The organism is Devosia sp. (assembly GCF_024707125.1).
GTDB lineage: Bacteria > Pseudomonadota > Alphaproteobacteria > Rhizobiales > Devosiaceae > Devosia.
In genome coordinates this window covers 55,676-110,829 of the sequence record NZ_JANQAH010000008.1, presented here as the reverse complement: position 1 = coordinate 110,829, position 55,154 = coordinate 55,676, and the positions used below count along the sequence as shown (strand labels likewise).

The 55,154-nt window shown below is 62.0% G+C and carries 56 protein-coding genes (2 of these 56 running past the window's edge); 25 read left to right on the top strand and 31 right to left on the bottom strand.

Annotated features, from left to right (window positions below; genetic code table 11):
• The 6 genes from NVV77_RS09575 to greA form a co-directional block, all read right to left on the bottom strand.
• Positions 1 to 477: the beginning of a hypothetical protein gene (locus tag NVV77_RS09575; RefSeq protein WP_295412478.1), read on the bottom strand. The gene continues 648 nt to the left of window position 1, outside the view; only the first 477 of its 1,125 coding nucleotides appear in the window; the start codon lies at positions 475 to 477; its stop codon lies off the left edge, out of view.
• Positions 478 to 1,932: 1,455 nt separating this feature from the next.
• Entirely contained in the window at positions 1,933 to 2,490 is a 558-nt protein-coding gene (locus NVV77_RS09570; protein WP_295412477.1) for a hypothetical protein, read from the bottom strand.
• 32 nt (positions 2,491 to 2,522) lie between these two features.
• On the bottom strand, positions 2,523 to 3,230 hold the full coding sequence (locus tag NVV77_RS09565) for an HAD family hydrolase (RefSeq protein WP_295412475.1): 708 nt from the start codon (positions 3,228 to 3,230) through the stop codon (positions 2,523 to 2,525).
• Between the two features lie 315 nt (positions 3,231 to 3,545).
• On the bottom strand, positions 3,546 to 4,439 hold the full coding sequence (locus NVV77_RS09560) for a LysR family transcriptional regulator (protein ID WP_295412474.1): 894 nt from the start codon (positions 4,437 to 4,439) through the stop codon (positions 3,546 to 3,548).
• Between the two features lie 117 nt (positions 4,440 to 4,556).
• Positions 4,557 to 5,507 (bottom strand): thioredoxin-disulfide reductase, encoded by a 951-nt coding sequence (gene trxB / locus NVV77_RS09555; RefSeq protein WP_295412472.1) that lies wholly within the window; start codon positions 5,505 to 5,507, stop codon positions 4,557 to 4,559.
• A 157-nt stretch (positions 5,508 to 5,664) separates the two neighbouring features.
• Positions 5,665 to 6,138: a transcription elongation factor GreA gene (gene greA / locus NVV77_RS09550; RefSeq protein ID WP_295412470.1), complete on the bottom strand. Its 474-nt coding sequence runs from the start codon at positions 6,136 to 6,138 to the stop codon at positions 5,665 to 5,667.
• A 300-nt stretch (positions 6,139 to 6,438) separates the two neighbouring features.
• On the opposite strand from greA, the gene NVV77_RS09545 reads away from it, so the two are divergent.
• Positions 6,439 to 7,590 (top strand): PQQ-dependent sugar dehydrogenase, encoded by a 1,152-nt coding sequence (locus NVV77_RS09545; protein WP_295412469.1) that lies wholly within the window; start codon positions 6,439 to 6,441, stop codon positions 7,588 to 7,590.
• Positions 7,591 to 7,655: 65 nt separating this feature from the next.
• Here the strand turns inward: NVV77_RS09545 and NVV77_RS09540 are convergent, their stop codons facing one another.
• Entirely contained in the window at positions 7,656 to 7,865 is a 210-nt protein-coding gene (locus NVV77_RS09540; protein WP_035080396.1) for a cold-shock protein, read from the bottom strand.
• 509 nt (positions 7,866 to 8,374) lie between these two features.
• Here NVV77_RS09540 and NVV77_RS09535 point away from each other — a divergent pair.
• Both NVV77_RS09535 and ltaE read left to right on the top strand, forming a co-directional pair.
• Positions 8,375 to 9,352 carry a methyltransferase gene (locus NVV77_RS09535; protein ID WP_295412467.1) on the top strand — a complete coding sequence of 326 codons (978 nt, stop codon included), beginning with the start codon at positions 8,375 to 8,377 and terminating at the stop codon, positions 9,350 to 9,352.
• Between the two features lie 51 nt (positions 9,353 to 9,403).
• Complete coding sequence (gene ltaE, locus NVV77_RS09530) at positions 9,404 to 10,423, top strand: low-specificity L-threonine aldolase (RefSeq protein ID WP_295412465.1); 1,020 nt, start codon at positions 9,404 to 9,406, stop codon at positions 10,421 to 10,423.
• Between the two features lie 36 nt (positions 10,424 to 10,459).
• Here ltaE and catB read toward each other — a convergent pair whose 3' ends face one another.
• The 3 genes from catB to NVV77_RS09515 all read right to left on the bottom strand — a co-directional run bounded on the left by catB (position 10,460) and on the right by NVV77_RS09515 (position 15,205).
• Complete coding sequence (catB, locus tag NVV77_RS09525) at positions 10,460 to 11,083, bottom strand: type B chloramphenicol O-acetyltransferase (RefSeq protein WP_295412463.1); 624 nt, start codon at positions 11,081 to 11,083, stop codon at positions 10,460 to 10,462.
• A 274-nt stretch (positions 11,084 to 11,357) separates the two neighbouring features.
• The gene (carB, locus tag NVV77_RS09520) at positions 11,358 to 14,669 is read right to left on the bottom strand and encodes a carbamoyl-phosphate synthase large subunit (protein ID WP_295412461.1); all 3,312 of its coding nucleotides are present in this window, start codon (positions 14,667 to 14,669) and stop codon (positions 11,358 to 11,360) included.
• Between the two features lie 203 nt (positions 14,670 to 14,872).
• A complete protein-coding gene (locus NVV77_RS09515; protein WP_295412459.1) occupies positions 14,873 to 15,205 on the bottom strand; it encodes a hypothetical protein in 333 nt (110 codons plus the stop codon).
• A gap of 499 nt (positions 15,206 to 15,704) precedes the next feature.
• On the opposite strand from NVV77_RS09515, the gene NVV77_RS09510 reads away from it, so the two are divergent.
• A complete protein-coding gene (locus NVV77_RS09510) occupies positions 15,705 to 16,682 on the top strand; it encodes a magnesium transporter CorA family protein (RefSeq protein WP_295412457.1) in 978 nt (325 codons plus the stop codon).
• A gap of 115 nt (positions 16,683 to 16,797) precedes the next feature.
• The gene (locus tag NVV77_RS09505; protein ID WP_295412455.1) at positions 16,798 to 16,944 is read left to right on the top strand and encodes a hypothetical protein; all 147 of its coding nucleotides are present in this window, start codon (positions 16,798 to 16,800) and stop codon (positions 16,942 to 16,944) included.
• 54 nt (positions 16,945 to 16,998) lie between these two features.
• Here NVV77_RS09505 and NVV77_RS09500 read toward each other — a convergent pair whose 3' ends face one another.
• Complete coding sequence (locus NVV77_RS09500) at positions 16,999 to 18,102, bottom strand: class I SAM-dependent RNA methyltransferase (RefSeq protein ID WP_295412454.1); 1,104 nt, start codon at positions 18,100 to 18,102, stop codon at positions 16,999 to 17,001.
• Positions 18,103 to 18,209: 107 nt separating this feature from the next.
• The gene (locus tag NVV77_RS09495) at positions 18,210 to 18,641 is read right to left on the bottom strand and encodes a hypothetical protein (RefSeq protein ID WP_295412453.1); all 432 of its coding nucleotides are present in this window, start codon (positions 18,639 to 18,641) and stop codon (positions 18,210 to 18,212) included.
• A 188-nt stretch (positions 18,642 to 18,829) separates the two neighbouring features.
• Between NVV77_RS09495 and motA the strand changes: the two genes are divergently transcribed.
• The 3 genes from motA to NVV77_RS09480 all read left to right on the top strand — a co-directional run bounded on the left by motA (position 18,830) and on the right by NVV77_RS09480 (position 20,925).
• Positions 18,830 to 19,693, top strand: coding sequence for a flagellar motor stator protein MotA (gene motA / locus NVV77_RS09490; RefSeq protein WP_295412451.1), 864 nt, complete (start codon positions 18,830 to 18,832; stop codon positions 19,691 to 19,693).
• Positions 19,694 to 19,765: 72 nt separating this feature from the next.
• Positions 19,766 to 20,686 carry a flagellar motor protein MotB gene (locus NVV77_RS09485; protein ID WP_295412449.1) on the top strand — a complete coding sequence of 307 codons (921 nt, stop codon included), beginning with the start codon at positions 19,766 to 19,768 and terminating at the stop codon, positions 20,684 to 20,686.
• A gap of 65 nt (positions 20,687 to 20,751) precedes the next feature.
• Complete coding sequence (locus tag NVV77_RS09480) at positions 20,752 to 20,925, top strand: DUF1328 family protein (RefSeq protein WP_295412447.1); 174 nt, start codon at positions 20,752 to 20,754, stop codon at positions 20,923 to 20,925.
• Here the strand turns inward: NVV77_RS09480 and NVV77_RS09475 are convergent.
• From NVV77_RS09475 to NVV77_RS09465, 3 genes are read right to left on the bottom strand one after another with little or no spacing between them, the layout of a single operon-like run.
• On the bottom strand, positions 20,922 to 21,389 hold the full coding sequence (locus tag NVV77_RS09475) for a GNAT family N-acetyltransferase (protein WP_295412446.1): 468 nt from the start codon (positions 21,387 to 21,389) through the stop codon (positions 20,922 to 20,924). The two genes, NVV77_RS09480 and NVV77_RS09475, sit on opposite strands and share 4 nt — an antisense overlap.
• Before the next feature lie 3 nt (positions 21,390 to 21,392).
• Positions 21,393 to 22,925: a permease gene (locus tag NVV77_RS09470; protein WP_295412444.1), complete on the bottom strand. Its 1,533-nt coding sequence runs from the start codon at positions 22,923 to 22,925 to the stop codon at positions 21,393 to 21,395.
• Entirely contained in the window at positions 22,922 to 23,665 is a 744-nt protein-coding gene (locus tag NVV77_RS09465; protein WP_295412442.1) for an ABC transporter ATP-binding protein, read from the bottom strand. Before NVV77_RS09465 ends, NVV77_RS09470 begins: the two co-directional genes overlap by 4 nt.
• Positions 23,666 to 23,959: 294 nt before the next feature.
• Between NVV77_RS09465 and NVV77_RS09460 the strand changes: the two genes are divergently transcribed.
• Positions 23,960 to 25,114, top strand: a complete 1,155-nt coding sequence (locus tag NVV77_RS09460) for an MFS transporter (protein WP_295412604.1) — start codon at positions 23,960 to 23,962, stop codon at positions 25,112 to 25,114.
• A gap of 33 nt (positions 25,115 to 25,147) precedes the next feature.
• On the opposite strand, the gene NVV77_RS09455 is transcribed toward NVV77_RS09460, so the two are convergent.
• A complete protein-coding gene (locus NVV77_RS09455; protein WP_295412441.1) occupies positions 25,148 to 25,597 on the bottom strand; it encodes an organic hydroperoxide resistance protein in 450 nt (149 codons plus the stop codon).
• A 115-nt stretch (positions 25,598 to 25,712) separates the two neighbouring features.
• On the opposite strand from NVV77_RS09455, the gene NVV77_RS09450 reads away from it, so the two are divergent.
• Entirely contained in the window at positions 25,713 to 26,156 is a 444-nt protein-coding gene (locus NVV77_RS09450; RefSeq protein ID WP_295412439.1) for a MarR family winged helix-turn-helix transcriptional regulator, read from the top strand.
• On the opposite strand, the gene NVV77_RS09445 is transcribed toward NVV77_RS09450, so the two are convergent.
• From NVV77_RS09445 to NVV77_RS09435, 3 genes are all read right to left on the bottom strand, one after another.
• A complete protein-coding gene (locus NVV77_RS09445; protein ID WP_295412438.1) occupies positions 26,157 to 26,663 on the bottom strand; it encodes a GNAT family N-acetyltransferase in 507 nt (168 codons plus the stop codon). It abuts the gene before it with no gap.
• A 7-nt stretch (positions 26,664 to 26,670) separates the two neighbouring features.
• A complete protein-coding gene (locus NVV77_RS09440) occupies positions 26,671 to 27,657 on the bottom strand; it encodes a ribonuclease (RefSeq protein WP_295412436.1) in 987 nt (328 codons plus the stop codon).
• Positions 27,658 to 27,722: 65 nt separating this feature from the next.
• Complete coding sequence (locus NVV77_RS09435; RefSeq protein ID WP_295412434.1) at positions 27,723 to 29,702, bottom strand: bifunctional 2',3'-cyclic-nucleotide 2'-phosphodiesterase/3'-nucleotidase; 1,980 nt, start codon at positions 29,700 to 29,702, stop codon at positions 27,723 to 27,725.
• A gap of 277 nt (positions 29,703 to 29,979) precedes the next feature.
• On the opposite strand from NVV77_RS09435, the gene NVV77_RS09430 reads away from it, so the two are divergent.
• A complete protein-coding gene (locus NVV77_RS09430; RefSeq protein ID WP_295412433.1) occupies positions 29,980 to 30,897 on the top strand; it encodes a neutral zinc metallopeptidase in 918 nt (305 codons plus the stop codon).
• A 56-nt stretch (positions 30,898 to 30,953) separates the two neighbouring features.
• Entirely contained in the window at positions 30,954 to 32,489 is a 1,536-nt protein-coding gene (locus NVV77_RS09425; RefSeq protein ID WP_295412432.1) for a glycosyltransferase family 32 protein, read from the top strand.
• Here the strand turns inward: NVV77_RS09425 and NVV77_RS09420 are convergent.
• Genes NVV77_RS09420 through carA form a run of 3 tightly spaced genes read right to left on the bottom strand, consistent with a single transcriptional unit; the run spans position 32,486 to position 34,719 of the window.
• Positions 32,486 to 32,800, bottom strand: a complete 315-nt coding sequence (locus NVV77_RS09420) for an AzlD family protein (RefSeq protein WP_295412431.1) — start codon at positions 32,798 to 32,800, stop codon at positions 32,486 to 32,488. The two genes, NVV77_RS09425 and NVV77_RS09420, sit on opposite strands and share 4 nt — an antisense overlap.
• Positions 32,797 to 33,513 (bottom strand): AzlC family ABC transporter permease, encoded by a 717-nt coding sequence (locus NVV77_RS09415; protein WP_295412430.1) that lies wholly within the window; start codon positions 33,511 to 33,513, stop codon positions 32,797 to 32,799. Before NVV77_RS09415 ends, NVV77_RS09420 begins: the two co-directional genes overlap by 4 nt.
• Positions 33,514 to 34,719, bottom strand: a complete 1,206-nt coding sequence (carA, locus tag NVV77_RS09410; protein ID WP_295412428.1) for a glutamine-hydrolyzing carbamoyl-phosphate synthase small subunit — start codon at positions 34,717 to 34,719, stop codon at positions 33,514 to 33,516. It lies immediately after the preceding gene.
• A gap of 187 nt (positions 34,720 to 34,906) precedes the next feature.
• Between carA and NVV77_RS09405 the strand changes: the two genes are divergently transcribed.
• Positions 34,907 to 35,365: a GatB/YqeY domain-containing protein gene (locus tag NVV77_RS09405; protein ID WP_295412426.1), complete on the top strand. Its 459-nt coding sequence runs from the start codon at positions 34,907 to 34,909 to the stop codon at positions 35,363 to 35,365.
• A gap of 3 nt (positions 35,366 to 35,368) precedes the next feature.
• Here the strand turns inward: NVV77_RS09405 and NVV77_RS09400 are convergent, their stop codons facing one another.
• Together NVV77_RS09400 and NVV77_RS09395 are read right to left on the bottom strand one after the other, a co-directional pair.
• A complete protein-coding gene (locus tag NVV77_RS09400; RefSeq protein ID WP_295412424.1) occupies positions 35,369 to 36,517 on the bottom strand; it encodes a diguanylate cyclase in 1,149 nt (382 codons plus the stop codon).
• A 104-nt stretch (positions 36,518 to 36,621) separates the two neighbouring features.
• Positions 36,622 to 37,812 (bottom strand): MFS transporter, encoded by a 1,191-nt coding sequence (locus tag NVV77_RS09395; RefSeq protein ID WP_295412422.1) that lies wholly within the window; start codon positions 37,810 to 37,812, stop codon positions 36,622 to 36,624.
• A 186-nt stretch (positions 37,813 to 37,998) separates the two neighbouring features.
• Here NVV77_RS09395 and NVV77_RS09390 point away from each other — a divergent pair, with 186 nt between their 5' ends.
• On the top strand, positions 37,999 to 38,559 hold the full coding sequence (locus tag NVV77_RS09390; RefSeq protein ID WP_295412421.1) for an HdeD family acid-resistance protein: 561 nt from the start codon (positions 37,999 to 38,001) through the stop codon (positions 38,557 to 38,559).
• A 3-nt stretch (positions 38,560 to 38,562) separates the two neighbouring features.
• Here the strand turns inward: NVV77_RS09390 and NVV77_RS09385 are convergent, their stop codons facing one another.
• The gene (locus tag NVV77_RS09385) at positions 38,563 to 38,955 is read right to left on the bottom strand and encodes a hypothetical protein (protein ID WP_295412419.1); all 393 of its coding nucleotides are present in this window, start codon (positions 38,953 to 38,955) and stop codon (positions 38,563 to 38,565) included.
• 164 nt (positions 38,956 to 39,119) lie between these two features.
• On the opposite strand from NVV77_RS09385, the gene NVV77_RS09380 reads away from it, so the two are divergent.
• The 7 genes from NVV77_RS09380 (at position 39,120) to queF (ending at position 45,268) form a co-directional block, all read left to right on the top strand.
• Positions 39,120 to 39,653, top strand: coding sequence for a carboxypeptidase regulatory-like domain-containing protein (locus NVV77_RS09380; RefSeq protein WP_295412418.1), 534 nt, complete (start codon positions 39,120 to 39,122; stop codon positions 39,651 to 39,653).
• Positions 39,654 to 39,730: 77 nt separating this feature from the next.
• The gene (gene dnaG, locus NVV77_RS09375; RefSeq protein ID WP_295412416.1) at positions 39,731 to 41,671 is read left to right on the top strand and encodes a DNA primase; all 1,941 of its coding nucleotides are present in this window, start codon (positions 39,731 to 39,733) and stop codon (positions 41,669 to 41,671) included.
• Positions 41,672 to 41,859: 188 nt separating this feature from the next.
• Entirely contained in the window at positions 41,860 to 43,917 is a 2,058-nt protein-coding gene (rpoD, locus tag NVV77_RS09370) for an RNA polymerase sigma factor RpoD (RefSeq protein WP_295412414.1), read from the top strand.
• Between the two features lie 10 nt (positions 43,918 to 43,927).
• Positions 43,928 to 44,215, top strand: coding sequence for a DUF2442 domain-containing protein (locus tag NVV77_RS09365; protein ID WP_295412412.1), 288 nt, complete (start codon positions 43,928 to 43,930; stop codon positions 44,213 to 44,215).
• 11 nt (positions 44,216 to 44,226) lie between these two features.
• Positions 44,227 to 44,520 carry an HlyU family transcriptional regulator gene (locus tag NVV77_RS09360; RefSeq protein WP_295412411.1) on the top strand — a complete coding sequence of 98 codons (294 nt, stop codon included), beginning with the start codon at positions 44,227 to 44,229 and terminating at the stop codon, positions 44,518 to 44,520.
• A 70-nt stretch (positions 44,521 to 44,590) separates the two neighbouring features.
• Positions 44,591 to 44,812 carry a hypothetical protein gene (locus NVV77_RS09355; RefSeq protein WP_291416758.1) on the top strand — a complete coding sequence of 74 codons (222 nt, stop codon included), beginning with the start codon at positions 44,591 to 44,593 and terminating at the stop codon, positions 44,810 to 44,812.
• Positions 44,813 to 44,815: 3 nt separating this feature from the next.
• On the top strand, positions 44,816 to 45,268 hold the full coding sequence (gene queF / locus NVV77_RS09350; protein ID WP_295412410.1) for a preQ(1) synthase: 453 nt from the start codon (positions 44,816 to 44,818) through the stop codon (positions 45,266 to 45,268).
• 41 nt (positions 45,269 to 45,309) lie between these two features.
• On the opposite strand, the gene NVV77_RS09345 is transcribed toward queF, so the two are convergent.
• From NVV77_RS09345 to NVV77_RS09325, 5 genes are all read right to left on the bottom strand, one after another.
• Positions 45,310 to 46,350 (bottom strand): Atu2307/SP_0267 family LLM class monooxygenase, encoded by a 1,041-nt coding sequence (locus tag NVV77_RS09345; RefSeq protein WP_295412408.1) that lies wholly within the window; start codon positions 46,348 to 46,350, stop codon positions 45,310 to 45,312.
• 100 nt (positions 46,351 to 46,450) lie between these two features.
• Positions 46,451 to 47,143, bottom strand: coding sequence for a tellurite resistance TerB family protein (locus NVV77_RS09340; protein WP_295412406.1), 693 nt, complete (start codon positions 47,141 to 47,143; stop codon positions 46,451 to 46,453).
• Positions 47,144 to 47,311: 168 nt separating this feature from the next.
• Positions 47,312 to 47,713 (bottom strand): hypothetical protein, encoded by a 402-nt coding sequence (locus NVV77_RS09335; RefSeq protein ID WP_295412404.1) that lies wholly within the window; start codon positions 47,711 to 47,713, stop codon positions 47,312 to 47,314.
• Positions 47,714 to 47,849: 136 nt separating this feature from the next.
• Complete coding sequence (locus tag NVV77_RS09330; RefSeq protein ID WP_295412402.1) at positions 47,850 to 48,365, bottom strand: TIGR00645 family protein; 516 nt, start codon at positions 48,363 to 48,365, stop codon at positions 47,850 to 47,852.
• 128 nt (positions 48,366 to 48,493) lie between these two features.
• Positions 48,494 to 50,749 carry an OmpA family protein gene (locus NVV77_RS09325; protein WP_295412401.1) on the bottom strand — a complete coding sequence of 752 codons (2,256 nt, stop codon included), beginning with the start codon at positions 50,747 to 50,749 and terminating at the stop codon, positions 48,494 to 48,496.
• A gap of 256 nt (positions 50,750 to 51,005) precedes the next feature.
• Between NVV77_RS09325 and NVV77_RS09320 the strand changes: the two genes are divergently transcribed.
• Both NVV77_RS09320 and NVV77_RS09315 read left to right on the top strand, forming a co-directional pair.
• Positions 51,006 to 51,425, top strand: coding sequence for a secondary thiamine-phosphate synthase enzyme YjbQ (locus tag NVV77_RS09320; RefSeq protein ID WP_295412399.1), 420 nt, complete (start codon positions 51,006 to 51,008; stop codon positions 51,423 to 51,425).
• Between the two features lie 2 nt (positions 51,426 to 51,427).
• Positions 51,428 to 52,258 carry a sulfite exporter TauE/SafE family protein gene (locus NVV77_RS09315; protein ID WP_295412398.1) on the top strand — a complete coding sequence of 277 codons (831 nt, stop codon included), beginning with the start codon at positions 51,428 to 51,430 and terminating at the stop codon, positions 52,256 to 52,258.
• A 182-nt stretch (positions 52,259 to 52,440) separates the two neighbouring features.
• On the opposite strand, the gene NVV77_RS09310 is transcribed toward NVV77_RS09315, so the two are convergent.
• Positions 52,441 to 53,157, bottom strand: a complete 717-nt coding sequence (locus NVV77_RS09310; RefSeq protein WP_295412397.1) for an SIMPL domain-containing protein — start codon at positions 53,155 to 53,157, stop codon at positions 52,441 to 52,443.
• Positions 53,158 to 53,416: 259 nt separating this feature from the next.
• Here NVV77_RS09310 and NVV77_RS09305 point away from each other — a divergent pair, with 259 nt between their 5' ends.
• Positions 53,417 to 54,568, top strand: coding sequence for a fumarylacetoacetate hydrolase family protein (locus NVV77_RS09305; RefSeq protein WP_295412396.1), 1,152 nt, complete (start codon positions 53,417 to 53,419; stop codon positions 54,566 to 54,568).
• 54 nt (positions 54,569 to 54,622) lie between these two features.
• Positions 54,623 to 55,154, top strand: partial view of an aldehyde dehydrogenase family protein gene (locus NVV77_RS09300; protein ID WP_295412394.1) — the start only. 908 nt of this gene lie beyond the right edge of the window; the window shows 532 of its 1,440 coding nt (coding positions 1-532); it begins with the start codon at positions 54,623 to 54,625; the stop codon falls past the right edge of the window.

Sequence of the window (55,154 nt, the reverse complement as noted above, 5' to 3'; positions counted from 1 at the left end):
GGGGCCGAGGGCATCGAGGAAGGCGGCGGCAGCATTGTAGAGGCCGGTATAGTTGCCGGTGACCTGAGCGATCGAATGGGGGCCGGCGAGAGCGGCTTCGAAGCGGCGCTGCATTTCGAGCATGGCGGCTTCACTCTCTTCGGCTGAGAAGCTCTTGTCGCTGGCGATAGCGTAGATTTCGCGCGAGTCGAGGCTCGACAGGTCGAGGGCCAGTTCACCGTTTTGCAGGGGCGACTTGCGGCCGGCATCTTCGAGGAGCTTGGTCAGCTTGCTGCGCGCATCTGTGACGACGCTGGCATAGGACCGCTCGGCCAGCGCGGCCTTGGCGGCATCCGAAAGGGTAATGGATGTGGCAGCGCTCGTGGTGCTCGACGTCGTCGCAGACGTGGTCGAGGTCGTAGCAGCTGTCGTCGTGGTGGCCTGGCCCGACGTGGTAGTTGAATAGGCCGAATAGTAGGTGGCGGTTACGGCGACCATGGCGGCATCTCCTTGCTGCCAATGGTTAAGCAAGTGTTGTGCCTGAAAATTCGTTAGATTTTTCAATGGTATTTCGGCGCGCGATGTGTCGATCGGCAAAACTTGCCGGGCAGAATTGGCCGAAATTGCAGTTGTGTTTGGAAACAAAGAGGCCCCACCCGAGGGGATGGGTGGGGCCAGGGGCCTACGGCAAAGCCGCTGACCTTGGAGGGGCGGGGCACCACGTACCCCCGCCGTCACAAACACTATCGCGCGATGGCTGCGCGGGCACAAACGCGCAATCGGAAGGTCTGCCATGCAGATTTGCTGAAGGCAAAAAAAGAGGCTCCAACCGAAGTTGGAGCCTGATTGATAGGGCCGAAGCCAAATCTAAGTATGGCCCGACGCAAGGGAGGAGGATTTGCGCCAGTCCGGGTGGGCCCTGACCGAGGGAGGAGGATACGGTCAAAACCCGGTGCCGAGCGTCGCGGGTCCTAGGGAGGAGGAAAAGGAGCGGCGTCGCATCGACAAGACCGAATATAGATTTTGACCTTTTGGTCAGCAATGCGTTTCGTGACATGTCAGCTATGCATTAGGCACAGCGACAATCTGTCCAAAAATTGAGCAGCTTGTATGGAAGGGGCGACTACGAAAGGCGGGGTGCGCGGCGAGGCATTGTTACCCCCACCCTTGATCCCTCCCCACAAGGGGGAGGGAGACGCAGGAGCCGAGATGGCAGGCAGGTGCGAAGTCGGCCACGGGGTGGGAATGACACTGTGGGTGAGGGATGCGTCCTGCCGTCACCCTCGGGCTTGCCCCAAGGGCTCTCTACTTACCGCGGTGCCGCTAAGTGAAGTTTCCTCGGGTCACGCCCGAGGATGACGATCGGGGGAAGGGGCGGCGATCGGCCGAGGGCCGTTTGTGCGCGGGTGCCTGGCGACCAGTCAAAAAAAGAGGCTCCAACCGAAGTTGGAGCCTGATGACTGGGCCGAAGCCAAATCGAAAGTGGGGCAGAGGCAAGGGAGGAGGATATGCCATCTGCCGTGAGCCTTGGGTCTGGGAGGAGGATAGACCCGCAACTCGGTGTCGCGATACGGGGTCCGAGGGAGGAGGAGTTCGGAGCGCGTCTCAGCGACACGACCTATATGAACTCTACCAAGTTAGTCGGCAATCCCGGAACTGACATGTCAGCCATGCATTTTTGCAAGGGTGCTGAAAAAACCACAAACGGTCATGGCCGGGAAAGTCCGGTGGGCCGGGCTTTTCATGGAGGGCAGAGCGCGTTTTGGAAAAGAAAAGGCTTCGCCCGAGGGGAGAGCGAAGCCTTAGGAGGGTCGGGCCGAAGCCCGTAGGAGGGAACGCAGCGCGATGCAAGGGAGGAGGAGAAACATTCGCGCTGTGATGTGCTCGATATATGGGCGCGATGCTCATTCGCCAACCAGGTGTCTGACATGTCAGATATGCAGTTCGCGCATGTCATGTAAAAATCATCAATGATTTCAATGATAAGGCGAGAGGGTGCGGCGGGCTGCCGCAGCCCGTTTTTTGATCTATTGCTCGAATGCACCTGCCAAAACACTGCGCAGGGTCATTCCGTCGATCAGTTTTATGTCGTCGAGCTGCCAGGAATCGCTGCCGGTGGCGGCAGGAATCAGCACGAGGTGATCGGCGTAATTGGCGTCGGGCGAACTGGTGAAGCTGTAGCGAGATCTCGACGAGAGTCTTTCCCGCGTCCTCGGCGATCGTGCCGACCTCGCAGCCGTCGGCGTAGTCGGGCCAGCTCCGCCAGGGCAGGCCATCGCCCAAGGGCGGTTTTTCGTCGGGAGTGGCGGCCTGGATCTCGGCATTTTTCGCCTCGGCTTCGGCGATGACTTTTGCAAGGTCCGGCGTCAGGGCCGCCTCGATGGCCGACATGTCGTTGTCGATGCCGCCCTTGCAGAAGGCGGCGCCGAAATCGGCGGGCGTGGGTTCGGCGGCAATAGTCGTGGTGGGCAGCAGAAAGAGGGCGGCGAGCGCCAGCGTGGATGTCTTCATGATGTGTCCCCAATCACCAAGGTGAGGGGAGATTACACCGCGGCTTCAAATCCGGCGATGGCCGATTCGAGCTCGCCGAGATGGGCTATGCGGGCATAGCGCGGGTTGTTTTCGGGCTCGTCGGCGCGCTCATAGGACCAGGTGAGGTCGTGGGGCACATAGACGGCGTAGGCGCCGGCTTCGAGCGGGGGGATGACGTCGGAACGCAGGGAATTGCCGGCCATGAGCGTGTGCTCAGGGCCTTCGGTGTGGCGGGCGAAAATGCGGCGATAGGTTTCCGCGTTCTTGTCAGCGACGATCTCGATGGCGGCGAAGTATTCGGCAAGGCCGGAGGCGGCGAGCTTTCGCTCCTGATCGAAGATGTCGCCCTTGGTGACCAGGATCAGGCGGTAGCGATCCCCGAGGGATTCGAGGGCCTGGTCAACATAGGGCAGGGTTTCGATGGGGTAGGTGAGGAGTTCGCGGCCGGCGGCGAGGATTTCGGCGATGACCGTGCCGGGGACACGGTGATCGGTGACGTCGAGGGCGGTTTCGACCATGGAGAGGGCGAACCCCTTCATTCCGAAGCCGTAGAATTGCAGGTTTTTTGTCACCGAGGCGATCAGGCGATCGGTGAGGTCGGGCGCGTCGGTGTAGTCCTTGAGGAGTTCGGTGAAGCGCTGCTCGGTCAGGCGGAAGAACTGCTCGTTTTGCCAGAGGGTGTCATCGGCATCGAGGGCGATGGTGGTGATGCGGGGCATGGTGTGCTCTACATACTGTAGGTCGTCCGGGGACATCTAAATGTCAGCCCAATGGGAAGAAATACGTGGTTTTCGAAGCCCGGGAGAATTCTTTCGCTTTGAAACATGGATTGAGGCGCAAGTCGCGGACGGGCGGGCTGCGAAACTAGCGGTAAGTTCTCCATACCTTGGCGCTTCCGCTTTTAGCGAAAACATGTACCGGCATCTCGAAACCGGGGAAGTATGGCGGCTAGTCGGGCCGGACTTCCCCTTTACGGGTCTGTTCGAGCTTGTTGAACATCCTTCAGGTATCGAGACACCAAGAGCGCGGCCAGCCTAGAAGCTCCATTCCCTGGCTTTGGACACCAAGAAGTCGCGGAAGACGCCGACGCGCTTGGAGTTTTTGAGGGCCGGCGGATAGACGAAATAGGCTTCGTAGGCCGGGAGTTCGACTTCGGCGAGGACCTGGGTGAGGCCGTCTTCCTTTTCCGTCACATAGGCCGGGAGCATGGCGATGCCGATGCCGGCGCGGCAGGCCTGCATCATGCCGTAGATTGCATTGACCTTGAGGACGGCGCGACGGGGGCTCGATTCCGAGCGGCCCATGCGTTCGAGGAAGTTGATGTCGCCGAGATAGGAGGGGACGGGTTCACCGAAGCTGATGATGCGGTGATTGTCGAGATCTTCGAGCGTCCGCGGCATGCCATGCTCGTCGATATAGCTGTTGCTGGCATAGAAGTGGTTGTGGACGGTGAAGAGCTTGCGCTGGATCATTTCCGACTGGTTCGGACGATGCAGGCGAATGGCCACGTCGGCCTCGCGCATGGCGAGGTCGAGCTCGGAGTCGTTGAGGCGGATTTCGAGCTGGATCAGCGGATAGAGTTTCAGGAACTCGTCGAGCCGCGAGGATAGCCAGGTGGAGCCGATGCCGACGGTGGTCGTGACGATGAGCGGGCCAGTCGGTTCGTCCTGGCTCTCGGACATCTGCGTTTCGACCTGCTGCAACTCCCAATGCATGCGGTGTGCAGTGCGGAAGAGCTGTTCGCCGACTTCGGTGAGGACGAGGCCGCGGGCGTGGCGGATGAAGAGTTTGAGACCAAGATCGTCTTCAAGCGCCGAAATCTGGCGGCTGACGGCCGATTGGCTCATGCCCAGCTTTTCAGCTGCATGCGTGAAACTGCCCGACTCGGCGGCCGTGTGGAAAATCCGGAGCTTGTCCCAATCGAGCATTTTCGTGACGCTTTCTCGTTGATGGTCAGCCTGTCAGCTGCAGTCGGCCCGACTTAGCGAAAAGTCGGGCACGCATTATGACGATGTTCCACTTTTCACAGAACATAAAGTCGCAGCCTATTCTGCCGCTTCGGCAAGTTCGTTTTCGGCAAGGTAGCGCTCGGCATCGAGCGCGGCCATGCAGCCCATGCCGGCAGCGGTAACCGCCTGGCGATAGACATCGTCGGTAACGTCGCCGGCGGCGAAGACGCCGGGAATATTGGTTTCGGTTGTGCCGGGCTTCACCTGCAGGTAGCCACCGGCCTTCATGTCGAGCTTGCCGGCAAAGATAGAGGTGGCCGGAGCATGGCCGATAGCGACGAAGACGCCGTCGATCTTCTGCTCGTAAGTGCGTCCGGTCGAGTTGTCTTTGAGGGTTACCGAATTGACCGAGGGCGGCATGGCCGAGCCGCCGACTTCGACGACTTCGGTGTGCCAGCGCACTTCGACCTTGGGGTGCTTGAAGAGGCGCTGCTGCAGGATGCGCTCGGCGCGGAACTCGCCGCGGCGGTGCACCACAATCACCTTCTCGGCGAAATTGGTGAGGAAGAGGGCTTCTTCGACGGCCGTATTGCCGCCGCCGACCACGAGCACTTCCTTGCCGCGATAGAAGAAGCCATCGCAGGTGGCGCAGGCGGAAACGCCAAAGCCCTGGAACTTCTGCTCGGAGGGCAGGCCAAGCCACTTGGCCTGGGCACCGGTGGCGATGATCAGGGAATCGGCGGTGTAGGTGTCGCCGCTGTCACCGGTCAGCACGAAGGGACGGCGATCGAAATCGACATGGGTGATGATGTCGTTGACCATCTTGGTGCCGACATGTTCGGCCTGCGCCTTCATCTGGTCCATGAGCCAGGGGCCCTGGATGACATCGGCAAAGCCGGGATAGTTCTCGACATCGGTGGTGATGGTGAGCTGGCCACCAGGCTGAAGGCCTTGAATCATCACAGGTTCGAGCATGGCGCGTGCGGCATAGATGGCGGCAGTGTAGCCAGCCGGACCGGAACCAATGATGATGACTTTCGCGTGCATCGCGACGCCTCTTCGACAATAAGGAAAATTCCCTCGGACCCTAATTAAGGGCCGAAGGCGATAGGTTTCAAGGCACTCATGACAACGGGCCCCAGTCGGGGCCCGCGAAATTGCCGGAAAGACACAGGATATTGTGTCTGTGCCTAAATCTTAGGCGTCAAACATACTTGATCTTGACGATCTCGTAGCTGCGCGCGCCGCCCGGTGCGGCGACTTCGAACGAATCGCCTTCGGCCTTGCCGATCATGGCGCGGGCGATGGGCGAGGAAATGGAGATGCGGCCGGCGGAAGCGTCGGCTTCCGGATCACCCACGACCTGGTAGGTCTTTTCCTCTTCGGTGTCCTCATCAAGATAGGTAACCGTGGCGCCGAACTTCACCGACGAGCCGGAGAGCTTGGAGACATCGATGATGTCGGCGAGGGCGAGAATGGTCTCGAGTTCCTTGATGCGGCCTTCGTTGAGGCTCTGCTGTTCCTTGGCGGCCGAATATTCAGCGTTTTCAGACAGATCTCCGTGAGCACGCGCTTCGGCAATGGCGTCGATGATGCGACGGCGTTCATTGGCAGTGCGGTGCTCGAATTCGGCAGTCAGGGTCTTGTGGCCCTGTACGGTCATCGGGATCTTGTCCATGTCGTCTTGCCTCCAATGGGCTTCAGGCAAATGAATCCGGCGCGCCTTGGTCTTTCCCCCGGAAAGACCGCCGCGCGCCATGATAGGTTGTGGTTGGAGCGCACCCTTTTGGATGCCACTCTGCATGATGTTCCCCGCCAAACGCCGTTCGGCCAACGCTTCACGATAAGTTTTGGGGGAGACAGGAGCCAACTTGCCCGCACGGCGCGTTCCGGTCAAGCGGGTGTGTGAGAATGAGATATTCGCTTCGCTCGCCCATTCAAGGGTGTGGTCCGCAAAAGCTTGGAAAGGCCGGTCGTCGTGCAGAAATCTCTCCCCATTCTTCCGCTTTTCGTTTCGGGTTTCGTGTTGGCGACGACGATTCCCGGCCTTGCCCAGACGGTGGAAAGCAGCGCGGGTCCGCTACGCGCCACTGTGCTGGCGGAAGGGCTTGATCACCCCTGGGCGCTAGCCTTTCTACCGGACGGAAGGTTTCTCGTGACGGAGCGCAGCGGGCGACTGGTGCTGATCGAGAGTGGCGTGGTGAGCGGGTCTGTCGAAGGCGTGCCCAATGTCGTGGCGCGGGGGCAGGGTGGGCTGCTCGATCTGGCGCTGGCGCCGGACTTTGAAACCAGCGGAAAGATCTACCTGACCTATGCCGAGCCCGCGGAGGATGCTGGATTGCAGCGGGGCACGGGCACGGCCGTGATGGCGGCAAAACTGGTGCTGACCAATGGCGGAGGCGGGCAGCTGGAGGATCAGAGGGTGATCTTCCGCATGAATAATTTCGACAATTCGACACGTCACTTCGGTTCGCGCATTGCCATTGCGCCAGACGGAAACCTGTTTGTGACGCTGGGTGAGCGCGGCAGCATGGAGCGGGCGCAGGACCCGATGGATCTCGCCGGTGGCATTGTGCGGATTGCACCCGATGGCAGCGTGCCGGAGGACAATCCCAAGCCGGAAGGCTGGGCGCCGGAGTTCTGGAGCATTGGGCATCGCAATCCGCAGGGGGCGACCATTCGGCCGGATGACGGTGTGCTGTTTACGGTGGAGCATGGCGCGCGCGGGGGCGACGAAGTGAACATGCCGACGGCCGGCGACAACTTCGGCTGGCCGATCATTACCTATGGGGTCGACTATTCGGGCGTGAAGATTGGCGAAGGGACCGAGAAGGAGGGGCTGGAGCAGCCGATCCACTATTGGGATCCGTCCATTTCGCCTTCTGGGCTCGATTTTTACCAGGGCAGCCTGCTGCCGGACTGGCAGGGTGACCTGCTGGTTGGCGGGCTCAGCGGCAATGTGCTGGTGCGGCTCGATATGGAGGGAGACGCGGTAGCCGGCGAGGAGCGGCTGTTCGCAGGGCAGCTGGGCCGTATTCGTGACGTGCGGGTTGGTTCCGATGGGGCGGTGTACCTGCTCACCGACGAAGACAATGGACGACTGATCCGCGTTGCGCCTGAAGGCAAGTAATCGTCCAAAGCAAAAGGCGCGCCCGGCATGCGGACGCGCCCGACAATTTAGTCCTGGCCTGTGGCTCAGCTGGCCGTCAGGTTATCGGCTGCCGACTTGCCAGTCCGCTTGTCCTTGACGATCTCGTAGGAGACCTTCTGGCCTTCATCGAGACCATTCAGGCCCGAACGCTGGACGGCAGAAATGTGGACGAACACGTCGGCCCCACCTTCATCCGGCTGAATAAAACCATAACCCTTTTGGCCATTGAACCACTTAACGGTGCCCGTTGCCATGATGCGCGTTCCCTCGTGCAGTCGCTGCAATAAGATCCCGATCGATGCACCCGATCCAGATCTCAACTATTATCGAATTGTCGGAAAGTGACGTCTGCATAGGCGAATGGCAATTCGCGTTAAATGATCAGTCGGCCGCAATATTCGATCCGTTCACCGTAGCGTGAAACGCAATCCACATCAATATGTGCTTTTTCCAACACAAAGCGCCCGGCAGAATTCCATTTCTGCCAGGTGTCGAACAAGGTCACGACCGCAACGTTTCGGTGCCCGAGTAAGGCCGAAACAGAGGCGCGAGGCGGGCCGGCGATTCCACCGGGGCGTCTCCTGCGCCGTGGAGCATATTGCTCCGCATTTATGTCCAAGAGTGTAACGCAGCATGACAGGGAGAAAAACCCTTCATGGTGATGTGACGCCGATGTTCAGCGTTTTTTCTTGCCAATTCGCCGCTTTTCCGGCAAATCCCGCCCGCTGCGCATTGGGCGCGGTTCCTCGAAAGTCATGTCGTCTTGACCAAGACGTTTTACTCTTCCGGCGATGTCATTGCCGACCGGCGCGCGGATTATGCCCGTATGCTGGCCGAAGGTGGTGACCATGCTGCCGCCGCTGAACTAATGGATCAGGCGCTGGAAATTGCGCCGGAATGGGCCGCAGGCTGGGACCTGCTCGGCAGCTTTCACGAAAAGGCTGACAATGTTGCTGGGGCGATATCGGCCTGGCGGCGGCTTGAGGCACTGGATGACGACGGCGTTTTCGGCGCGCGGCTGAAGCTTGCGGCGCACAATGCCGGCGCGGCGGGCGAGGGCACGGCGGTAAGCTATGTCGAAGCCCTGTTCGACCAATATGCGCCCCAGTTCGAGGACGCCCTGGTGGGCAAGCTCGGCTATCGCGTGCCGGAAATGCTCGATGCGCTGGTGGTCGAAGAGATGGCTGCGCTGGGGATCGAACGGTTTTCAAAGGCGATCGACCTTGGCTGCGGCACGGGGCTGATGGGCGAGAAGCTGCGCGAGAAGGTGGTCTTTCTTGAAGGCGTCGATATTTCGGCCGCGATGATCGCCGAGACCGCCCGCAAGGGGATTTATGACAATCTGCAGAAGGCTGAACTGGTGGCAGCGCTGAATGCGCGCCGGGCCGAGGCTGACCTGATGACGGCGGCGGATGTCTTCATTTATTGCGGCGATCTGCAGCCGGTGCTGGCGGCCTTGGTGCCGGCGCTGAAGCCGGGTGGGCTCGTGGCCTTTTCGCTCGAGGCGCATGACGGGGAAGAGGCACTCTTCCTGCGACCGAGCCTGCGCTATGCCCATGGCGTCGCGGCGACGCGGGATGCGCTGGTGGTGGCTGGGCTCGAAGTGCTGCGGTTTGAGACGGCTACCTTGCGGCAGGACCGTGGGGCGCCGATCACCGGCATTCTGGTTTTGGCGCGGAAGCCCGCGGTGGAACTGACGGCAGCCAATGATGGGGCCTCTGACGGCGACGTCGCGGCCTAGTCAAAGTCCTCGCAGCAAGGCACAAAGAGGCTTCTTACTGGAGACCTCTTCATGAATACGATCCGCCACGATTTTCGCTCGGACACGGTGACGCGGCCGAGCGCCGGCATGCGCGCGGCCATGGCTGCGGCCGAGGTGGGCGACGATGTGTTTGGCGATGATCCCACGGTCAATCTGCTGGAGCAGAAGATGGCCGGTATGCTCAAAAAGGACGCCGCCCTGTTCGTTCCTTCGGGGACAATGTCCAATCTGCTGGCGCTGATGAGCCATTGCGGGCGCGGGGACGAGTTCATTGCCGGTCAGAAGGCGCATCTCTACGTCAACGAGGCCGGCGGCGCCGCTGTGCTGGGGTCGATCCAGCCGCAGCCGATTGCCCACCAGGCGGACGGCACCATGGCGCTTGAAGAGATCGAGGCCGCCATCAAGCCCGACGACAGCCACTATGCACGTACGCGCGTGATTGCGCTCGAAAACACGTTCGGCGGACGGGTTTTGCCTGTTGGCTATATGTTGGGCGCGGCGGAGATCGCCCAGCGGCATGGATTGGGCCTGCATCTGGATGGCGCGCGGGCGTTCAATGCAGCGGTGCAGCTGGGCATGGATATCGCCGATTTTTCCGCCCCGTTCGACACGGTTTCGATTTGTCTTTCAAAAGGGTTGGGGGCGCCAGTTGGATCGGTGCTGATTGGCCGGCGCGACCTGATCGATATCGCGCGCCGTCATCGCAAGATGCTGGGCGGCGGGCTGCGCCAGTCAGGTATTCTGGCGGCGGCGGGCATATATGCGCTGGAGCACAATGTTGCGCGGCTGGCCGACGATCATCGGCGCGCCAAGCGGCTGGCCGAGGGGCTTTCGCGGCATGGTGCGCTAAGCGTGAGCGCACCCGATACCAACATTCTTTGGGTTGGCGCAGATGGTAGCATTGCCGAGCGGTTTGACGCCTATCTCGCCGAGAAGGGTATTGGCGTTATCGGCCGCTACGGGCAGCAGCGCTGGGTGACGCATCTCGATGTGAGCGACGACGATGTCGAGGGTGCGCTGGCGCTTGTCGACAAGTTCTTCGCGAATTGAGGTGAAACGCCCGGGGAAACCCGGGCGTTTCGCGTTTCAGCCTTTTTGCCAGAAGGCGTGGAGGCCTTTTATGTCGGCCGAGGTGAGGAGCGGCATGGCGGCCGAGAGTTTTTCGACTGGCCAATCCCACCAAGCCATTTCAAGCAGCAGGGCGATGTCCTCATCCGCAAAACGCTTGCGGATGGGCTTTGCCGGATTGCCGCCGACGATGGTGTAGGGCTCGACGTCCTTGGTCACCAAGGCGCGGGTACCGATGACGGCGCCGTGGCCGACGGTGATCCCCGGCATGATGATGGCTTCCGAGCCGATCCAGACATCGTTGCCGATGACCGTGTCACCGGCGGGCTGAAAGGCGTTGTTGGCGCCGGCAAATTCAGGCGCTTCGGGGACGAAGGCGAAGGGGAAAGTGCTGACCCAGTCGTTTCGGTGGCCCTGATTGCCAGCCATGATGAAGGCGGCGCCGGAACCGATGGAGCAGAAGGCGCCGACGCGGAGGCGATCGACGCCGGGTGTCGTCATCAGGTAACGGGCGCAGTCATCAAAGCTGTGGCCGTGATAATAGCCGGAATAATAGCTGTATCGACCGACCACGATGTTTGGGTTCGTGACCTGACGGTCGAGCGGAATGCCGAGGAACGGGCTTTCGAAATAGTTGGACATGATTGATCCATGAAGGTGCAGCCCCGGTTGGGGCGCGAGTGTTGCAGACTGTTTGGGAAACCGGCGGGCGCGCAGCATCGAACGCCGGCGTGTGAGGCCGGTTTGAAGGCGTTCCCTCGGCGCGTGTCAGGCGCGCAGGAACGCTATGGAGCTGCTTCGGTCTGCCAACTTCATGGTGCGCTTTGGTTAGCGCAAAGCTGGGAAGTCGTCGAGTAGAAAGCAAAATCCCCGCTTTCGCGGGGATTTTTCAGGTCAGTCGAAGTGACGTGTCCGCTCAGGCCACGAAATATTCCTGCAGGGCACGGACCTGGAGGCCGCCCTGGCGGAGGGCGACTATGCCTTCCACGGCGGCGAGGGCGCCGTCGATGGTCGTGTAGTAGGGGATTTTCGCCAGAAGCGCGGTGCGGCGGATGTCGCGGCTGTCGGAGATCGACTTGAGGCCGTCCGTGGTGTTGATCACCAGTTGCACGCCGCCGTTCTTCATCGAGTCGACGATATGCGGGCGGCCTTCGAGCACCTTGTTGATCTTGGTCGCGGGGACGTTGTTATCAACGAGGTAGCGCTGGGTGCCGCCAGTGGCGAGGATTTCGAAGCCGGCTTCGACGAGATGGCGAGCCATGTCGACGATGTACTGCTTGTCATCGTCGCGGACCGAGATGAAGGCCTTGCCGGAGGTCGGGACCTTCTGGCCGGCGCCCATCTGGGACTTGGCGAAGGCGATGGCGAAATCGAGGTCGAGGCCGATGACTTCACCGGTCGACTTCATTTCAGGGCCGAGAACCGTGTCGACGCCGGGGAAGCGGTTGAACGGGAAGACGGCTTCCTTGACCGCGATATGCTTGAGCTTCTTCTCGGTGAGATTGAAGCTGGCAAGGCTTTCGCCGGCCATGACGCGCGAGGCGATCTTGGCGATGGGTTCGCCGATGACCTTGGCTACGAAGGGTACCGTGCGCGAGGCGCGCGGGTTCACTTCGATGAGGTAGATCGTGTCGTCCTTATAGGCGAACTGCACGTTCATCAGGCCGCCGACCTTGAGCGCAAAGGCGAGCTCGGTGGTCTGGCGCTTGAGTTCAGCGATAACCTCGGGCGGCAGGCTGCGCGGGGGCAGGGAGCAGGCGCTATCGCCGGAGTGAATGCCGGCTTCTTCGATGTGCTCCATGATGCCGGCCACGAAGACATCCTTGCCATCGCAAAGGGCGTCGACGTCGATTTCGATGGCGCCGGAGAGGTAGGCGTCGAACAGCAGCGGGTTGTCGGAGAGGACCGAATTGATCTGGCCGGTCTTGTCGTTCGGGTAGCGCTGCAGAATATCGGGCGGAACGAGGCCGGTCAGGGTGTCCTGAACATAGCGCTCGAATTCGGCCGCCGAGTGGACGATGGCCATGGCGCGGCCGCCGAGCACGTAGGACGGGCGGATGACCAGCGGATAGCCCAGGCGCTCGGCAACAAGACGAGCCTGTTCAAGGCTATAGGCGATTCCGTTCTTGGGCTGAGTCAGCTCCAGCTTGTTGAGGAGCTTCATGAACAGGTCGCGGTCTTCGGCGAGATCGATGGCGTCGGGCTGGGTGCCGAGGATCGGCACGCCGGCCTTCTGCACGGCTTCGGCGAGGTTGAGCGGGGTCTGGCCGCCGAACTGCACGATGACGCCGTGAAGGGTGCCGTTCTGCTTTTCGGTCAGCAGGATTTCGATCACGTCTTCTTCGGTCAGCGGCTCGAAATAGAGGCGATCGGAAGTGTCGTAATCGGTCGAAACGGTTTCCGGATTGCAGTTGACCATGATGGTTTCGTAGCCGGCATCGGCCAGCGCGAAGGCTGCATGGCAGCAGCAATAGTCGAACTCGATGCCCTGGCCGATACGGTTGGGGCCGCCGCCGAGGATGACGACCTTCTTGCGATCGGAGGGGCGTGCTTCGTCATCGACCTTGCCTGCGAAGGGGGCTTCGTAGGTCGAGTACATGTAGGCGGTGGGCGAAGCGAATTCGGCCGCGGAGGTGTCGATGCGCTTGTAGGCGGGGCGCACTTCGAGGCTGTGGCGCAGCTTGCGGACGTCAGAGGTCTTGAGGCCGGCGAGCTGGGCCAGACGGGCGTCGGAGAAGCCCATGGATTTCAGCTGGCGCAGCGAGGCGGCTTCCTGGGGGAGGCCGAACTGCTTGACCTTGGCTTCCATGTCGACGATGCCGCGCATCTGCTCGAGGAACCAGGGGTCGATCTTGCAGGCTTCGAAAATGTCTTCGTTGGAGACGCCTAGACGCATGGCTTCGGCGACGTGGAGAAGACGGTTCGGCGTCGGGGTGCCGAGGGCGGCCTTGATGGCGTTCTTGTCTTCGCCCTCGCCGAGGCCGGGAATGCCGATCTCGTTGAGGCCGGTGAGACCGGTTTCGAGCGAGCGAAGGGCCTTTTGCAGCGATTCCTGGAAGGTGCGACCGATAGCCATGGCTTCGCCGACCGACTTCATGGAGGTGGTCAGGCGGTTGTCGGCGCCGGGGAACTTTTCGAAGGCAAAGCGCGGGATCTTGGTGACGACATAGTCGATGGTCGGCTCGAAGGAGGCCGGGGTGGCGCCGCCGGTGATGTCGTTTTCGAGTTCATCGAGCGTGTAGCCGACGGCGAGGCGCGCGGCGACCTTGGCAATCGGGAAGCCGGTGGCCTTGGAGGCCAGCGCCGAGGAGCGCGACACACGCGGGTTCATTTCGATGACGACCATGCGGCCGTCCTTGGGGTTGATGCCGAACTGGACGTTGGAGCCGCCGGTTTCGACGCCGATCTCGCGCAGGACCGCCAGCGAGGCGTCGCGCATGATCTGATATTCCTTGTCGGTCAGGGTCAGGGCCGGGGCGACAGTGATGGAGTCGCCGGTGTGCACGCCCATGGGATCGATGTTTTCGATCGAGCAGATGATGATGCAGTTGTCCTTCTTATCGCGGACAACCTCCATCTCGTATTCCTTCCAGCCGAGAACGGATTCTTCGACAAGGACTTCGTTGGTGGGGGAGGCGTCGACACCGCTTTCGACGATGGCGAGATATTCTTCGCGATTGTAGGCAATGCCGCCGCCGGTGCCGCCGAGGGTGAAGCTGGGGCGGATGATGCAGGGGAGGCCAATGACCTCAAGCGCCTGCAGAGCTTCGATGGTGTTGTGAGCGAGCATGGAGCGCGGGGTGTCGAGCCCGATCTTCTTCATGGCGTCGCGGAAGAGTTCGCGGTCTTCGGCCTTGTCGATGGCTTCGGCGGTCGCGCCGATCATCTCGACGTTGAATTTGTCGAGCACGCCCATTTTGCGCAGGGACAGGGCGCAGTTCAGAGCCGTCTGACCGCCCATGGTGGGGAGGAGCGCATCGGGGCGTTCCTTCTCGATGATCTTTGCCACCACTTCGGGGGTGATGGGCTCCATATAGGTGGCGTCGGCGAGATCCGGGTCGGTCATGATCGTTGCCGGATTGGAGTTCACCAGAATGATCCGGTAGCCCTCTTCCTTCAGCGCCTTACAGGCCTGGGTGCCGGAATAGTCGAACTCGCAAGCCTGCCCGATGATGATGGGGCCCGCGCCGATGATCAGGATCGATTTGATGTCGGTACGTTTTGGCATTCGGGGCTCGCTCTGTTCTAACAATCTGGACAGCGGGCGAGGAGGGAATCGCCCGGACACACCTGTCCGCGCGAAACCCGCGCTGCAACTGAGCGCTGCGGCACGGGGGAAAAAGACCGAACATGGTGGTTAGGTGGGCTGTCTAACCGAAGAGTCGCGCAAAGGGAAGGGGGGCGCGGCGCATAACAGTGGCCATCCCCTCCCTACTCTTGGGCGGCCTGCTCGGCCGGGCAGCGAAACGGCAGGAAGGTGCTGGCAGCGCCTTCGTTCATCATCACCAGGGTGATGAGGTCAGCTATGTCCCGCTCCTGATTGGATCGCGGACAGATAGCGATCTGCTCCGTGCAACCTGATGCGATGAAATTCTCGTTGGTCGCGAGGAAGTTGTAGTTGATGTCCTCAGAGCCAATGCCATCAAGTGCGCGGGCCCAGGCGTCGGTGTAAAGCGCGCATTTCTGCTGCTGCCATGCGGAAAGTTCTTCCGCATCGGCTGGAGAGGCCAAGAGTAGTGCGGCGGTGAGTGCGAGACCACGCATCAGTTTTCTCCGGCGGGTGCGGCGCATTCTGCGGTGGAGCTGGCCGAGTCCGATCGCTCGAGGCAAGCGCATTGGCTTTCGAAACGCGCAGTTTCCTCCTTGGTCAACTTGCCCCCTGAGACCAGAAGCTCCAGTTGGGATCGGCAGAGTTTTGCCTCAACGGAGGGGGCAGGAACTGGCTGCGCCTCGACAGTCGTGGAGGCGACAAGCAAGGCGGAAAGGACGACGAACGCTATGCGCATGGGAATTCCCTGAAGAGATGCGCCGTTTCCTATGCAAGGAATGCGATATTCGAATGGCATGTTGCACGACGCGCCGAAGCCGTTGACAGGATTGGCCGACAGGCGCATGGAGCAAGACGTGACGTGTGTTTTCACCGTTCAAAGAGAAAGATCATGAACCCCGACAGTCGAAGTCGAATTCGACCCTGTTTGACGGCCTGACGATCTGACTGAGGTCAGCTCCGGTGGGCCGCGATAGCCTACCCAATGGAGCTGCCATGCTGCGCATTTACACGCGTACTGAAGACAAGCTTGTGCCCTTCGATGCTGAAAAGAGCACCGGACTGCCGATCTGGCTTGATCTCATTTCCCCCAATGATGCCGACGTTGCCCGGGTTGAGGGCTTGCTTGGCGTCGACGTGCCGAGCCGCGCGGAAATGGAAGAGATCGAGCTATCTGCCCGGCTTTACACCGAGGCGGGCGCCACTTTCATGACGCTGACCGGACTTGCCAATCTCGACACCGAAGCGCCGATCAAGACGCCGATCACCTTTATCCTCAAGGGCAATACGCTCGTTACGGTGCGTTATGCCGAGCCCAAACCCTTCCTTGCCTATACGAACCGGGCGCAGAAGCCGAATGGCTCGCCGCACTGCTCGGGCGAGGAGGTCATGCTTGGGCTGATCGAAGCGATGATCGACCGGACGGCTGATGCGCTGGAGCGGCTCGGCAATGAAACGGACGCCCTGTCGCGCAGTGTGTTCAAGACGGCGCAGGCAAAAACCAAGGCCAGCACCAAGACGCATGACCTCGAAAACGTCATTTCGTTGATCGGGTTAAAGGCAGAACTGCTGACGATGATTCAAGAAAGCCTCGTCAGCGTCTCGCGGCTCGTTGCCTATTACGCGGCGACGGAAGACACGAGCGACAACAAGGAAAGCAAGCACCTGGTGCGGTTGATCCAGCGTGACGCGACCTCGCTGGGCGAGCATGCGCGGGCGCTGTCGGCGCGTCTTGGTTTCCTGCTCGATGCGACGCTGGGCGCGATCAATCTCGAGCAGAACCAGATCATCAAGATATTCTCTGTGGCCGCTGTGGTGTTCCTGCCGCCGACGCTCGTCGCCTCGATCTATGGGATGAACTACGACTTCATGCCGGAGCTGCACTGGAATTTTGGCTATCCCTTTGCGCTGGGGCTGATGGTGCTCTCGGCGGCTGTGCCTTTCCTCTATTTCAAGCGGAAGGGTTGGTTGTAGTTCGGGTTACGAACTCAGCCCAGAAATGGCCTCAGTGCGGCCTAAAGGGTGCCTTCTTGCTCGCCTCACATCGGCGTGATCGCTCAAGCGATCGGCTTAAAGCAAAGAGGTTGAGATGAAGAATTTGCGCCTTGCCGCCCTCGCGGCCTTTACGGCCCTGGCCCTTGCAGCCTGCGGTGGCGATGCTCCGCCGCCGGCTGATGCACCGGCAGACACGACCACCACGCCGGCAGCTCCGGCGCCAACGCCGCCCGCTTCCTAAGCGGATCTGCTCAAATTTGCCCCGGCTTCGGCCGGGGCTTTTTGTTTTTAGGGGTCAGAGTTGGGCGCGATAGAGCCCGACGCGGATGCCACCGTGGAGGACGGGGGGAAGGGCGGATTCGAACTTTAGGCCCGTGGCGCCTGCGAGGTTCTTGTCAGCGGTGATGATGCCGACGCGCCAGCCTTTGAAGCGGGTTTTCAGAACCGTGCCGAGGGTGCGGTGGAGGGTGACGAGGGGAGCCTTGTCGCCGATGCGAGTGCCGTAGGGTGGGTTGAGGATCACGAGGCCGGGTGGGCCCGGAGGAGGCTCGAGGTCTTCGATGGATTTTTGGTCGAACTGGGTGAGGGCGGAGGCGCCGGAGCGGGCGGCATTTTCGCCGGCCATGCGGATGGCGCCGGGGTCCTTGTCGGAGCCGTGGAATCTTAGGTCTGTGGTCTTGGGCGTGATGGCGCTGCGCAGGGATTGCCAGGCTTTGGCGTCGAAGGAGGGGAGGCTTTCGAAGCTGAAGCTGCGTTCGCGGCCGGGAGGCAGGCCGAGGGCGATTTCGGCGGCTTCGATGACGAAGGTGCCGGAGCCGCACATGGGGTCGAGAACGGGTTCAGTGCCGGTGTAACCGCATTGGCGGAGGAACATGGCGGCCATGGTTTCGCGCATCGGCGCCTTGCTGACCGCTTCCTTGAAGCCGCGCTTGTGGAGCGACTCGCCCGTGGTGTCGATGCTGAGGGTGACGAGGTCGTCCTCGATGCGCACCATTATGCGGAGGGCGGCGTCTTCAGTGATGGGAGCGCCGAATTCTTCCGAGATGGCAGTGGCGACGCGTTGGGCAGCGGCGCCCGCGTGATAGATGCGGGAGCGCTTGCAACTGGCTTCGACGCGGACAGGGATCGACTTGTCGAGGAAATCGCCCCAGGGGATTTTGCGCGAGCGTTTATCGAGCTGTGCCAGATGCATGGCGCGGAATTCGCCGATGCGGGCGAGGATGCGCGTGGCGCCGCGCAGGACCAGGTTGGCGCGCCAGATGTCGGCCCAGGTGCCGGCAAAGGCGACTCCGCCATCGACGACGGTGGCGCCTGCAAAACCCTGTTCGAGGGCTTCGGCGCAAAGCGGGGCTTCAAGGCCGGGGGTCGAGACGAGATAGATGGGAAAACTGGCACTCATGCGCCAGCACTAGCTGGGTAGTGGGGCTGGGGCAATGGTTGTCGAGAGGTGGATTGCCGGGACGAGCCCGGCAATGGCGATGGAAGGGAGAGCTCCGAGATACTCGATCAGTTGTTGATCGACAGAATACCCCACTGGGTCTCGTTGCAGGCGTCGTCGAGGCAGACGTTGGTGATCCACATGGCGCCGTTGGCGAGGCCGACCCCTTCGCTGGTGACGATGAGGTCGTCGACGTCCTGCGAGCCGATGGCTTCAAGGGTTTCGGGCAGGATCAGGCTGTCGAAATTGTCGATGAAATCCTGCTCTTCGAGGATGTCGTAGGTCTCGCCATTGGCGTTGATGGTCAGCGGATAGATGGAGTAGCCGGTGATATCGACCGGATTGAACATGGTGGCGTCCTGAACGCCGGCGAAGATTTCGAAGAAACCGTCGGCGTCGCCGTGAATGGCTTCAATATTGGCGTAAACCTCTTCTTCGCTGGCCGTTGCAGGGGTGAAAAGGGCCAGTGCGAGCAGGGCGGGCGCGGCGTAGCGCAGCATAGGACAGTCCTCCGAGGGGCCCTTCAGGGCGGCCGGGCGCGATTTTGAGCCAAATCGCCGCAAGTACAAGTCAGGCGGCAAAATATACCCGCCGTTAAGTCTGAACCCGGCATTATGAGGGCGCTGGAGAAGACAGGTTGGGTCTGCTCCCCCTGCTTTTGTTTTAGTATTGCGTCAGGTCGGGTTCGATGCGTCTCATTATTGGTATTATCTTCGTTTTCGCCTGTGTGCTCGGCGGTTATGCCGCCATGGGCGGGCACGTCGAAGTTCTCTGGCAGCCATTTGAATTCGTCATCATTCTGGGTGCCGCCATCGGCGCCTACATCATCGGCAATAGCGGCCGCGTGCTGAAATCGACGGTGGGCATCTTCGCCACGCTGTTCAAAGGTCCGCGCTACAACAAGGCCGCTTACGTGGAACTGCTCGGCCTGCAGTTCAGCCTCTACAAGCTGATCCAGGCCAAGGGCGTGTTGGCCATCGAAGCTCATATCGAAAACCCGCACGAATCCGAACTCTTCAATCGCTTCCCGACTTTCGCCAAGAACCACCACGCGGTGGAATTCCTCTGCGACTATCTCCGCATGGTCACCATGGGCACCAACAATGCCCATGAGATGGAAGCGCTGATGGACGAGGAACTCGAAACCCACCACCAGGAGCAGGAACAGCTCGTCGGCGCCATGCAGGCACTGGCCGACGGTACGCCGGCTCTGGGCATCGTGGCCGCCGTGCTCGGCGTTATCAAGACCATGGGCGCGATCACCGAGCCACCGGAAGTTCTGGGCCACCTCATCGGTGGTGCTCTCGTGGGTACCTTCTTCGGCGTGTTCGTCGCTTACGGCTTCTTCGGCCCGATGGCCCAGTCGCTGCGCGGCATCTTTGAAGCCGAATCCAAGTATTTCCTCTCGATGAAGGTTGGCCTTCTGGCTCACATCAGCGGCCAGCCGCCGGTGATGGCTGTCGAGTTCGCCCGCAAGGCGCTGATGAGCGACGTGCGTCCGACCTTCAACGAAGTCGAAGAAGCCACCGCAGCTCTGCCGTCTGCCACCTAAGTTTTCTACTTCTAGCGGGCCGCGCGATCTCCCCACGGATTGCGCGGCCCAAACGCTGCCAGGGGGCACGTCATGGCGAATTTCGAACAGCCGATCATCATCAAGAAGGTCAAGAAGGGTGGGCACGCCCACCACGGCGGCGCGTGGAAGATCGCTTACGCCGACTTCGTGACGGCCATGATGGCCTTCTTCCTCCTGATGTGGCTGATCAACATGACGACGGCCGAGCAGAAGCAGGGGCTCGCCGACTATTTCTCGCCGCCTTCGGTGAGCTTGTCGGATAGTGGCGCGGGCGGTGTCATGGGCGGACAGGCCATGGACAATGCTGGTTCGAGCATGTCGGGCTCTGCGGCTGACATTACGGCACAGGAGCCGGCGGCCGCGGCAGAAGCGGTGACCGGCGAAGCCGATCTTTCCGTTGGCGGCGATGCTCGCGACAATGGCAGCGAGCAGGAAGCCTCGAGCGATTCCGAGTTCAACCTCAAGGCGGTCGATGCGCAGGAATTTCACTCGGCTGCGGCGAGTATTCGCCAGGCCTGGCAGTCGATGCCGGAGCTGACGCCCTTCATGGACAATCTGATCGTCGAGGAAACCGAAGAGGGTCTCGATATCCAGATCGTCGACCAGCAGGGCAAGCGCATGTTCCCCGAGGGCTCGAAATATCCGCTCGAGCCGACCCGTGCCGCCATTGCTGCCATGGCGCCGTTCTTGCAGCAGCTCAATTCGCAGATGACTATTTCGGGCCACACGGCAGCTGGCGGGCGCTATGAAAACCCGCGCTATGGCGCCTGGGAGCTTTCCGCGGATCGCGCCAATGTGGTGCGCTCGACGCTGGGCGAATTCGGGGTGACCGACGATCGCATCAAGTCGGTGGCGGGGCGAGCTTCGGATGAACCGTTCTTTCCGAACGACCCCTATATGGCGGCCAATGAGCGCGTGAAGATCACCGTGCTGCGGACCGCGCCGCCGGTGCCGGCGGGGCTCAAGCCCTAAGTTCTGCCCGGAACTCTGCATGGGGCGTGGCGTTCTTCTCGCATCGTAATTTTGCGAGAAGCGTCATGTTCCAGCTATTGCTCATTCTCATCGTCATTGCCCTCGTGGCCGGCGCCATGGGCTTTACCGGTGTCGCCGCGGGTGCGGCGGGGCTCGCCAAGATCGTCTTTGTCGTGATGCTGATCGGGATCGGCATCATGCTGCTGCTGGCGTTTATGGGGCTGGTGGTCCTGTTCTAGAGCAGCAGCTTGAAACCTTCATGGGTCTGTTCGAAACCGAGCTTGCGGTAGAAGCGGTGGGCGTCGAGGCGGACCTTGTTTGATGTCAACTGGACGATGCCGCAGCCGGCTTCGCGGCAGCGCTCGACCGCCCATTCCACCATTTGCGACCCAAGGCCGTTGCCGCGCTGATCGGCGCGGATGTGGACGTTTTCGAGGATGCTGCGGCGCATGCCGAAGCGTGGCAGGCCGGGCAGGAAGCTGATCTGGAGGGTTCCGACGATCTCGTTGTGCCGTTCGACGACGATGAGCCGGTGATTGGGATCGGCCGAAATTTCGTCAAAGGCGGCGCGATAGCGCGGATCGGTGAGGCTGGCGATATCGAGGGGCGGCGTGTCGGCACCACGGGCGTCGCCAGCGTGGCAGAGCGTAAGAATGGTGGGAATGTCTTCGGGGCGGGCGTCGCGGTAGATGAGATCAGACATGTGTCAGCTTCGGTGCGGCGAGAGGGAACGGGCGATCCCTAGCACGACCAAAGCGATGATGGCAGTCAGGCCCGCGACCCAGGAGCCAACAGAAAGAAGAGCGCCGGTGCCGGCCCAGGTGATGGAGGCGAAGGCCTCGGAAATGGTGGCGGCGCGGGAGGCGACCTGGCGGCGGCGGAACATGGCGCGGCGCATGGGAATGCGGAACCAGACCTGAATGGCTGTGGCCGAGGCGGCAGATAGAATGGCACAAATGCCGGTGGCAACAGCCATGGCCCAGCTATTGAGCGCCAGCAGCGCGAGGAGCGGGGCGAGAACCGCTGCGACGACGACGAGAACGGCTTCGACCTTGGCGCGGAGGATGCTGGCAGCAGGAATGGGGGCTGTGGCGACGAGGTCGTAGGCATCTTCGCCTGAAAGAGCCAGCCAGGCGAGGCCGCCGGCCAGTTGGCCTGCCGCCATGACGAGCACCGGCACGATGACGATGAAGGCTCCAGCGCCTTCGCCGTAGTTGACCCAGAGCAGCAGGGCCGGCGGCAGCAGATAGAGCATCTGCATCAGCGTTTGCGACAGGAGCCACGGGTCGCGTTGCAGCAGGCGCCATTCCTTGTGCCGCAGTGCCTGAGCCTGGCTGCGTCCGGTGAAGTGGGTTCCGGTTTTGGCGCGATGGCGGTTCGATTGGCCGACGCTTGCGGCTGCGACCGCGAGGCGGCCATAGCTGGGGGAAAAGAACAGCATGGCGAGGGCGAGGGCGCCGAGGAAGGTTGCGATGACGGGAACGGCCGAGATGGCGTCTCCCATGACGGCGCGGGCGGGGAGCCAGAGCCAGTGATCGGCGGCGGGGAGGGTGGCGATCAGATCGGGCGAGCTGAAGAGGGCGAAGCGCGAATAAGTGTCGAAGGACAAGATCGCTACCGCCTGGATGCCGATGACGAAACCGGCGCCGACAATGGCGGCAAGGATCTGGGCGATGAGGCGTGTGCGCTTGGGGCCGACGAGGCGGAAAAGCCCCATGGTGAGGGCCATGGCGATGGCGACGGCCAGTGCGGAAAAGGCGGGGAGCACGAGATAGGCCCAGAGCCAGTGGGGACCAGCAAAGAGCGCGAGCATGTTGATGATGGGGCTGGCGAGGAGGGCGCTGAGGAGGGCTGTCGAGAGGGCGACGGCGCCGGTGCGGACGGCGAAAAGGGTGCGGGTCGAGGCGGGGGACGAGAGGATCAGGTCGAGATCGGAGCGCGTGTAGTAGACGCGGGTGATCGCTTCCAAAGCCTGCGAGAGCATGACGGAAAAGAACAGGAGGCCAATGCCCGTCACCATGGCGAGGGTAGGTTTGTCGGGCGCTATGCCGTTGGCGGCCGCGGGGGCGATGATGACCGCCGCGATGAGGTGAAGAAGCGCATAGACGGCGAGGCCGCCGAAAAGAAAGCCGAAGAGCCGGACACGCTGGCCGCCCGTCATCATGGCAAGCCAATCGCGCCAGGCGAGGCGCAATTCGTGGCGTGCGAACCAGAGGAGTGAGCCCGGAGCGGCCATCATGTGGCGGCGGGGCCGGGTTCGACGAGTTCGAGGAAGATTTCCTCAAGGGTCGATTCGCGGCCGGTGCGGGCGCGCAGTTCGGTGAGGGTGCCTTCGGCGACCAGGCGTCCGCCGGCGATGACGCCGATGCGCTGGGCCATACGTTCCGCCACTTCGAGAATGTGGGTGGTCATGATGATGGTGACGCCCTGGCGCACCTTTTCGAGGAGGACGTCTTTCACCTGGCGGGCGGAGCCGGCGTCGAGGCCGGTGAGGGGTTCATCGAGGATGATGAGGCGGGGATCGTGGATCAGGGCGCCGGCAAGGGCGACCTTTTGCAGCATGCCTTTGGAGAAACCACCGCAGAGTTCGTTGGCGTGGGGTTTCAGGCCCAGGAGGTCCAGCAGGTCGTTGGCCGTGTCGCGGGCCTGGATGGGATCGACCTGCCAGAGGCCGGCGACGAAATCGAGATATTCTAGCGGGGTCAGGCGGTCGTAGACCATGGGTTCGTCTGAAACCCAGGCGAGGAGGCGCTTGGCGGCGACCGGGTCTTTGCGGACATCGGTGCCAAAAATCTCGATAGTGCCGGCATCGGGGGCGAGGAGGCCCGCGACCATGCGGAGGATCGTGGTCTTGCCCGCGCCATTGGGGCCGAGGAGGGCGTAGAACTCGCCGGCGGCGACGGTGAGATCGAGCCCGTGGACCACGGGGCGATCGAAGCTCTTGGCGAGATTCGTGATGGCAAGGGCGGGGACGGGCATGGAGGCTCCGAGCGGGTCAGGCGCACTCTAGGTTGCGCGCCTTGCTGGCGAGTGAATCGAAATCCTCAAGATTTCGCGTGGGGCAGGGTTGCAAGAATTGCAGGTTGTCGCGAACCCGAGGGTACGGCTAGCTTGTCGATGGGCCCTCCCTCCCGGCCTTTGAAAAATAAGTGATTTTGGTCGGCCTGCTGCTTTTGCATCAGGCCCATATACTCTTGGAGCTTTGCCATGACGAACGGCGTTGCACCCATTCAGGGCCTCACCGGCCTTGCAACGAAACTGGCGATCTTCGCCATGGCTATCGGCTCCTTCGGCATCGGAACGGGTGAGTTTGCCATTATGGGCCTCTTGCCCAATCTGGCGGGTGATCTCGGCGTAACCGAGCCTGAGGCCGGGCATGTTATTTCCGCCTATGCCTTTGGTGTGGTCGTGGGTGCGCCGCTGATTGCGGTGCTGTTCGCGCGCGTACCGCGCAAACCGCTGCTGCTGGCGTTGATGGCACTGTTTGCCTTGGGCAATGTTGGGAGTGCCTTGGCGCCAGACTATTGGTCGCTGGTGCTGCTGCGCTTTGTCTCTGGGCTGCCGCATGGCGCCTACTTTGGGATCGCGGCGCTGATTGCTGCCTCGATGGTGGATGTTGGCTATCGCGCCCGGGCCGTGGGCAGGGTGATGCTGGGGCTGACGCTGGCGACGCTGATCGGCATGCCGCTGGCGACGTGGCTGGGGCAGGGGCTCGGCTGGAGGCCGACATTCTTTGCCGTGGGCGGCATTGGTGCGCTCGCCGTGCTGATGGTCATGCGCTTCGTGCCGGCCATTCAGGTGGCGGAGGGCGCGAGCCCGCTGCGTGAGCTGGGGGCGCTGAAGCGGCCGCAGGTTTGGCTGACGCTGGGCATTGCGGCGACCGGTTGCGGCGGCATGTTCTCGGTTTTCACCTATATTGTGCCGCTTCTTACCGAAGTGACCGGGATTCCGACGATCTGGGTGCCGGTGGTGCTGGCGCTGTTCGGCGTGGGCATGACGCTGGGCAATGTGCTCGGCGCCTATATGGCCGATCGGGCGCTGATGAAGACCATTGGCGGCATGCTGGCGTTCAATATCGTCAGCCTTGCTGCGGTGCCGTGGCTGGCGCTGACCTGGCCGACGGCAGCGCTGAGTGTCTTGGGTGTTGGCTTTACGGTCGCCATCGGAACGGCGTTGCAGACGCGGTTGATGGACGTGGCGGCCGACGGGCAGACGCTGGCGGCGACGCTCAACCATGCGGCATTCAATATCGCCAATGCGCTGGGTGCGCTGTTTGGCGGCATGGCGATTGCGGCGGGTCTGGGCTGGGCCTCGACGGGGCCGGTTGGCGCCGTGATGGCCGTTGTCGGGCTGGCGCTGTTCCTGGTGTCCGTCTGGCTCGAGCGGCGAGACAATCGCTGGACCCCGGACGCGGTGCCGGCAGAATGAGAAAAGGGCGCCTCAAGGGGCGCCCTTCTTGTTTCAGGCGTCGGCCAGGTCTCTGGCGACGGTCAGGGTGACGTCGACATTGCCGCGGGTCGCGTTGGAATAGGGGCAGATCTGATGGGCCTTGTGGACCAGGTCTTCGGCCTGGGCGTGGTCGAGGCCGGGGATCGCAACCTGCAGTTCGACGGCGATGGCGAAGCCGGGGCCTTTGGCGTTTTCGCCGAAGGAGACTGCAGCATCGACGCTGGTTTCGTCCGGGATCTTCACCTTTTCACCACGGGCGACGGCCTTCAGCGCGCCGAGGAAGCAAGCGGAATAGCCGACGGCGAAGAGCTGCTCGGGATTGGTGCCTGGGCCGTCATTGCCACCCATGGCCTTGGGCGTATCCAGCGTTACGGCCAGACGGCCGTCACTGGTCTTGCTGGTGCCGGTGCGGCCGCCAGTGGTGTGGGCATGGGCGGTGTAGACTGCGGCTTTGATGGACATTGCGACGATTTCCTTTGGAGGGATGAAATTTCGTGACGGCCATTCAATAGTGCACAATTCAATTGTGTTCAATAGAAATTTGTGTGATAGATTTTGTGTGCTGAAAGGAGTGGCGATGAGCGAAAAGCGGATGCCGACGATCGACCAGATGCTGTGCTTTGCCGTTTACTCGGCGGGGCACGCTTTCACGCGCTTTTATAAGCCGCGGCTGGACGCGCTGGATCTGACCTATCCGCAATATCTCGCTTTCCTCGTGCTCTGGGAAAAGGACGACATCACGGTAAAGGCGCTGGGGGAGAGATTGTTCCTCGACTCGGGAACAATTACGCCTCTCATCAAGCGTTTAGAGGCTCGAGGTCTGGTGGGCCGGCATCGAGACGAAGAGGACGAGCGCCAGGTGCGCATTCGCCTGACGACGGAAGGGCGGGCGCTAAAAGATAAAGCGCTGTCCATTCCGCTGGCCGTTATCGAGGGGGCAGGGCAGTCCTTTGAGGCGACGGAAGCCATGCGGCGCGAACTGGTGGCGCTGCGGGAGCGGCTGGATGAGGCGGCCGGCTAATCAGGCCAGAGTCTTGGTCATCCATAGAATCAAGTCATCATCCATGCGGATGGGCGCGCCGGGCGTAACGTATTCGTTCCGATAGGTCGCGCCGCGACCGTCCAGCACGTAACCATTGGCGCTGTAGAGACGCTGGGCTGGCCCATAGTCGGCGTAGAGGCCGACACCGAGACTGATTTGCCTGTGGCCCGCGGCACGGGCATGTGCCTCGAGTTGCGCAATGAGTGTGGTGGCAATACCGCGATGGCGATGGGCTTTGGCCGTCACCAGGTCGTGCAGCTCCGGGATGTGTTGCGAAGTAAAGGCAGGGTAGCCCGACTGCCATAGGAGGCTGCCATAGGCGGCCGCTTGGTTCTCCTCCATGGCAATCAGGACGAGGCGCTCTCCGGCTGTGTGTTGGCGGAGTATTGCTGTCCATACGGCGGGATCGTTCTTCCAGCCGTTGCCGCCATCGCAGTTCAGGATGGCACTAACGTTGGTTTGGTCCAAAGGCTCGAATCTCAGCATACCGGCCTCAGCGCAGCCCCACGGCATCGACCTGGCCGGAACGGCAGCCGCCGTCCGTTGGGCTGGCGGCGGCGATGAGGCTTGGCAGGGAGTCAGGACCGTCGATCTTGCCGGTGAGGCCGATTGTGAGTTCCGTGATGATGGTGCGATTGCCGTCCTGTTCGCAGGTCATGCGGACACGTTCGCCGGCGCCGGGGCCGAAGGCGCTGTCGAAGGCGGAGCGGATCTGGGTGAGGGTGAGGCGCTTGCCTACGTTGCTGGCGAAGAGTTCGGCGACCTCCGAGGTGTTGAGGGCCAGCATGAGGTCGAGGGCGTCGGCGTAGTATTGGCGCGCGTCGGTGCTGTAGCAGGTGCCGTGCTTGGTCCATTCGTGGCGGTCGAGGCCGGACTGGCTGCCGGGCATGACTTCGTCGAGGTCGCGGCGGATGGCCAGGGGCAGGTCGAGGATGGGGAGATCGCGCCAGCGGCCGTCTTCGCTGGAGTAGCGTTCGCCGGGCGGGACATTGCAGTATTCGTTGCTGCGCGGTTGGGGCCAGAGGCCGTGCAGCGTGAAATTGGTGGCTTCAAAGCTCGTGGCGCGCTGGTTGCGGCACTCGGTCTTGCGGGGGCTGAGTTCGCAAAAGGCGGGCTGCCAGTTTACGGCGAGTATGTATTGAGTGCCGCGATAAGTGGGTGGTGGCGCGGGAGGTGTCGGTTCGTCGACGCGGCCTTCGGCATCGGTGGAGCGGGTGCCGCAATCGACGGAAACCCAGCGGCGGTCGGGTTCGGCGCCGGGGATTACGATCCAGAGGTGGGTCGGGCGATCCTTGTTGCCGGCGACGAGGTCGTAGGCGGTGCCAGGGCGGGTGGTGATATCGCCGGGATTGGTTTCGCGGCTGATGGATTGGAGCGCCGGGCAGGTTTTGGTGGCGGTGAAGTAGCCGGTGAGGGGGACTTCGGCACGGGCGGGGAGGGTGAGCAGCAGAAGGGCGAGGATGGTGATGATCCGTAGCATTTCTGACTCCCCGAACGAATAAGGGGAGCCTTAGCGGCTCCCCTCGTTGATTGCTACCCTGTCGATCAGAGCGTGATGCGGTACAGACCAAAACCGTCGGCGTTGGTTTCGCCTGTTGCTTCGATCTTGACGGCGGTGACGTCTTCCAGGTGTTCGGCGGCCTTGGGGCCGGTGGCGAAGAGCACGGTGGTGTCGGCGATTGGAGCCAGCGACCAGTTGCTGTCGGCCTTGGGGTTGATGGTGCCGTTTTCGATGATGAAGCGCACGATGATGTCGCGGTTGGTATCGGGACCCTTGAAGACGATCACGTCCGAATTGATGTTCGGGAAGGTGCCGCCGCCGCCAGCGCGATAGTTGTTGGTGGCGACCACGAATTTCTGGGCCGGATCGATCGGCTTGCCGTCATAGGCGAGGTCGACGATGCGGTTGGCTTCGGGGTTTGGCTCTTCCTTGCCATCCGAAGAGTATTTGGAAGGCTGGGTCAGGTCGATCTTGTAGGTGACGCCATCGATCACGTCGAAATTGTAGGACGGGAAGTCGGGGTTGATGAGATCAGCATCCTTGGCACCGGCCTCGACCTGATTGAAAATGCCGGCCGAGCGTTCGAGCCAGTTCTTCACATCGGCGCCGGTGATGACCACGGCCTGGATGGTGTTGGGATAGAGGTAGAGGTCAGCGACGTTCTTGATGGCGACGGGGCCAACCGGGACGTCGGTATAGTAGTCCGGGCCGCCGCGGCCGCCGGACTTGAAGGGCGCGGCAGCCGAGAGGATCGGCAGGCTCTCGTTTTCGGTGCCCTTCATCATCTGCTGGATGTACCAGGTCTGGGCCTGGCTCACGATCTGGACGGAGGGATCGTCGGCGACGAGAGCGAAGTAGGAATGGAGCGGGGCCGAGGTTTCGCCGACCGGACGACGGATATAGTCGAGTGTTTCCTCGTGGTCTGCCTGGGCCGCTGCAACGACGCCGGCATTGTCTTCGACCAGAGGCTGCACCTTGCCTTCGACGCGTTCGAAGATCGGGCGGGCTTCCGAGGTGTGGGAGACGATGGTCCACTTGCCTTCGGCGTCCTGCTCCAGCAGCAGGTCGATGAGGCCCATATGGCTGCCCCAGAAGCCGGGCATGACGGCTGGCTTGCCGTTGAGCGTGCCGGCAGCGATGTCGACGCCTTCGATACCTTCATAGTCCGGGCCGGGGAAAACCAGGTGGTGGTGGCCGGTCAGGACGACGTCGATTCCTTCGACGGCCGCGAGCTGGAGGGAGGCGTTTTCAGCGCCTGCGCCCTGGTCGGCGGCGATGCCTGAATGGGAGAGAGCGACGATGATGTCGGCGCCTTCTTCACGCATCTTCGGCACATAGGCTTCGGCGGTTTCGACGATGTCGCGAACCGTAACCTTGCCCGTCAGGTGGGTGGCGTCCCAGGTCAGGATCTGGGGCGGGAGGAAACCGATGAGGCCGACCTTTACAGTCCGGGACGTGCCGGCGCCGTCGGTCAGTTCCTTTTCGACGATGATATAGGGGGCGATGTAGGTCTCGTCGGAGAGGGCGTCGGCACCGAGCTCGCCACGCACGAGGTTCGCCGACACGAAGGGGAACTTTGCGCCTTCGAGCGCACGGTCGAGGTATTCGAGGCCATAGTTGAATTCGTGATTGCCGAGGGTGGCAGCCTCATAGCCGAGCGTGTTCATAGCCGCGACGATGGGATGGACGTCGCCCTGGTTCAGGCCCTTCTCATAGGCATAATAGTCGCCCATGGGGTTGCCCTGGATGAGGTCGCCATTGTCCACCAGAAGGGAATTGCCCGCTTCGGCGCGAATGCCTTCGATGAGGGTGGCGGTGCGGGCGAGACCCATCGTGTTGTTGGGGGCGTCGCCATAGTAGTCATAGGCCAGGACCGCGACATGCAGGTCTGTGGTTTCGAGAATGCGCAGATGCGCCTGGTTCGCTTGCGCCTGGACGGCGAAGGGGTGCATCGCTGCCATTGCTCCTAAACTAGCAGAGCCGGCGAGAAAGCTACGGCGCGAAATCTTTGGAAGAAAATTCATCTGATGATCTCCAAGTGAAATGCCATGTGAGCCTGGGGCCGAAATTCCCGCTTGGCCGGCTGGTCCGGCTTCTCAGGCGCTTCCTCTCCCGGGAAGCGGCCTCGACATGCCCGCGTTCGGTGACGATGGCATGACGGCGGCGGGGAGACGCTATGAAGTTTTTACCGAGTGGTCAATTTATGACAGTTCGATGACAGTCGCCTTTTTCGAGCTTCGTGCAACCCGTTCCAATTGTTGCGGCTTGTTGCTACCAAAGACGTGAAGCAGGAGTGCCGTCATGAAGTGGCGTGGTCGGGAACGCAGTAGCAATATCGAGGATCGCCGCGGAGAGACGGGGGGTCTCGGAGGCATAGGCGGGCCTTCGCTCGGACGGAGCGGCGGCATTCGCATTCCAATGGGTGGCGGGTCGCGGGGCGGCATCGGCGGTGTCATCGGCATTATCGTGGTGCTGGGCATCATCTGGATGGTGACGGGGCAGAACCCGATCGACTCGCTCACCGAAGACGCAGGCACCACGACTTCGAGCGCGACCTCGCGGCAATTGCCGACCGAAGGTCAGGACGAACTCGTTGATTTCGTCGGCGTGGTGGTCAAGGAGACCGAGGATCTCTGGACGGAGGTTTTTGCGACTGCGGGTGAGGACTATCCTGAACCGCCAGTCGTGTTGTTCAGCGGCCAGACGAATTCGGGCTGCGGCGTCGCTGATGCGCGCACCGGGCCGTTCTATTGCCCGGTCGATTCAAAGGTCTATATCGACCTGAGTTTTTATGACGAACTGCATCGCAAGTTCGGTGCACCGGGTGATTTTGCTCAGGCCTATGTGCTGGCGCATGAGGTGGGGCACCATGTGCAGAACCTCACCGGCGTGCTGCCGGAGTTCAACCGCCGCCGCCAGAGCATGAGTCAGGAACAGGCCAATGCCTATTCCGTGCGGGTGGAATTGCAGGCGGATTGCTATGCGGGCGTTTGGGCCAATTATGCGGGGCAGCAGAACCTGCTCGATTCCGGCGATATCGAAGAGGCGTTGAACGCGGCAGAGCAGATCGGCGACGATACGCTGCAAAAGCGCATGCAGGGCTATGCGGTGCCCAAGACGTTCAATCATGGCACTTCGGCGCAGCGCCAGACCTGGTTCGAGCGGGGATATGAGTCGGGTAACCCGAACGACTGCGATACCTTCTCAGGCAGCATCTAGGTTTTTGCCGGGAAGGCCACTAGAAGCGAGGGCACTGCAATGTGCCCGAGCCTTTCATGACTATTCCCAAAATTCTTCACTTCACCTGGAAGACGAAGACGCTGACGAAGTTCGCCCAGCAGGTTTGGAGCGAATGGGAAAAGAGCCATCCTGATTGGGAGCTGCGGCTTTGGGACGATGCGGATATCCGAGCGCTGGTGGAAGAGCACTATCCGGAGCATCTGGCGACGTTTGATCTCTATCCGTCGGGCATCTACCGCGCCGATACCTTTCGGTTTTTCGTGCTCCATAAGATCGGCGGCGTCTACGCTGATCTCGACGTGCTGCCCAAGCGCAAGATCGATGAACTGATCGGGCGGACAGAGTGTTTTGTCGGTGCCGAGCCGGTGAAGCATGTTGAGGACAACGAGAGCTATCGCGGCCTGCCGATGTCGCTGTGCAATGCCTTTATGGGCTCTGTGCCTGGGCATGTGTTCTGGCAGCGGTGCATGGAGGCCATGGCGCGCTGCATGTGCAATGACGTGGTGGACGCAACCGGGCCGCGTTTCGTCAATGGCGTGGCGCTGACAATTCCGCGGGAAGAGCGGCCGGACGCGCTGCCGCCGAGCTATTGGTCGCCGCTGGCTGGAGATGGGCGGAAATACCCGACGCCCGACTCTTACTGCGATCTGCTGGCCAAGCAGTTCCGGGTGGTCGGGCAGAACCAGCCGACGCTGGTTTCGCATCTGTGGCGCAATTCGTGGTTCATGCCCATTCCCTACAAGGGACCGGCATTCTGGAAGATTCCCAACCAGGTGCAGTGGGCCTGGCGCAAGCAAACAGCGGGCGAGATTGCCCGGACGACGTTTGCGCGGCCGACGCTCGACTATGATGTGCAGGATTTTGTGCTGCCGGATGAATTGCCGCGGCTCTATCTTGCGGTGGATTTGACTGAGGGCGATGGCGGGCGCTTTGCTGCTGCGCTGGCGGGGGTCGACTATCCCAAGGACAGGCTGGCCGTTGGTCTCTTTGCCACGGGCGGCGCGCAGGAGATTTCAGGAAAACTTGCCGCGTTTGGTTTTAGCGTCGAGGTGCATCGAGCCGAGGCTGGCGAGGCCGAACGGCATAATCAGATGCTGGCTGCGGGGCAGGGGCATGACGCGGTGGTCGTTGCCGATGGCCGGCTGACGGCGATCCCGGCGGACGCGTTCCGGTTGATGGTTGCGGCGCAGCGGCCCGTTGTTGGCGTCAATGTGCATGGCGACGACGGCAGCGAGCGCAATGAGAGCAGCTTCCTCTACCATGTGGACGTGTTCAAGCGGCTCTATCGGGCGGTCAAACGGCATGGCGTGGTTCCGCCCATCGCGTCGCGTGATCCGTTTTCGTTGCGGTTCTTCCGCTACCTCAATATCGCGCCGCTGACCTCTACGGGGGCGGATTTGCTGCTCGTGACTAAGCCGGTCATTGAGGCTGGCGCGCGCTTCGCGGCCGAACCCTACAAGTATCACCTCGATGCGGAGGCTTTCTGCATCCTGGCGCGGGACAAGGGATTTGAGGTTTGCGCCTTGCCCAATGTGGTCGTCACCACCAGCCGGTCCGAGCGAAGGGCCTAAAGCCCGAAGGCGTGGCGGCAGAGCATGGCGGTGGCCCAGCCGGCGGCCAGCATGATCAGGCCGGGATATTTCAGGCTCACGACCAGCGCCACCAGCATGGCGATCTTTATGTCGAGGCCGCCATTGAAGAAGGCGGGGGCGCAGAGGGTGGTCAGCACGGCGGCTGGGACGGCATTGAGCGCGGCTTCGAGGCGCGGCGGAATGCTGCTCATGCGGGTGATGAGCACGTAGCCGCCGATGCGCGTCAGATAGGTGGCGGCGGCCGCAGCGATGATCAGCCAGGCGGTTGCAGGATCGAGCGCAAAGTTCATGAGTGGCCGGCCTTCGCGGTCTTTGTGCCGGGCGGAGGCGACAGGGGCAGCAGTGCGGCGACGAGGACGCCAAAGGCGGCACCGATGCTGACATGCCAGGGCGAGCCGACAAGCTGGTAGCCCAGGATCGAGCCGATGAAGCTGGCGAGTACTACCGGGTAGAAGTTGGGCTTGCGGCGGAAGCCGACGACGATGCCGAGGAAATAGAGCGGTAGCAGCACGTCGATGGCCCAGACGCGCGGATCGCCGATCATCGCGCCAAAGGCGGCGCCGACAATGCTGAAGGTCAGCCAGGGCACGTAGATGGTTGCGGCGAAGGCGAGATACCATTCGAGCGTGATGGTCTTGCCGCTTTCGGCGCGGCGCACCGTTTCGGCAAATTGGGGATCGATGAGCACGAAGAAGGCGAGGAGCTTCTGGCCCAGCGAGAAATGTGTGAGGTAGCGGGTGAGCGCTGCCGAATAGAGGACGTGGCGGAAATTAACCGCGAAGATGGAGAGCACGACTAGCCAGGCGGCGACGTGCTGGCCAAAGAGCTCGATGCCGACGAGTTGGCTGGCGCCGGCATAGACGGTGGCGGACATCAGCGCCACTTCGGGAAGGTTGAGGCCGTTGTCGACGGCGACGGCGCCGAAGAGCACTGCGAAAGAGGCAGAGGACAGCGCCACGACGGCGCCGCCCTTCAGGCCTTCAACGATCTCGTTGCGGTTCATTTATGCCGCAGGCGCCTTGTGCTCGGGCCATTCGGCAATGCCCTTTTCCTTGCGCACCAGATTGAGGAAGCGCGTGAAGAGGTAGTGGCTGTCCTGCGGTCCGGGGCTGGCTTCGGGGTGGTACTGCACCGAGAAGATCGGCTTGCCGTCCACGGCGAGGCCGGCGTTGGAGCCGTCAAAGAGCGAGATATGGGTCTGGGTGACGCCGGCGGGCAGGTTTTCGGCGTCCACGGCGAAACCATGGTTCATCGAGGTGATTTCCACCTTGCCCGTGGTCAAGTCCTTCACCGGATGATTGGCGCCATGGTGGCCCTGATGCATCTTGCTGGTGGTGCCGCCTAGGGCGAGGCCGAGGAGCTGGTGGCCAAGGCAGATGCCGAACATGGGCTTGCCGGTTTCCATCAGCTTCTGGATCGTCGGGACGGCATATTTGCCGGTCGCGGCCGGATCGCCAGGGCCGTTGGAGAGGAAGATGGCGTCGGGGTTATGCGCGAGAACGTCGGCCGCCGAGGCGGTGGCGGGCACGACCGTGACCTTGGCGCCCTGATCGGAAAGGCAGCGCAGGATATTGCGCTTGGCGCCGTAGTCGATGGCGACGACGTGGAAGTCCGGGTTTTCGACCTTGCCGTAACCCTTGTTCCACTGCCAGCTCGTCTGGTCCCAATGATAGGTCTGGGCCGTGGTGACTTCCTTGGCGAGGTCGAGACCTTCAAGGCCCGGGAAGGCGGTCAGTTCGGCCTTGATGGAACCTTCGTCGAAATGGCCGGTCGGCTCGTGGGCGATGACGCCGTTGGGCATACCGTTTTCACGGATGAGCGCGGTCAGGGCGCGGGTGTCGATACCGGCGATGCCGATGATGTTGCGCTTCTTGAGCCAGGCGTCGAGCTTTTCGGCGGCGCGATAGTTCGACGGATTGGTGATGTCGGCCTTGAGCACGACGCCGCGCACACCCGAAAGGGCGGCCATGTTCACCGTTTCGATATCTTCGTCGTTGGTGCCGACATTGCCGATATGGGGGAACGTGAAGGTGATGATTTGGCCAGCGTAGGATGGGTCGGTGAGGACTTCCTGATAGCCGGTCATGGCGGTGTTGAAGCAGACCTCTCCGGCGGCGTGGCCGACTGCACCGATGCCATGGCCCTCAAGGCGCGTGCCGTCAGCCAGAATAAGAACTGCGGTCGCGGGGGATTGCTGCCAGCCGGTCACGGTCGGTCTCCATGCTTGGTTCGTCGGGTCGCGCGCCAAGGAAGCGGCGAGAAGCCGCTACAAGGGGGTGCGAGGTATGTCGGTTGAGGCCTCCTCTTAGAAGGCCACGCGGCAGAGCGCAAGTGGCGCGTCCAGCGTTTCATGCCTATATGGGGACAACAAATTGCATGGCAAGGAGCACACAAAGATGCGCGAAACGATCAGCGAAGGCCTGAAAACTGCCCTCAAGGCCCGCGACCAGCGGAGAACCGCGACCTTGCGCGCCATCAATGCGGCCATCACGGACCGCGATATTGCCAATCGCGGCGACGGCAAAGGGCCGGCCACGAATGATGAAGTTTTGGCGATCATCCAGAAGATGGTGAAGCAGCGCGAAGAGAGCTTTGCGATCTATGCGCAAGCCGGGCGTGCTGATCTCGCTACGGTGGAAAAAGAAGAGATCGATATTCTCAACGAATTCCTGCCCAAGCCGCTGAGCGAGGAAGAGGTTTCTGCCGCTATCGAGGCCGCCATCGTGTCGAGCGGAGCCGAAGGCCCCAAGGACATGGGCAAGGTTATCGCGGCGCTGAAGGTCAACTATCCGGGTCGGATCGACTTCGGCAAAGTGAGCGGGCAGGTGCGGAACGCGCTGGCCGCCAAGGGCTAAGGCTTAAGCGACGAGGCGCAAGGGGGCGAGTCGGACCTGGTTTCGGCCGCCATTCTTGGCCTGGTAGAGGGCCGCGTCGGCGCGGTTGAGGAGGGCGGAAAAGTCCTCCTCGATCGTCGGGATGGCGAGACCAATGCTGACGGTGGCGATGAGGCCCTGGTCGTCGATGGCGAGGGCAAGATCGGCGAAGGCCTTGCGGATGCGTTCGGCGATCGTTTTCGCCATTTCCTGATCGATGTCGTTGAGGACGACGCAGAATTCCTCGCCGCCGATACGCGAGGCGACGTCGTCGCGGCGCAATTCCTGCCGCAGGACATCGGCAAAGCGCTGGAGAACGCGGTCGCCCTGGGCATGTCCGAAGCGGTCATTCACCTGCTTGAAGTGATCGAGGTCGAACATCAGCACGGCAGTGGCGCCGGACTGCTTTGATCCCCCAAAACGGTCGAAGAGGGCGCGGCGATTGAGAACGCCGGTCAGAGAATCGGTATTGGCTTCGGTGTGGTGGCGATGGGCGGCGCGTGCATAGTGCAGCGTCAGGGTCAGCGCGCCGATGCCGGTCAAGCCCACCAGCGACATGATGGAATTGAAGTCTTCGGCCCAGTTCTTCGGCGGCTCGGTCGTGACCCATCTCGCTTCGCTCAGAAGGACAAGGGCGCAGCAGAGGAATGAGAGGGCGGTGATGCAGTAGAGAATCGCGTTGGCGTTCAGCGCGATGTGCGGATGGTCCTTGCTGCGCCAATGTTCGATGGCGCAGAGCACCAGGATGGCCGCCGCAAGGGAATTGAGCAGGATCGTGCCGACGCCGGTTAGGCCCATCAGGAAGGGAATGCCGATGGCCACGACCGACAGCACGCCGACGACGATTGGGGGACGTATGCTGGCCTTGATATCCCGGAAACGGCGGGCACCTGCATAGACGAAACTGAAGCCGATCAGGATCAGCGTATAGGGGACGAGGTGCTGGCCAAAGCCGTAGGCGCCATTGCGGAAGCCCATGAGCATGACGGCCAGAACGATGAGCGCCATGCCTACCGCGCCGAGGACGAGATAGGTTTCGGTGCGGGCATTGAGCCAGCCAATAAGCAGGGCAAGCAGCAGCGATGCGCTCGAAAACGCTATGCCGATCAGCAATGTGGCATTGTCGATGACCATTGGAGCACCCGACCGCTACGGCCCCTCTTAGCGGCCAAAGATACAAAGCTCTCTTACAGAGAAGCTGCAATTGTAGCGATCGGTGATCACGTTTTTTGGACGGCCTATTCGGCCGCGGCGGCGACCGGAACGGGCGGCATGGCGCCGGTGCTGCGATCCCAGAGGCCCGAGCCGATGGCGATGGCCGCGGCGAGGGCCGAGGAAATACCACCGATGAGCGGCAGGAAACCATAGCCGAGGCCAGAATCAATCACGTAGGCGCCGAAGATTGCGCCGATGGCGATGCCGATATTGAAGCCGGTGGGAATGAGGGCGGATGCCAGGTTTGGTGCGTCGGCGGCCCAGGCGAGGACGCGCGACTGAACCGGCGAGCCAAAGGCGAAATTGACGCCGCCCCATAGGATCGTCGCGATGGCCATGACCACCGGGTAGGGGCTGACGAAATGGATGGTGACGAACATCACCGCCTGTAGCGCCAGGATGGCGACCAGGGATGGCATGAGCTTCCAGTCGGCAAGGCGGCCGCCGATGAAAACGCCGATGGTGGAGCCGACGCCGTAGAGCAGCAACACCCACGGGACGATGCCGGTTTCGATGCCGGTGACATTGGTCAGGAGCGGGGTGATGTAGGTGAAAAGGCTATATTGGCCGATCATCACCAGGATGACGATGAAGAGCGAGGCCACGATCTGCTGGCGGCCGAGCACCTTGAATTCGCGCATTAAGCTGCCGGAGGTGGTTTCCGAGGCGGCGTTGCGCGGCAGGAAGATGGCAACTGCCAGTGTCGCTAGCAGGCCGATGATGCCCACGGCCCAGAAGGCGGCGCGCCAGCCCAGCGCATTGCCGATGGCGGTGCCGCCGGGAACGCCGAGAATATTGGAGACGGTGAGCCCCGAGAGAATCAGCGCCACGGCAAAGCCGCGCTTGTCTGGCGAGACGATGCTGACGGCGACGATGGCGGCGATGCCGAAATAAGTGCCGTGGACCACCGAGACCAGCACGCGGGCCAGCATCAGCATTTCGAAATTGGGTGCGAGGGCGCAGAAGGCCTGTCCGAGAATGAAGATGCCGCCCAGAAGCAGAATCAACGCCTTGCGGGTCATTTTCTTCGTCGCCACGGCAAGGAGCGGGCCGCCGATGGCGATGCCGATCGCATAGCCCGAAATCAGGTAGCCGGCCACGGGAATAGAGACATCAAGCCCCGCCGCAACGTCAGGCAGAATGCCGGCAATGACGAATTCGGCCGTGCCGAAAGCGAAGGCGGCAAGGAATAGGGCGAGGAGGGGTAGGGACATGTCAGCAACCGCCGCGGCGGCCTCAATTGGAGCTCGCTCATTTCACAGCGGGCCTATTGGCACAATCCATATTTTGCTCGGGGCAGTATAGAAAAACTATAGTGGCACATGACTGGCGCCAATGGATTGGTGGCGCTAGAGTTCTTCTGCTGGACGGGCCTCTCCGGCCCGATGGAGGGCACAAGAATGACGGTTTCATCCCAGACGAAGCGGCGCTTTGCGGCGGCGACAGCCTTGCGCGGACTGTTGATGCTGCTGGCGGGACTCTATGCGATCATTTTCCCGGGCGATGCGCTGACGGTGCTGGTGCTGTTCGGCGGTATCCTGCTCATCGTCGACGGTGCGCTGGGGCTCTGGAGCCTGACCTTTGGTGGCGGCAAGAGCGGCAATTATTGGTTCGACATCATCGCCAATGCGGCGTCGCTGATCCTGGGTATCTTGTTCTTTATCCAGCCATTCATCGCGACGATTTTCACCGCGACCTTCTTTGGCACCATTGTGGGTCTGGCAGCCTTGTTCGTGGGCGTGATGCAGATCGTGGTAGTGGTGCGGGAACGGGACAGTTATGCGCGCATCTGGCCGGTGGTGTTGTCGGGCGTGTCCTATGTGCTGCTCGGGCTGGTCTTCCTGTTCTTCCCGGTGCTGACGGCGGCGGTCGGCATGGTCATTGGCGGCATTCTGCTGGTGTTCTTCGCCATTGGCCTTTTCGGCTGGGCCTGGCGGCTCTACCAGGCCAGCAAGGCCTGACGCCTATTTGTAGGTGACCGTGACGCCGGCAACGCTGGCGTCATCGCGGAACACGGTGGCTCCGGTGGGGCGGGCGATTTCTATGGAATCGGCCGCCAGCCACTGCGCGGCAAGATCGGCATCGGCGCCGACCGAGAAGAAGCTCGCAGCATCGAATGGAACTTCCTCGCCCGGCGGCACGAGAGCGGCCTGGGTATTGGGTTCGTGATTGCCGCAGTCGCGCGAAAAAACCACGAGGTCGAATTGTTGGTCGGGCGAGGTCAGGCGCTCGCGCTCCTCGATGGTGCAGGCGGGCACGAGGTCCGAGACGATCCAGAGCGTGGCGCCGATGGCGATTGCGGGCAGCGCGGTCAGCAGGATGAAGATGCGGAGCGGGAATTTCTGGGTAGGGGGCAAGGGTCGACTTTACCGTGAGAGCAAAGAGCAAGGAGGCGCACCTCCGACCATAGCGGAGGCGCCTGCGCTCGAACAGATAGCGGCCCTCGGTGAGAGAGCCGACCCGCTTGACTCAATAAGCTTGGCGTGAGTACATAACGTGAACATGAAATGCGGGGGCTTTCATGACTGGGCCACGTCTCCACCATCTCACCATTGCCCGAATAGTTGTGGTTCTGGTTCTGGCGGCTTTGGTCGCGGGGTGCGTGACGACGCGCGAACCAGTTGTGTTGACGACCTCGTTCGACCCTGAGGCAGCTGCCTTCATAAAGACGACGGGACGGGCCAAGGTCAGCGGGCAGGCCTTCGTGCGCCAAAACAGCGGCAAGCTGTTGCGTGCGGTCGGCACGGATGTGTTTCTCGTGCCCCGGACGGCTTATGCCGATGAGCGGATTGCGGCCATCTATCGTGGGCGGAAATACGCGCTATGGGGTGGTGCCCAGATGCCGGATGCCGATCCGCGGTATGGGGAATATATGCGGACGACGATCGCCAGTTCGGGCGGATCCTTCAGCTTCGACCGCGTTGCGGACGGCGAATATTACGTCATCGCGATGATCCACCTCCCAAGCGAGGTTGTGTTTTTGCAGTTTCCGATTGTCGAAAAGGTTCATGTTCAGAACGGGAGGAGTGTCAGACTGGTCATGCGCGGGTATTGACCGCGGCGCGACCGGCGGTGGCTGTGGAAAAGCTCGGCGCTGATGACTTGGCGTGAGCAAGCGCCTATCTAAGCCTCATGCGCTTTTCCGATCAGTTCCTGGAAGAAATCCGTCAGCGCCTGCCTATCACGCAGGTTGTGGGCGAACATGTGCTTTGGGACAAGCGGAAATCGCAACCGGGCAAGGGCGATATGTGGGCCTGCTGCCCTTTTCACGCCGAGAAAAGCCCGAGTTTTCACGCCGATGACCGGCGCGGCATTTATCATTGCTTTGGTTGCGGGGCGAGCGGCGATCACTTTCGGTTCCTGACCGAAAAGGCCGGGATGAGCTTTCCCGAGGCGGTGGAGAAGCTGGCTGGTATGGCCGGTGTGCCCATGCCGGCGCGGGATGAGCGCACCGAGCAGCGCGAGGCAGCGCAGAAGGGCCTCGTCGAGGTCATGGAGCTTGCCGCGAAATATTACGAAGCCGCGCTGTCGCACAATATCGGCGCGCGGGCTCGGGGCTATCTCTTCGATCGCGGTGTTTCGGCGGCGAGCCAGACGCGGTTCCGGATCGGGTTTTCTCCCGATAGCCGCAATGGCTTGAAAGAGCATTTGGCCGCCAATGGCGTTTCGGCGCAGGCCATGCTCGATGCCGGGCTGGTGACGAGCCGAGACGACGATCCGCTGACGTATGATCGGTTCCGCAATCGCGTCATGTTTCCGATCACCGATTTCAGGGGCCGGATCATTGCCTTTGGTGGCCGGGCGCTGAGCTCCGATGTGCCGGCGAAGTATCTCAATTCACCCGAGACGAGCCTCTTTTCCAAACGCCAGACGCTTTATAACGGGCAATCGGCCCGGGCGGCGGCGCGGGAAGGGGCCACGGTTATCGTGGTGGAAGGCTATCTCGATGTGATCGCGGCGGTGGCTGCGGGTTTTGAAGGCACGGTGGCGCCGCTCGGTACGGCGCTGACGGAAGAGCATCTGCAACTGCTCTGGCGCATGGCCGAGGTGCCGGTGCTGTGTTTTGACGGCGACAAGGCGGGTCTCAAGGCGGCGGAGCGGGCTATGGACCTGGTGCTGCCGCACTTGAAGCCCGGCCAGACCGTGAAGATTGCGACGCTGCCGGAAGGGCAGGATCCCGACGACCTGATCAAGGCGCAGGGGCGGCAGGCTTTTGCCGATGTGATCGACAAGGCGCGGAGCCTGTCGGACATGCTCTGGAGCCTCGAGACGGGCGGGCTGGTGCCGGAGGCACCGGAAGAACGGGCGGCTTTGCAGGCGCGCTTGCGCGAGCGGGCCAATTCCATTCAGGACCAGACTGTTCGCTTCCACTATCAGCAGGCGTTCGATGAAAAGCTGAAGGCGTTCTTTGCGCCGATCCGGCAGGGCAGGGATAGCCAGCGCGGTGGTGGCGGGCGGCCGGGCTATGGCAAAAGCGGCGCCTATGGTTTCCCCTCGCGCGGGACGCCGCGTTCTGTTGTTTCCGATACGCTGCGCAATTCGCGTCTGGTGCGGGGCGGGCCCGGCATCGAGACGACGCCACGCGAGGCGACGATCATCCAGACGCTCGTGAACCATCCGGCCCTCGTCGAGGACAAGTTCGAAGTTCTCGCGGCGCTCGATTGCGAAACGCCGACGGCGCAGAAGGTGTTGAGCGACATTCTGGCGCTGGCTGTGCGGCACCATGATATTTCTGCGCCCGATATGCAGGCAGCCCTGGGTGCACGGGGCCATGGGCCGGTTCTTGATCGCATGGCGGAAACTTTGGTGCGCCAGGGCGTTTGGCAAGTAGGGTCCGATACCGCACTGGCCGATGCCGAAACCGGATTAAGTCATGCGCTGGCCTTGCATAACAAGAAAGTTCAGCTAAATAGGGAATTGAAGGCAGCCGAAGCGGCGCTGGGCGAAGACCCGAGCGATGAAACCTTTGAAAGGCTGCGAGACATCAAGAACCAGATTACCACTGTCGATGGCACTGAGGCATTGATCGAAGGATTTGGTTCGCTATCGGGACGCGCGACTCGCAGTTTTTAGAGGACTTCTCTAAAGACCGGCGAAGACGCGCGATTTTGCATATGGCGAGTTCGTCATTGCGTCCCGGAGCGGGCCATTGTGAACGCGGCGTGTTAACGCCTTGGTTACCAAACCTTTACCTTGTCTTGAGCCGACACCACCTATGACAAGTCCGGCGCCCGATGCCCACGGGTCCCGAGGAGTAGCATATGGCCACCAAGGCAGCGAACAAAGCCAGCAAGGAAACCGAGAAGCCCGAATCCGGGGCTCCGGAGGCCTCCAATGACAGCCCCCTGATCGACCAGAACGATGCTGCGGTCAAGAAGCTGATCAAGGTCGCCAAGAAGCGCGGCTACGTTACCTATGAAGAATTGAACGCCGTTCTGCCCGCGGACGAAACAAGTTCCGAGCAGATCGAAGATTTCATGTCCATGTTCTCGGAAATGGGCATCAATGTCGTCGACGAAGACGAGGTCGAAGAGACCGAAGTAGAGAAGGACGAAGACGATACTGGCTCCGAAGTCGCGCCTTCGGGCGGCACGGCTCTTGCCAATACTTCGAATACCAAATCCGGCTCGGATCGCACCGACGACCCCGTGCGCATGTATCTGCGCGAAATGGGCTCGGTTGAGCTGCTGAGCCGCGAAGGCGAAATCGCCATCGCCAAGCGCATCGAGGCCGGTCGCGAGACCATGATCGAAGGCCTCTGCGAATCGCCGCTGACCTTCCAGGCCATCATCATCTGGCGCGACCAGCTCGCCGAAGGCGAAATTCTGCTGCGCGACATCATCGATCTCGAAGCGACCTATGCTGGCCCCGATGCCAAGCAGGCTGCCCCGGAAATTCCGGTGGCGCCGGCGCGTCATGAGCCCGAGGTCATCAAGGCTGCGGCAAAGCCGGCACCCCGCCGCGCTGCATCGTCCGACAGCGAAGACGACTATGTGCCCGAGGAGCCGGAAGCTCCGCAGGATCCGGTCGAAGACGACGACGACGAATTCGACAACGCCCTGTCGCTCTCGGCGATGGAAGCGGAACTGAAGCCGCAGGTCGTCGAGACGTTCAACCGCATCGCCGAGGCCTATGGCCAGATGCGCGTGATGCAGGATCGCCACGCCGTCGATCGTACAGCTGCCGTTTCCGACGCCGAATCCAAGAAGCTTGGTTCGCTGCGCGCTGACGTGATCACCGACGTGAAGTCGCTGTCGCTCAATACCAGCCGTATCGAAAGCCTCGTCGAGCAGCTCTACGACATCAACAAGCGCCTCGTGCGTCTTGAAGGTCGCCTGCTGCGCCTGGCTGAAAGCTATGGCGTGAAGCGCGAAGTCTTCCTGCAGAACTACTATGGGCGCGAGCTGGACCCGACCTGGGAAACCGGGCTTGAAGGTTTTGACGGCAAGGGTTGGGCTGAATTCGCCCGTCGCGAAGCCGACACCGTGCACGATATCCGTCACGAGATCGCTACGCTTGCCACCGAAACCGGCCTCGATATCGCCGAGTACCGCCGCATCGTTCACAAGGTGCAGAAGGGCGAGCGCGAAGCTGCGATTGCCAAGAAGGAAATGGTTGAGGCCAACCTTCGCCTCGTGATCTCGATCGCGAAGAAGTACACGAACCGCGGCCTGCAATTCCTTGATCTCATTCAGGAAGGCAATATCGGCCTGATGAAGGCCGTGGACAAATTCGAGTATCGTCGCGGTTACAAGTTCTCGACCTATGCGACCTGGTGGATTCGTCAGGCGATCACCCGCTCGATCGCTGATCAGGCGCGTACGATCCGTATTCCGGTGCACATGATCGAGACGATCAACAAGATCGTCCGTACCTCGCGCCAGATGCTGCACGAAATCGGTCGCGAGCCAACGCCGGAAGAGCTGTCTGAAAAGCTTCAGATGCCGCTCGACAAGGTCCGCAAGGTCCTCAAGATCGCCAAGGAGCCGATTTCCTTGGAAACGCCGATCGGCGACGAAGAGGATTCGAACCTTGGCGATTTTATCCAGGACGTGAATGCGATCCAGCCGATCGATGCGGCGATCCAGTCGAACCTGCGTGAGACGACGACCCGTGTTCTGGCTTCGCTGACGCCGCGTGAAGAGCGCGTGCTGCGCATGCGTTTTGGTATCGGCATGAACACCGACCATACGCTCGAAGAAGTCGGCCAGCAGTTCTCGGTGACCCGCGAACGTATTCGCCAGATCGAAGCCAAGGCGCTCCGCAAGCTCAAGCATCCGAGCCGCAGCCGGAAGCTCCGGAGCTTCCTCGATAACTAGGAGCAGCCCCGTGGCTGCTCCCCGCCTCAAGGTCACCGCCATCCGCGCCAGCATCCCGTTCAAGCTGGCGGTGACGTTTTCCGATGGCACGCATGGCGCCTTCAATGCGGCGCCCATGCTGGCCGAGCGTGGCGAAGGCACCGAACCGCTGCGCGATCGGGCCTTTTTCGCCAGGGTGGGCCTTGCCAACGGCACGCCGACCTGGCCGAACCATTTTGACATCTCCCCGCAATGGCTGCAGGAGGAGATGGACCGGCGGGGGGAACTCGTGCGCCCCAGGCCACAAAGACGCATGTGAGGGAGTTGCCTATGTCGTTCTGGAAGAAGCTCTTTGGTGGTGGCGGTGCCGAGGATAGTGCGCCGGCTGGCGACAAGGCTCTCGGCGAAGAGAGCTACAAGGGCTTTCTGATCAAGGCCATCGAGATGCGTGCGGGCAGCGAGTACCAGCTTGCCGGTACCATCGAGAAGGACGTAGGCGGGGAACTCAAAAGCTACAAGTTCATCCGCGCAGACCGGATGGGCTCGAAGGACGATCTCGTCGCGCTGGCGCTCAGCAAGGGCCGCCAGATCATCGACGAGCAGGGCGAAGGCATCTACCGCTAGCGCCAGACTGGAATTTTGTGTCGACCGCGGGCCCCACGGCTCGCGGTCCTGTTTTTGAAGGATTGCCATCATGGCCAAGAAGCCGACAGCCCGCAGTGAATTCGTGATGTTCGACATCGTCTATGAAGACGGCTCGCAGCGTTCCAACCGCAAGGTGGATGCCAACCTGCTCGGTGGCCTCGATGGCGATGAGCCGGCTCGCGCCGCGATCGAAGAGCAGGACCGCGCGATTTCGGAAAAGTCCGGCGTGCCGCCGCTGGCGATCAAGTCGATCAAGCGCTCGGGCAAATAAGCGATGAACTCGGAAACGCTGCAGCTGGGCAAGGATGTCGGGGTACCGCAGCGTCCCGAGGACGCTGTGCTTGACCCTGTGCCTAATCCGCATCCAGATGTGAACTATGTGGCGCGCTATGTCGCGCCAGAGTTCACTTCGCTCTGCCCGGTGACCGGCCAGCCCGATTTCGCGCATCTGGTGATCGACTATGTGCCGGACCAGTTTCTGGTCGAGTCCAAGTCGCTAAAGCTGTTCCTGACCTCGTTCCGCAACCATGGCGCGTTCCATGAGGGCTGCACGATCGATATTGCCAAGCGCATCGTCGAGACGATCAAGCCGCGCTGGCTGCGGATCGGCGGCTATTGGTATCCGCGCGGGGGCATTCCGATCGATGTGTTCTGGCAGACGGGTGTCTTGCCCGAGGGCACCTGGGTGCCGGACCAGGGCGTGCCGCCCTATCGCGGTCGCGGTTAGAAATAGGAAAAGGCCCATCCGAGGATGGGCCTTTTGTTTGGCTACTTGCCGAGGGCCTTGTCGATGGCTGGCTTCACAACCGTGCCGTAGAGTTCGATGGCCTTCATGACCTTGGCATGGGGCAGGGTGCCCACGCTGAGCTGCAGGCCGAAGCGGTCGTGCTTGAACCATTCGTGCTGCAGCAGGATCTTGTCGATCACCTCTTGCGGTGAGCCCATATAGTAGGCGCCTTCCGAGGTGGTGCTGGCGTCGAACTGGGCGCGCGTGCCCGGTGGCCAGCCGCGCTCGGCGCCGATGCGGCTCATGGTGGCGTTGTGCGCCGGAAAAGCGACGTCGCGGGCGTCCTGGCTGTCCTCGGCGATGAAGCCGTGGCCGGAGATGCCGACTTTTAGCAGTGAGGCGTCGTGGCCGACCTTGGCGCCGGTCTGGCGGTATAGGTCCACCAGCGGCATGAACTGGCGCGGACGGCCGCCGATGATGGCGATCATCAGGGGAAGACCATAATAGGCGGCGCGGGCGACGGAGTTCGGTGTGCCGCCGACGGCGATCCAGAGGGGCAGGGGCTTCTGGACCGGCTCGGGATAGACGGCGATGCCCGGGATGGCATTGGTGTGCTTGCTGCCGGCCCAGGTGACCTTGCCGCCCTTGCGCAGCTCGAGCAGCATTTCGAGCTTTTCTTCGAAGAGATCGTCGTAGTCGTCGAGGTCGAGCCCGAAGAGCGGGAAGCTTTCGATGAAGGAGCCGCGGCCGGCCATGATCTCGGCGCGGCCATTGCTGATGAGGTCGAGGGTCGAGAACTGCTGGTAGACGCGGACCGGGTCTTCGGAGGAGAGGACGGTCACGGCGGTCGAAAGGTGGATCGACTTGGTACGGGCGGCTGCGGCGGCGAGAATGGTCACCGGCGCCGAGGCGACGTAGTCGGGGCGGTGATGTTCGCCGAGGCCGTAGAAGGCGAGGCCAAGCTGGTCGGCCAGCTCAATCTCTTCGATCAGGTCGCGCAGGCGTTCGGCCGGCGATTGCAGGTGACCGCCGTTGAGCGGGTCCGGGGTGTTTTCAGCGAAGGAATAAAGTCCGAGTTCCATGGCGTTCTCCTTGCGCGAAGAGATGGCGGCCGAAGTGGCGGGTCGCAAGAACGCACATGGGTGATACCGCGCGCTCCAGCGCGCGGCATCATATCAACAATCAGACATTGCTGCCGGAGGGCGTGTAGGCCCAGGGCTGCGGCGGCGTGGGAGCGGGCTGGGGAGCCTTTTCGCCGGCGGCCTTGTGGATTTCGGTGACGAGGGCCGGGTCGAGGCGCAGCTTGGCAGCGAGCGCTTCGAGATAGGCTTGCTCAGCCGGGGTGTCGGCGGTGATGGCGACGAGGGAAGCGGCGTAGATTTCGGCCGCATGCTCAGGCGTATCGGCGCGCGAGACGACGGCATTGATGTCGAGCGGGGTCGAGAGCTCGTCAAAAACCCAGGCCTTTTCCTCGGCGGACAGCGGCATGGTTTTCAGGCGCTCGAAAATCGCATCCTTTTCCTCGGCGTCGATGCGACCGTCCGCCTTGGCTGCCGAGATCATGGCCCGCACAAGGGATTTTCCGAGGTCTTCCGCGGCCGCCTCGTTACCGGGTGCTGGAATGAAGGCGTCTTCGCGCGGGGCGGGGGACTGTGCCGCGCCCGCCTGCTTCTCCTGATAGGACTGCCGGGCCTTGTAAGCGAGACCGCCCACGGCGGCGACGGCGCCGAGTTTGGCGGCATTGCCCAATAACTTGGTCGGCTTGCCGCCCGAAAGCAGCAGGCCGGCGGCAAGGCCAGCAGCACCGGTCATTGCCGTCCGCTGCGTATTCGGATCGGTTTGAATGGCCTTGATGATCTGGTCGATATTGAACATGGGCGCTCCCTTTCTGGATTCTCGTTGAGATGGGGATTCGACACACAAGTCGCAAGCGGTCAGACGAACGCAGATGTGCGGCAAAAAGACAAAAAGAAGCCCCGGCTACAGGAACCGGGGCCCGGTAAACCTCGATGGGAGGGGTCGAGGCTCTAGGGATTGGAAATGTTAGGCGCCGGGAGTGGCGGCCGGTTCAGCGGCCGGAGCCGGAGTGGCTTCCGGAGTTGCTGCCGGGGCTTCAGCCGGAGCGGGAGCCGCTTCCGGGGTAGCAGCAGGAGCTGCGTCAGTTGCGGGGGCCGGGGCTTCGGTCATCGGAGCCACTTCAGGCGTAGCAGCCGGAGCTTCAGTCATCGGGGCCGGTGCCGTTGCCGGGGATTCCACGGCCGGGGCGCTGTTCACGTCAACCGAGGTGGACGGGCCCGAATTGGCCGAAAACACCAGGTAGCCGATTGCCAGCAGAGCGAGGGCGACGATGATGCCCACGAACCAGCCGGTTCCATTGCTTTCACGGGTATAGACCGTGCGGTTGCCGTCGTTGGTATAGATAGTATCACGTTCTGGGGTAGCCATTGGATGCTCCTTAGCAAGTGAATTCTGGCTAAAGAACGCTACCCCTCCGAAGTCGGTTCCCTATTTCGTGATCACAACGCCAAATCAATTGTGGCGCTAAAAAGATCCATTGCTATCAGACGGATATACTGTCCGCTCAGAGGTCGGGACCTTTGCCTTTACCGCCCTTCTTCGAAATCTTGTCGATCAGAGCGAGGAAAAGTGCGGACAGAATGAAGGTCACATGCAGGACCGTGTACCAGAAAATGTGCTCGTTGGTGTACTGCGGCACGTTCAGGAAAATCTGCAGCAGGTGGATCGAGGAGATGGCGACGATAGTTGAGGCCACCTTGATCTTGAGCGAGCCGGCATCGATCTGGCCGAGCCAGTGAACGTCGCCTTCATTGTCAAAGCGCGAGACGAAGTTTTCGTAACCCGAGATGATGACCATGACGACGAGGCTGGCGATGAGCGCTGCGTCGATCAGGCCGAGGATTTTCAGGATGGTCTCGGTTTCGTCCATGCCGAAAAGGTGGCTGGCGAAGTTCCAGAGCTTGTAGCCGAACGAGACGGCATAGAGCGCGAGCGCCAGTCCGAGGCCGATGTAAAACACCACCAGCAGCCAGCGCGAGGCGAGGATGATGCTTTCGACGAAGACTTCGAGACGTTTCATGGCGGGCTCCAGCGGGACCGCGCACGGATAGCAATTCTATATTTGCTGGCAAGGGACGCGCTGACGCAGGGGCAAGAAAAAGGGGCCGGACGTGTGTCCGGCCCCTTCTTTTCGGTGGATCGCCAAGTTTAGCCGTTGTTGGCCACGGTGATCAGCGGCGTGATGCGACGGATGGTGACGCGACGGTTTTCGCGTTCGCCCAGTTCCGTGCGGATCTTGAGGTAGCGCTCGCCATAACCCTGGGTGGCCAGGTTCTCCGGCGGCACGCCATAGAAGTCCGTGAGGATACGGGCAACGGTGGCGGCACGCAGGTCGGAGAGACGCAGGTTGGAGATGTCCGAGCCCACGGCGTCGGTGTGGCCTTCGATGAGGAAGGTTTCCGCCGGGTTGGTCTGGAGCAGCTGCAACATTGCATTGGCAACGCCCGAGAGGGCGCCCACCTGGTCGCGATTGATGGTCGCGGCGCCGGTGTCGAAGGTCAGATTGCCAACCTCGAGACGACGGACCGAGTCACGGACGCGAGCCGAACGCTTGACCTCGTCGATGGAGTAGACGCGGGCGACCTGTTCGACCGGCGGCTGGGCGAAGAAGTTCCCGACTTCGTTTTCGTCAGCAAAGGAGGCGTCGAGGACGTAGTCGCGCACCGGGATGTTGAGGCGGAGCGGCGGCAGGTCCTGGCCCGGGTCGCGCCAGACGAGCAGGTCTTCGTCATAGCGATCGTCGAAGTAGGCGAGGACGATTTCACGGCCATCGGGCGTGATGCGCGAACGGCGGAGAATATCGCCATTGCGGTTACGCACGGTGATGACCTGGCTGCCGTCGGGACGTTCAACGACTTCACGCACGCGACCGCCCGGCAGGTTTTCGTAGTAAACCTCGTCCTGCTGCGGATTGTAGAAGCGGTCCGTGTCCTGGCCGATGGAATTGACCACGAGCTGGGTGCCGACCTGCAGGATCACCTGGGTGATGATGTCGCCGGCCGTCGCCTCACGCACCGGCACCTGCTCGACAACGGTGACGTTGTTCTGCTGGCCGATATTGTTCTGCGTGTTGTTGGTCGTGTTGTTCGTCACGTTATTGGTGACGTTGGTGATATTGGTGATGTTGTTGATGTAGTTGTTGACGACAGTCTGGTTGACGGTCGTGTTTTCGGTCGCCGTGACGGCCGTACCGGCCTCGGCAGCGACCGGAGTGATCGGCGCGGCTGCGAAGGCGCGCATTTCCTCGGACTGGGCGTCAGCGTCGGATTCCGGCGGCGGCGCGAGCGGGGCTTCGGCAACGGGCGGTGCTACCGGTGCCTGACCATCGACCACTGGCGTTTCGAGCTGAATGTCCTTGGCGCTGTCGAGCACCGGAGCGATCTGGTCCTGCGTGATGCCAGCGGGCAAGTCCTCGACGATTTCGGCAGGCTGACCGTCAACGGTGACCGGGGCTTCGGCCGGCGGCGCGTTGGGATCGACGGCGGCAGGCTGTTCAGCCGGCGGCGTTTCGACTGCGGGCTGCTCGACAGGGGGTGCGGGCTGCTCAACCGGGGCTGGCTCGACGGCCGGGATCGGTGCGAGGGTCAGGCCGAGCGGGGCAAGGCAGCTCTCGACGTCGGGCATGCCGGCATTGGTGCAGATGGCGTTGATTTCAGCGAGAGCCGCATCGATACGGGCCTGGGCAGAGGCGTCGCCTGCGGCCAGTTCTGCAACTGCAGCATTGTAGGCATCAACCTGGGCAACGAGCGCCGAAGCGAGATCGGTCGGGGCCGGCTGCTGCTCGACGGCAGGTGCAGGTTCAGGGGCCGGCTCGGGCGTTACTTCAACGGCAGGAGCAGGTTCGGGAGCGGGCGCAGGCTGTTGTTCGGCAGCGGGTGCAGGCGCCGGCTCAGGAGCAGGTTCCGGAGTGGCTTCGACGGCGGGAGCAGGTTCGGGCTGGGGTTCGACCTGAACTTCGACGGCAGGCTCCGGCTGGGGCTCCGGCTGCGGTTCGGGGGCAGCTTCAACCGGTGCTGGCGCCTCGACGGGGGCCGGCTCGGGTGCAACTTCGACAGGGGCGGGCTCTTCAACGGGAGCCGCTTCCACGGGGGCAGGTTCTTCCGCCGGGGCCGGCTCTTCTACCGGGGCGGGTTCGGGCTGCGGTTCGGGGGCAGGTGCCGGCGCAGGCGCATTGCCGGTGGCGGCAGCGATACATTCGTCGATGCTTGCATAGCCAGAGACGATGCAGAGTTCCGTAAGAACGCCGCGCGCAGCTTCGATAGCTGCGGCATCGCCCGAGGCTTCGGCGGCGGCATAGGCCTGGTAGGCTGCAACCAAGTCGCCATCCTGGGCGCGCACGGTCAGTGGCAGCAGTGCCATGAGCCCGACACTCGTGCCGGTCAAAAGCCAGTTTCTAAGGCGCATTGTTCTTCTTCCTTTATGTCGAGTGACATTTGAGACAAGCATCGCGGCGCCATCCTGAACACAGTCTGAATGGTCGGACTAGCCTTCGACGTGATGCTGTTCCCCCGCAAAGCCCGCAACGCCTGGGTTTGGCGTTGGTTCCCCCGGACTGATGGCTGGAGGGTGACCAAGGGAACATGGCGCCAGTGGGGCAAAGTGGACGGTTTGGGCCGGCGCTGCGCTGGTTCCACAGGCAAGGGCGTGCTAGGCCCGAGCCATGCAGCAGGCCGTACACAGCATCAGCATTCCCACCAAGGGCCAGGGACTTTACGAGTTCACCGACGTGCTGGACCGCTTTATAGCGGAATCGGGGATCGCTACCGGGCTTCTGACCGTTTTCGTGCGCCACACATCCTGTTCGCTGCTCATACAGGAAAATGCCGATCCGGATGTGCAAACCGACCTACTGGGCTTTTTCAGGCGCCTGGCGCCGGAGGGCATGGACTGGCTGGTGCACACAACCGAAGGGCCGGATGACATGCCGGCGCATATCAAGTCGGCCCTGACCCAAACCTCCATTTCCGTTCCTGTTGTCGGTGGGCAAACAGTGCTTGGGACCTGGCAGGGCATCTATCTTTTCGAGCACCGTCGCCGCCCGCATCAGCGGAACGTGGTGCTGCATATCATCGGGGAATGAACATGGATTGGGCTGACATCATCGGCTACTGGCCGTTTGTGCTGGGCATGCTGGCCACCGGCGTGGTGTCGGGCGTGGCGGCGGGGCTGCTGGGCATTGGCGGCGGCGCGGTGATCGTGCCGGCGCTCAGTACGGCGCTGTTGTGGATGGGGTTCGACTCCGAGGTGGTGCAGCATGTGGCCGTGGGCACATCGCTGGCGATTATCATTCCTACCGGAATCATGAGTGCGCGCGCGCATCACAAGCGTGGGGCGCTCGATATGGACGTGTTCAAGCTCTGGGCGCCGTTCATCGTAGCGGGGACGTTTATCGGCGGGCTGATGGCCGGCTGGTATTCGGGTGACGTGCTGCGCATTGTCTTTGCGGTCATGGCCTTCGTTATCGCCGCCAATATCGTTTTCTCGTTCCAGACCAGGCTCATGGGACATCTTCATGGCTCGAAGCCGACGCATCGCGCTGCGGCATTCGTGGTCGGCTACCTCTCGTCGCTGATGGGCATTGGTGGCGGTTCGCTGACGGTGCCGACGCTGGTGGCCTTTGGCCAGACCATGCACAAGGCCGTGGGTACCTCCGCGGCGATCGGCGTCGCGATCGCGCTTTCGGGCACGCTGGGCTTTCTTATCTCGGGCTGGGGCGTGAGCGATCTGCCGCCGCTGAGCGTTGGCTACATTAATATCGTGGCGCTGGTGCTGGTGGGCGCGATGGCGGCGGTTTGCGCGCCATTTGGCGCGGCTTTGGCGCATCGTCTGGACCAGAAGACGCTCAAATACGTCTTCGCTGCCTTCCTCGTGGCCGTGGGCCTCAACATGCTCTGGAAGGTTCTTGCCGGCTAAGCGGCAGAAAGGGCTGGTGGGGGCGGGTGACTACGGTGGTCCGCCCCCACCGTCCAAGCCCCCCTCAACAGGGGGAACCCGGAAATCTGGATGCCACCCGCCTAGGAAGGCCTGAACCGATGGCTCCGGTTCAGGCTGGACGTGTGTCATGAAGGTGGCCGGTTCAAGGCCACCGAAGCGAATTAGTTTGCCTTGTTGTCCAGTTCCCATTGAACATTGACGCCGATCGAGAAGGTCATTTCGCCAGCTTCGACCGGAACAGGTGCCGCCGAAGCTACATCAGCGCGGGCATACATCGGCATCGGGATCGGGCTGTTGATGTTCTGGCTTTCCGAAATGGCTTCGAGTTCGCCCAGCGTCGCATTGGCGGCGGTGGCATAGAGTTCGGCCTTGCTGCGAGCGTCAGCAAAGGCGGCCTTGCGGGCTTCGTTGTAAAGCTCGGTCGGATCGGACACGGAGAAGCTGACGCCGTTGATGGTGTTGGCGCCGACATTCACCGACTTGTCGAGAATGGAGCCGAGCTCTTCGAGATCGCGGACGGCGACGGTCACGGTGTTGGACACCTGGTAGCCGTTGATCTTGGGCGGCAGGGTATAGCCGTTTTCGTCGCGGGCGTCGGAATAGACATAGTTCGGATTGACCGAGAAGCCCGAGGTCTGGATGTCGCGCGCTTCAATGCCGGTTTCCTTGAGGGCGGCAATGAGCTCGGCCATGGCAGCGGTGTTGGCGTCGAGGGCCTCGCGGGCGGTGGAGCCCTGGGTGGTGACGCCGGAATTGATCAGCGCCATATCCGGTGCAGCCCGGACTTCGCCGCGGCCTTCAATGGTGATCGTGCCGGCGAGGGCAGGAACAGCGGCAGCAAGAAGGGCGAGGGGGGCGAGGGCAATCGCGAGACGCATGGCAAACTCCGTATGTGTGTTTGGTGAGGCATTTCATACCCCAGCCAATGCGTCAGTATTGCGGCGCACATGAACGCCAGTTGAACGAGCTGTTTATGTTTCTGTCGATGCTTGGAATTCGCCGGGATTTGCGGGGAAGGAAGATTGGCATTTAACGGCTCTTGGCATTGGCAATAAGTATGACTATTTGAATGATAGGCTTGCGCCGTGCGGTTGCGCTGGGGTAGTCACAGCTAACATTTTAGTTGGGGGAGCCAGCATGGTCGCGAACGTCATTCCCGAGGGTATTTTGCTTGGTCGCGCCCGCGTGCCTGGCCATGCCGAACCGCGCATCGTGACCGTGCGCGATGGGCGGCTTGTCGACATCACCACCAAGGGTTTTGCCACGGTGCGCGACATTGCTGAAAGCGGCAAGGCGGCGGCGCATGTGAAGGCGACCGAAGGCGTAGTGCTTGGCGATGCGGCGGCGGCGGTTGCCAATTCCGTTGCTGGTCAGACCAGTGAAAATTTGCCCGTTCTTCTCTCTCCCATCGATCTGCAGGCCATCAAGGCCTCCGGCGTGACCTTTGTCGTTTCGCTGCTCGAGAGAGTAATCGAAGAACAGGCCCGCGGGGATAAGTCTCGTGCAGACGCGTTGCGCAGCGAGATTCTGGAGCTGATTGGCACCGATCTTTCCCAGCTCGTGCCGGGCTCCGAGCCGGCGATGAAGGTCAAGGCGGCGCTGATCGAAAAGGGTGTGTGGAGCCAGTATCTCGAAGTCGGGATCGGGCCGGACGCCGAAATTTTCACCAAGAGCCAGGTGATGAGTTCGGTGGGCTATGGCGCCGAAGTCGGGCTGCATCCGATTTCGAGCTGGAACAATCCCGAGCCGGAAGTGGCGCTGCTGGTGACCAGCAAGGGCGAGATCATCGGCGCGACGCTGGGCAATGACGTCAACCTGCGCGACGTGGAAGGGCGCTCGGCGCTGCTGCTGGGCAAGGCCAAGGACAACAATGCTTCGGCGTCGCTGGGGCCGTTCATCCGCCTGTTCGACGGCGATTTCACGCTGCAGACTGTGAAGAATTCCGAGATTGCGCTGCGCGTCGAGGGGACCGACGGCTTCGTGCTCGAAGGCGCTTCGAACATGGCGCAGATTTCGCGCACGCCGGAATCCCTGGTTGCCGCGACCATTGGCGGGCATCACCAATATCCCGACGGGCTGGTGCTTTACCTCGGCACCATGTTCGCGCCGGTGAAGGATCGCGACGGCGCAGGCAAGGGCTTTACCCACAAGCTTGGCGACACTGTCTCCATTTCGACGCCGTCGCTGGGTACGCTGACCAACACCGTCAATCTCTCAACCAAGTGTCCGCCCTGGACCTATGGTTCCAGCCACCTGCTGCGGGATCTTGCCCGCGCTGATCTCCTCTAGCCTGCGGATCTCCTCCCCCACGGGCGACGCACGACATTTTTGAAAGGCTTCGACATGAGCGAATTGCACAAGAACCTGATCAACGGCGAATGGATCGGTTCCGACGGCGTTGAGAACATCAACCCGTCCAATCTCAACGAAGTGGTCGGCGTCTATGCCCGCGCCACCGTTGAAGAAACCAAGCAGGCGATTGCCGCAGCCAAGGCTGCTTTCCCGGCCTGGTCGCGGTCGGGCATCCTTGAGCGCCACGCGATCCTGCGCAAGACCGCTGACGAAATCCTCGCTCGCAAGCAGGAACTGGGTGAACTGCTGAGCCGCGAAGAGGGCAAGACGCTGCCGGAAGGCATCGGCGAAGTGACCCGCGCCGGCCAGATCTTTGATTTCTTTGCCGGTGAAGTGCTGCGCCTTTCCGGCGAAGTGCTGCCGTCGGTTCGTCCGGGCGTTGGCGTTGAAATCACCCGCGAGCCGCTGGGTGTCATCGGCATCATCACGCCGTGGAATTTCCCGATTGCCATTCCGTCCTGGAAGATTGCCCCGGCGCTCGCCTATGGCAATACCGTCGTCATCAAGCCGGCTGACCTGGTGC

Coding starts and splice junctions, on each gene's coding strand:
- NVV77_RS09570 (WP_295412477.1), bottom strand. CDS start 2,490: ATGAAGACATCCACGCTGGCGCTCGCCGCCCTCTTTCTGCTGCCCACC.
- NVV77_RS09565 (WP_295412475.1), bottom strand. CDS start 3,230: ATGCCCCGCATCACCACCATCGCCCTCGATGCCGATGACACCCTCTGG.
- NVV77_RS09560 (WP_295412474.1), bottom strand. CDS start 4,439: ATGCTCGATTGGGACAAGCTCCGGATTTTCCACACGGCCGCCGAGTCG.
- trxB (WP_295412472.1), bottom strand. CDS start 5,507: ATGCACGCGAAAGTCATCATCATTGGTTCCGGTCCGGCTGGCTACACT.
- greA (WP_295412470.1), bottom strand. CDS start 6,138: ATGGACAAGATCCCGATGACCGTACAGGGCCACAAGACCCTGACTGCC.
- NVV77_RS09540 (WP_035080396.1), bottom strand. CDS start 7,865: ATGGCAACGGGCACCGTTAAGTGGTTCAATGGCCAAAAGGGTTATGGT.
- ltaE (WP_295412465.1), top strand. CDS start 9,404: ATGAATACGATCCGCCACGATTTTCGCTCGGACACGGTGACGCGGCCG.
- catB (WP_295412463.1), bottom strand. CDS start 11,083: ATGTCCAACTATTTCGAAAGCCCGTTCCTCGGCATTCCGCTCGACCGT.
- carB (WP_295412461.1), bottom strand. CDS start 14,669: ATGCCAAAACGTACCGACATCAAATCGATCCTGATCATCGGCGCGGGC.
- NVV77_RS09515 (WP_295412459.1), bottom strand. CDS start 15,205: ATGCGTGGTCTCGCACTCACCGCCGCACTACTCTTGGCCTCTCCAGCC.
- NVV77_RS09510 (WP_295412457.1), top strand. CDS start 15,705: ATGCTGCGCATTTACACGCGTACTGAAGACAAGCTTGTGCCCTTCGAT.
- NVV77_RS09505 (WP_295412455.1), top strand. CDS start 16,798: ATGAAGAATTTGCGCCTTGCCGCCCTCGCGGCCTTTACGGCCCTGGCC.
- NVV77_RS09500 (WP_295412454.1), bottom strand. CDS start 18,102: ATGAGTGCCAGTTTTCCCATCTATCTCGTCTCGACCCCCGGCCTTGAA.
- NVV77_RS09495 (WP_295412453.1), bottom strand. CDS start 18,641: ATGCTGCGCTACGCCGCGCCCGCCCTGCTCGCACTGGCCCTTTTCACC.
- motA (WP_295412451.1), top strand. CDS start 18,830: ATGCGTCTCATTATTGGTATTATCTTCGTTTTCGCCTGTGTGCTCGGC.
- NVV77_RS09485 (WP_295412449.1), top strand. CDS start 19,766: ATGGCGAATTTCGAACAGCCGATCATCATCAAGAAGGTCAAGAAGGGT.
- NVV77_RS09480 (WP_295412447.1), top strand. CDS start 20,752: ATGTTCCAGCTATTGCTCATTCTCATCGTCATTGCCCTCGTGGCCGGC.
- NVV77_RS09475 (WP_295412446.1), bottom strand. CDS start 21,389: ATGTCTGATCTCATCTACCGCGACGCCCGCCCCGAAGACATTCCCACC.
- NVV77_RS09470 (WP_295412444.1), bottom strand. CDS start 22,925: ATGATGGCCGCTCCGGGCTCACTCCTCTGGTTCGCACGCCACGAATTG.
- NVV77_RS09465 (WP_295412442.1), bottom strand. CDS start 23,665: ATGCCCGTCCCCGCCCTTGCCATCACGAATCTCGCCAAGAGCTTCGAT.
- NVV77_RS09460 (WP_295412604.1), top strand. CDS start 23,960: ATGGCTATCGGCTCCTTCGGCATCGGAACGGGTGAGTTTGCCATTATG.
- NVV77_RS09455 (WP_295412441.1), bottom strand. CDS start 25,597: ATGTCCATCAAAGCCGCAGTCTACACCGCCCATGCCCACACCACTGGC.
- NVV77_RS09450 (WP_295412439.1), top strand. CDS start 25,713: ATGAGCGAAAAGCGGATGCCGACGATCGACCAGATGCTGTGCTTTGCC.
- NVV77_RS09445 (WP_295412438.1), bottom strand. CDS start 26,663: ATGCTGAGATTCGAGCCTTTGGACCAAACCAACGTTAGTGCCATCCTG.
- NVV77_RS09440 (WP_295412436.1), bottom strand. CDS start 27,657: ATGCTACGGATCATCACCATCCTCGCCCTTCTGCTGCTCACCCTCCCC.
- NVV77_RS09435 (WP_295412434.1), bottom strand. CDS start 29,702: ATGAATTTTCTTCCAAAGATTTCGCGCCGTAGCTTTCTCGCCGGCTCT.
- NVV77_RS09430 (WP_295412433.1), top strand. CDS start 29,980: ATGAAGTGGCGTGGTCGGGAACGCAGTAGCAATATCGAGGATCGCCGC.
- NVV77_RS09425 (WP_295412432.1), top strand. CDS start 30,954: ATGACTATTCCCAAAATTCTTCACTTCACCTGGAAGACGAAGACGCTG.
- NVV77_RS09420 (WP_295412431.1), bottom strand. CDS start 32,800: ATGAACTTTGCGCTCGATCCTGCAACCGCCTGGCTGATCATCGCTGCG.
- NVV77_RS09415 (WP_295412430.1), bottom strand. CDS start 33,513: ATGAACCGCAACGAGATCGTTGAAGGCCTGAAGGGCGGCGCCGTCGTG.
- NVV77_RS09405 (WP_295412426.1), top strand. CDS start 34,907: ATGCGCGAAACGATCAGCGAAGGCCTGAAAACTGCCCTCAAGGCCCGC.
- NVV77_RS09400 (WP_295412424.1), bottom strand. CDS start 36,517: ATGGTCATCGACAATGCCACATTGCTGATCGGCATAGCGTTTTCGAGC.
- NVV77_RS09395 (WP_295412422.1), bottom strand. CDS start 37,812: ATGTCCCTACCCCTCCTCGCCCTATTCCTTGCCGCCTTCGCTTTCGGC.
- NVV77_RS09390 (WP_295412421.1), top strand. CDS start 37,999: ATGACGGTTTCATCCCAGACGAAGCGGCGCTTTGCGGCGGCGACAGCC.
- NVV77_RS09380 (WP_295412418.1), top strand. CDS start 39,120: ATGACTGGGCCACGTCTCCACCATCTCACCATTGCCCGAATAGTTGTG.
- dnaG (WP_295412416.1), top strand. CDS start 39,731: ATGCGCTTTTCCGATCAGTTCCTGGAAGAAATCCGTCAGCGCCTGCCT.
- rpoD (WP_295412414.1), top strand. CDS start 41,860: ATGGCCACCAAGGCAGCGAACAAAGCCAGCAAGGAAACCGAGAAGCCC.
- NVV77_RS09360 (WP_295412411.1), top strand. CDS start 44,227: ATGTCGTTCTGGAAGAAGCTCTTTGGTGGTGGCGGTGCCGAGGATAGT.
- NVV77_RS09355 (WP_291416758.1), top strand. CDS start 44,591: ATGGCCAAGAAGCCGACAGCCCGCAGTGAATTCGTGATGTTCGACATC.
- queF (WP_295412410.1), top strand. CDS start 44,816: ATGAACTCGGAAACGCTGCAGCTGGGCAAGGATGTCGGGGTACCGCAG.
- NVV77_RS09345 (WP_295412408.1), bottom strand. CDS start 46,350: ATGGAACTCGGACTTTATTCCTTCGCTGAAAACACCCCGGACCCGCTC.
- NVV77_RS09340 (WP_295412406.1), bottom strand. CDS start 47,143: ATGTTCAATATCGACCAGATCATCAAGGCCATTCAAACCGATCCGAAT.
- NVV77_RS09335 (WP_295412404.1), bottom strand. CDS start 47,713: ATGGCTACCCCAGAACGTGATACTATCTATACCAACGACGGCAACCGC.
- NVV77_RS09330 (WP_295412402.1), bottom strand. CDS start 48,365: ATGAAACGTCTCGAAGTCTTCGTCGAAAGCATCATCCTCGCCTCGCGC.
- NVV77_RS09325 (WP_295412401.1), bottom strand. CDS start 50,749: ATGCGCCTTAGAAACTGGCTTTTGACCGGCACGAGTGTCGGGCTCATG.
- NVV77_RS09320 (WP_295412399.1), top strand. CDS start 51,006: ATGCAGCAGGCCGTACACAGCATCAGCATTCCCACCAAGGGCCAGGGA.
- NVV77_RS09315 (WP_295412398.1), top strand. CDS start 51,428: ATGGATTGGGCTGACATCATCGGCTACTGGCCGTTTGTGCTGGGCATG.
- NVV77_RS09310 (WP_295412397.1), bottom strand. CDS start 53,157: ATGCGTCTCGCGATTGCCCTCGCCCCCCTCGCCCTTCTTGCTGCCGCT.
- NVV77_RS09305 (WP_295412396.1), top strand. CDS start 53,417: ATGGTCGCGAACGTCATTCCCGAGGGTATTTTGCTTGGTCGCGCCCGC.